Origin of the sequence: Persicirhabdus sediminis, from assembly GCF_016595495.1 — a bacterium.
In the GTDB taxonomy this organism is placed as follows: domain Bacteria; phylum Verrucomicrobiota; class Verrucomicrobiia; order Verrucomicrobiales; family Akkermansiaceae; genus Persicirhabdus; species Persicirhabdus sediminis.
Map to the genome: position 1 here is coordinate 114,543 of NZ_JAENIM010000008.1, position 57,671 is coordinate 172,213.

The window sequence follows — 57,671 nt, forward strand, 5'->3', positions numbered from 1 at the left end:
AACCAAGCGGCATTGCGCGCATCGGTGGCGGCTTTTGGTGCGTGCTCTATCAGGTTAACTAAGGCGTAGTAGGCGACGGTGATGACGTGCTCGCGTGGATCGCGATCTGGCTGGCCGTAGCTGTAGAGTTGCTCGAGGAAGATGTCGTGCAGTCCGGTTTCTTCTTCTAGCTCGCGGCGCGCGCAGTCGTCTATCGATTCTCCCACTTGGATGAATCCGCCGGGCAGTGCCCATTTGCCTTCAAATGGCTGGATGTCGCGCTGGATGAGCAGGACTTTGAGGTCGTCTTGGTCGAGGCCAAAGACAACGCAGTCAGTAGTTAGAGCGGGGCGTGCGTATTTGTATTGGTACATGCTTCGGTGGGTGGAAAGTTGATGAGTTAACCATTAGTGTCTATTTGACACTATGTAAAGGTGTAAAGTGTTGTTTTCACACTTAGGGGGCGATTGCTTACTACTAACAGACTAAGTAAAAGCAATCTATCAGCTAGAACATATTTCATATTGACTCAGGATTGAGCGTTTGATTCTTTGCCTGTGCGCATAGCACTTTCAAAAATGAAAAAGAATACACTTTGTCAATTAGTCACAGCTGTTGGGGTTGCCTGTTCGTTAGTATCATGTTCAACGATGACAGCTAAAAAGTATGAGGAATCTCAATTTGTTGGCAGCTGGAATTACGAGCAGCCAGGTTTCCATATTATACCTCCTATCTCGGCTCGGGTAGAAAACCGAAGTGATGGTACCTCTAAAACTGTAATTACCAAGGTGGGTCAAGCGCCAGCGAAGAGCTCATCTAGTAAAATGAAAAAGTTAAAGGCTGGAACTGTTTTAATGGAGAATGAATGGAGCATTTCTGGTAGCACTTTTGTTGAGAAAAGCGAAAGTGGCAAAACCTTCAGATACCAGATTTTGTCTGTCTCGCCTGACCAGTACGTTCTGCGCAACGGCATGGGGGATAAAAAGGTCTACGACAGAATTAAGTAGCACTGAGGTACAGTTAGCATATTTCTCAGCTAGCTGGAGGTATTACTTCCAGCTAGATTTTCTGCTAGCTAGTTTTCCAGCTAGCTAGTTTTCCAGCTAGCTAGATTTTCTTCTAGCTGGTTTTTTTTATACGCCGTAGGCGTTCAACAGCCAAGCCCAGTGTTAGGCAGCTCCAAAGGAGCAACGCAACGCTTGGGAGCGGCGTCAAGTGGGCAAGAAGCTCCAGCGGAGCGAGACAGCTCAGTAGACGTCTCGCTGGCTGCGAATTCTGCCATTATCATCAACTCCGAGCTTTCCATTTTACCTACGGCAAAGCCATGCATTGGGCATCGGACCACGGGGGCACTCGCAGGCTCGCTTACCCGCGGCTTCAATCTTATGAGCCCTGCGGGCTTTCCTTTGCAGTTAGTTTTTGCCCAGCTAGATTTTTCTTCCAGCTAGATTTCCTCCTAGTTAGTCGCCTAGTGAGCTGTGTCGCTCCGCTGGAGCTTGCTATCATTTTTATACACCTCACCCATGGTTGCGTTACGCCTACGGCGTGGCCTTACCATGGGCTGGGCTGTGTCACGCCTTCGGCGTATGGAACATCCTAACCGCGGTGATGTGTTGTTGATAATCAAGGAAAGTTAATTGCGCGAGCGGGCTGGTGATTTTCGTGAATCTAGCCAGCTCAGGAGGCGTCTAGCTGGGTGTTGAGCTATTGTCATAAACTCCGGGCTTTCCATTTTACCTACGGTAAAGCTATGCATTGGGCGTCGGACCACGGGGGCACTCGCAAGCTCGCTTACCCGCGGCTTCAATCTGATGAGCCCTGCGGGCTTTCCTTTGCAGTTAGTTTTGCACAGCTAGATTTTCTTCTAGCTAGATTTCCTCCTGGTTAGTCGCCTAGTGAGCTGTGTCGCTCCGCTGGAGCTTGCTATCATTTTCATACACCTCACCCATGGTTGCGTTGCACCTGCGGCGCGGCCTTACCATGGGCTGGGCTGTGTCACGCCTTCGGCGTATTGCTTTTCTAGCTGGCTGGAAATTGTGCGTCTTATAGTTTCTTTCAGCTAGACGCCTAGCGAGCTGTGTCGCTCCGCTGGAGCTTGCTATCATTTTTATACACCTCACCCATGGTTGCGTTGCACCTGCGGCGCGGCCTTACCATGGGCTGGGCTGTGTCACGCCTCCGGCGTATTGCTTTTCTAGCTGGCTGGAAATTGTGCGTCTTATGGTTTCTGACTGCTAGATTTCCTTCCAGCTAGAGATTTCCTGCTGGCTAGATTTAGGTACACAAAAAAAGCCCTGCGGTCGCGATCCGCAGGACTTTTTTGTAGATTAGTTAGGGAAGTATAAATTACTTCTTGTAGATTGACTTGCCGGTAGAGAGCAGGTCGTCACATGCTTCCTGAAGGCGAGCAGCGAGTGATGCTTCAGCCTTTTTGAGGTAGCCACGTGGATCGTAGACTTTCTTGTTACCAACTTCGCCGTCGATCTTGAGGATGCCTTCGATGTTTTCGCAAACGTGAGTAACGATTGGGCGAGTGAACGCGTACTGAGTATCAGTATCGATGTTCATCTTAACCACACCGTATCCGAGAGTTTCGCGGATGTCTTCGAGGTCTGAACCTGAACCACCGTGGAATACGAGGTCCATTTTGGCTTCTTCACCGTACTTGTCTGTAACTACTTTCTGACCGTCACGAAGGATGGTTGGCTTGAGTTTAACAGAACCTGGCTTGTAGGCACCGTGAACGTTACCGAAGGTAGCTGCGAAGAGGAAGCGACCGATTGGCTGAAGAGTTTCGTAAACAGCCATCATGTCTTCTGGAGAAGTGTAAAGCTTCTCAGCTGGAAGGCCTGATGTGTCGTGTCCGTCTTCTTCGCCACCTACGCAGCCTGCTTCGATCTCGAGGATGATGTCGAGCTCAGCACATTCTTTCAGGAGACCTTTTGAGATCTCGAGGTTTTCGTCGAGTTCTACAACAGAACCGTCGAACATGTGTGAGTTGAAGAGAGGTCCTTTGCCTTCTGCTTTACGAGCGCGTGATGCCTCGAGAAGTGGCTTAAGGAATGAGTCAACTTTTTGTGGGTGGCAGTGGTCAGTGTGAAGGCCAACAAGGATGTCGTACTTTTCAGCAAGACGGTGTGTGGCTTCCGCAAGAACGATAGCACCAAAAGCTTCGTCAGCGACGTTAAGACCGGAAGCAAATGAACCGCCTCCAGTTGAAACTTGAATGATTCCATCAGAACCTGCATCGGCGAAAGCCTTAAGCGCACCGTTGATGGTGGCAAGTGAGGTGATATTGATGGCAGGGTATGCATAGCCGCCCTTTTGAGCAGCGTCCAGCATCTCAGCGTATTGTTGTGGTGTTGCAACTGGCATAACGATGGCTAATTAAGCGCATCTGGCTGCATTTGCAAGGAATGCTTCCCTACGTAGCAATTGATGCGCGAATTTTTGCATGATTGGAGGCAGATGTAGAATTAGCTGATGAACTCAGTGGTAAAACTACTTTTTAGCAGGGCCAATAATGTCGCGCATGGCGTAGAGTGCCTGCTCTTTAGATGACCAATTGATGAGGTTAATGATGCGTGCGCCGGTCTTACGTTTTGGGCCAAAGTAGTCTTTGGTTTGGTCGAAGATGGACTCGATAAATGCCTCTGAGCCGACGGCGATTCCGCGGGTGAGATGTGGCATGTTGGTTTTGCGGATCACCTTGTCTAATGGCTTCGCTTTGCGGTTGGTATATTTGGTGAGTTTCTCTGGCTGGTCGTCTTCTTTTTGTTTGAAGGCGGAGATGAACTCGAGGTTGTTTTTGGCGAGCACCATCTTGCGGTAGAATGTTTCGTGCGCAGCATTCCAGGTGGCTTTTTGTAAATTGGCTTTTGGGATTTCGTCTAAGCCTGGCTGATAGGTCTGCATTTTGACGATGCGGCTGACGCCAGCTCTAGCACTTTTGCAGCCGTTGATAGCGGCGTAGAGTGAACCCCACTCGTAGCGGTGAGCTGATGCTGTTAGTCTCTGGCGCAGCGGAGCCATTTCGATGTAGGCAGCGACAAATCTTGTGGCGTATCCTGGCTGGACGATGGTATTGGTGTAGCGAGTGCTCCACGCGGTGCCACGGCGTTGGTGTCTGTCGTTATAAAATCCGCTGAAGCGTTGTTTGAGGCTTTTCATGAACATACTCACTGAGTTCATGCGCTGGCGGTTTTTCTCAAGAATGTTAGCAGCCTGCTTTTTGTCTGTCTTAAGAGCGTCTCGGTATTTGCTATATTCATCGAGTCCGCGGCTAGATTGCCCGTAGGCTTTCATTCTCTTGAGCAGTTCTTTGTCAGAAATGGCTGAACCGTCAGTTTGGTGCTCTAGCAGGAGATCGAAATTCGTTGGCAAAATGCTGTATGCGAGAACTTTAACACCGTAGAAGTTAGCACATTCGTGCATGATCTCGATGAACTTTGTTCTATCAGCTGGTTTGAGCTTCGGAATGCCGTCAATTAGGCTGGATGTGGAGTACTGGATAATTGGTCCGGTAGTGTATGGGTATGGAAAGTAACTGGCCATTGTTAATTCTTATAGTTAGCCGAGAATTCGCAATCAAGACGTAAGTTTAAATTTCACGTTTAAATTATTTTTTGAGATGCTAGTCACTGGTCGTTAGGCAATAAGCATGGGGGATGTAGAGCGGTTGATACGTGTCCAAAAAAATTCCCGCCACGCACTAAGTGCATGACGGGAATGTCAATTGACAATTTCGTTAGCAGGCTAACGAGTCTGTCCGTTAATTTTTATGTTTACCGCGGTAGCCAACTTTTGGTCCAATGTGAGCGCCCCAGCCGAAGCGAGGTTTTTCATTTTCGCTCTGCCATTGTTTGAGGGCTTTTTTCATACGCTCAGCAACTTCTGGGTACTGCTTTGACAGGTCGTTGCTTTCGCTGATGTCTTCACTGATGCGGAATAGGCCAGTGACGCGCTTGCCTTTAACTGACTTGTCGTTAGTGGTGACATATTTCCACTCGCGGTCGCGAATGGCTGAGTTAGTCACGTTATCCCAGTAGAGGTAACGTTTTTCCAGCTGAGGTACTTTGCCGGTGAGCAATGGCATGAGGTCTACGCCATCAAGCTTCCATTCATCTTTAGTCTCACCAATGGCAAGCTGTAGCATGGTCGCTGTGATATCGATGCCGTTAGCTGGCTCGTCGAGAGTTTTTCCAGCTGGCACTACACCATCCCAACGCACCAGGTAAGGAACGCGGATACCGCCTTCAAGTGTGCCACCTTTGACGCCACGAAGTGGTTTGTTGCTAGATTGTGGGAAGCCGCAGCCACCATTATCACTGGTGAAGAAAATGATGGTATTGTCCATCAGCTTTTCTTCTTCGAGCTTTTCTAGCAATAGGCCGATGTTCTTGTCCATGTTGTGCACCATGGCAATGTTAGTGCGGCGCATTTCATTTTCGATGTGGCTGAACTTAGCTAGATCTTCTTTGGTTGCCTGCATTGGACCGTGCGGTGCGTTGTAGGCGAGGAAGAGGAAGAATGGTTTGTCTTTGTTGCGTTCGACAAATTTCACAGACTCGATGCCAAATGCGTCGGTCATGTATTCGTCGAAGTTAGGGACGCGCTTGGCGTCTTCGCGGTAGACACCCTGCCATGGATCTTTTTGCTGTTGGTTAGTAGCGCCAACAAAGTAGTTAGCAGCGCCATTGTTGAATCCGTAGAATTCTTGGAAACCACGGTTGTATGGCCAGAACTCTTGTTCGTCGCCGTCGTGCCATTTGCCAACGAGGCCGGTCACGTAACCTGCATCGCTGAGGTAATTACCAATGGTGCTGAGTTCTAGCGGAAGGCCTTGTTTGATGCCGTGCTCACGCACACGTGGGCCGGTATTATCGTGGTAGCCAAATCGTTGTTGGTAGCGGCCAGTAACAAAACCTGCACGTGACGGGCCACACACCATGTTCATGGCGTAGCCAGAGGTGAATGAGGTACCGTGGTTGGCAATGCTGTCGATGTGTGGTGTTTCGAAGTCGCCTTCACCCTGCGGGTTGTAGCTAACATCACCGTAACCGAGATCGTCTGCCATGATGACAACGATGTTTGGTTTTTGTGGGGCAGCCGTGGCAGCTGCAGCACCAATACTCAGAGCGGCTGTGGCTGAGCACAGCAGTGTGTTGATTCTCATAAGATTTGCGTTGGGTATATATGTATGGAGGAAAAATTATTTACGTTTCACACGCTCGCTGTGGTATGGGAGTTTAGGGTCCCAGCCGTAGTTAGGTGGCACTGTAGTATCGTCCCACTTCTGGTGAGCCTTCAGCAGTCTATCAGCGATTTCTGGATTTTGGTGAATCAGGTTGTTACTTTCAGCTAGATCATCGTCTAGGTTGAAGAGTTCCATTTCACCACCTTCTTTAACGAGTTTCCACTTGCCGTCGTTAACTGCCCATTTATTGCCAGTTTTCCAGAACAGGGTACGTCTAGGGAAGGCGGCTGCGTCAGCTCCAAGGTGTGGGGCTAGGTTGATGCCTTCTAGCTTCCAGCTCTCGTCTACCTCACCACCAAGGGCGTTGTAGATTGTTGGGAAGAGGTCTAACGAGAAGACCATGTCGTCGATTTTTTCACCAGCTGGAGCGACTCCAGGCCACTTAATAACAAATGGCACGCGGATGCCACCTTCGTAGTAGGTGCCTTTTTCTCCGCGCAGTGGATCATTGATAGAGAAGTTGTTATTTGGTTTGCCTCCATTATCACTGAGGAAAACAATCATGGTTTTCTCGGTGAGATCATTTTTTTCCAAGGTGTCGAGAATGCGGCCGATGTTATCGTCCATAGTCTCAATCATCGCAGCGAGGATGCGGCGGTTAGGATCTTCGATGTGCTTGACGCGCTCGAGAGCTTCAGCCTTTGCCTGCATCGGTGCATGTGGTGCGTTGAAGGCGACGTAGAGGAAAAATGGCTCGTCTTTGTGACGCTCGATAAATGAGATCGACTCACGGCCTATAGCATCAGTGTAATATTCTTCTTCGCGCTCAACCAGCTCGTTGCCACGCATGTACTTTTCTTCACGGTTAGTGACGTCGTCGTACAGAGCGGCGCCTTCGAGGAATCCAAAGAACTCGTCAAACCCGCGGCTCAGCGGGAAAAGGCGTTGGTCAAACAGATGCTCGCCACCAAGGTGCCATTTACCAAAAATAGCTGTTTTGGCAATATCTTGCTCCTTGATGCGATCAGCGATGAGTTTGTGCTCGAGCGGCAGGCCGTATGGTACGTCTAGCGTACGGCGGCGTGGGCCAACATTGCGTTCAGCGCCCAGCTGCTGCTGGTAGCGGCCAGTGAGCATGCCAGCTCGAGTGGGGCCACAGACGTTTTCAGTAACGTAACCTTGAGAGAATTGCACACCTTCTGCTGCCAGCGAGTCAATGTGTGGTGTCTTAAATTGATCCTGACCGTGGAATCCCACATCGGCATACCCGAGATCATCAGCTATAATGAGGATGACGTTTTGGGCTCGAGGTGGCGTGGCTGGTGCATCAGCTGCGGATGCAGCTGGTACGATGAGGCCGGTAATTGCGCAGAAGATGGTGCGTAGCTTCATAGGTTGGTGTTAGTCTGTAGTGGTAGTGTGGTATTAAGGCTTAATTGCCTTTGGGCTGCTCCAGATTTTTTCAATCGCGTCGTTGATTTCTTCAGCCTTCATGAAGGCCTCCCAGAGCTTGCCAGTGCGATAATTTTCGATCATCGGCCCGATAGGTCCCACGTCAATTCCAATATACGCTTTGGCGATCCAGTTTCTGGACGGATTAAATGCATCATAAAATCCAAACGGTCCCCAGAGCTCTTTTCCGTCCTCCAAATACATGCGTTCCATCATCTCGATGACGAGCTCTGGCTGGTAGGCGATAGATGAGAGCGCGCCGGTAGGTGAGATGGTTCCGTTGTCGTGATGGTCTGGCTCGTGAGCGAGGTAGCCGTCAGGATCGAGGCTCGCAGTGAGTCCCCAGTATTTGTCGTAACCCTTGAATTTATCAGCATTTAGGCGGCAATAGTCGTGGTTAGCTAGAGTCAGGCGTTCAAATTCTTCAAACAAAAATCCATCACCAAGTGGCACCTGCTTTGGATCCAGCCCGAGGTAGCTGTAGTGCATCACAAACATAGGAATGCCGTAGCCGTGAGTGAGTACCAGCGGGATTGGGCCATCGAGACCTTCCACTTCACGTGGTTTGAAATATTTTTTATTTCCGCCAACCCAGCCGTCCCAGTAGGTATCAACGCTGGTAGGATATGTAGGAGAACCCACGCCCAAGATATAAGCGATTTCAGATTCGTTGAAGCCAGTGATGCGCAGGTTGCTGAACCCATGAGTCGGTGACCAGTGCCACATCATGACATTTTCCGTTCCCGGGTTGCGGATGAATTTATCCCACTGGATGTCGCGCCAAAGTTTGTCGGCAACCATGCGGATGTGTTCTTCGCTAGCACCATTTTTATCAAAATACTCACGCGCAAAGATCAAGCCCTGAGCAATGATCGCAGTCTCTACCATGTCAGCTCCGTCGTCTTCATCTGAAAACGGATGAGTTTTGCCTGTGTAGCCGTCGATCCAGTGAGAAAAAGCACCGAGGTGACGCTCAGACTTATCGTGCAAGAAATTCAGCACCTTGGTGACGTGGTTTACACCTTCTTCGCGAGTGATAAACCCACGCTCGATGCCCACGGCGATGTTGAAGAAATAAATACCTGTAGAAACCGCTGACATAAATTCAGGGTCCCAGCTCTCCTCAGGTTTGATACCCTCGCGTGGCAGGCCACTCACCGGGTTGGAGTAATCATAGTAGTAGCGGAAGCCAGCTTCTTGCACTTCAGTCAGGAAACCTTCACGCTCAAATTCAGTTGTGGTAGCTGATACGATAGGTGACCAATTGCCCTCCATCGCCACAAAATCTTCCTTATGCTCGCCAGTCTGGATCTTGCGCACGCGGTAGAAATACTTTTTCCCCGCTTCGCCAATGTAGTCGCTGTAGGCATTCACCATTGGCAGTGGGTTTTCTAAGGTGGTAAACTCACCGTCTTTGCTCTCAGCTCGCTGCACTTCGTAGCGTTCAAAGTCACCTTGCACTTGCCAAACGAGGTCCACCCGCAACATGCGCGGGAGAGCACGTAAATTCTCGATGTCATGCTGAGCGATGTTTTTCTCAGCTGCTAGAGAGTTAATCATACAACTTATCAGCAGGGCGCTGATTAGGGATAGGGATGTCAGTAGTCTTCTTTTCATCTTTTTATTCGCAATGTAGATCCAGAGAGGTTCGCGTCAAGCCACTCGATTTAGCCAAACTAGCTGTCCTCGTAGTACTGAGCGCAATGAGAGCTGTTAATTTTCTTGGAAAATCCTCGCCCTCAAACAGTAAGTGAGTTTGGTTTTACCCCGTCTTAGGCGGCATTACGTTGCCAGTTGAGGTCATATTACAGAACTGGGAAATTATTTCCCAATCGCGCAAATTCGTCATCTCAAGTGTTTGATTAATCGATTTGGTGTGAATGATAGATCCCCGCCAGTAGACGTAGTTGTTGGAGAGGTGATCATCATCGAGTTAGCCAATATTTGTTAGCTAGAAATCAAATCCATGCCGACGAGTTAGCTGGGAGAATGGTATCGACCCACGCCAACAACAAGCTAGCTAGAGCATCGGGGCGATGCACGGACGCTAGCTTGGCTCGACACGCAGCGGACCTATAGAATCATGTCTAGCTAGGGCAAAAAGATGAGCCAGCTAGTTTACTCGCTACCACGGTTCTAACGAAGCTTGCCTTAGTGGTCGATTCTGTTGATAGAGACAATACTGATGAGATAGCTGCTATCGGGTAGCCTAGCATAGGAGATGAAGTTAGTAGCTGGCCCGTCGTAGAAGAAGCTATAGGTCCTTTTTTGAATCCTCATCTTACGCTGCGGGTTCAGCTGGTATTTTCTCAGAAGTGGAATGAGGCCTGCGCCAGATGTGATAGACGCTTTTCCTATACCCAGAGGTTCATGGACCTTGAGCGCAACCTGTGTGCGGTTATTGAACCCAAGGCAGCTAGTGTCATAGCTGTACCTGTGGCCAATCCAGCTTGCGGTCGGCTTTTGGTTAGCTTGTTCAGTTATTTCCATCACTTCAGCAGATCGGTAAACTGAAGCTGGCTCCTCTGAGCGTAGATGGGTGCTTGGATAGGATATAACTTTACTGTCTCGGTTTTGCGCTAATACGCGCCGGATCATCTGAATCTCTTCGTCGCTGTAGGCGATCACGCCGTCGGCATTTGCTTCCTGGCCTAGCGATTTCAGACTGTCTATTGTTTGCTTATCATCTTCGTCGATGTAAACCTGAATAGTGGTGGCCCTGAGCAGTGGGGAGCTTGCAGCTGCATCTATCCACTGCGGTCGCGCTAGGCGCTCAATCTTGCGCGCTGCTTCGAGATCGCCTGAGAAAAGTACGGTGTGGTTCCATGCTTGATAGCTCGCCCCTTGAATCGCCCCATTTTTGCTAGGTTTGAGGATCACCTTAAGTTTGTCGACAAGGCTAGTGTCTAGCTCATGGCTTGGCTCTAACTTCAAAAGCCTTGTGTTGATACGGTCGAGAAAGTTAGCTGGAACCTCAATGAAATAATTACTCACTTTGCCATCCTCTGGCAGTGGCCGGAAGACCAAATCATCAGCTTCAAATTTTCCCGTGAGATAGCCCGCTGACTCAGCAAGCCGGCGCATTGCCATCGTCATCGATTCCTGCGTTGAGCTGAAGTTGACCACTTGCTGTTTAGGCTCCCCCTCGATGCGAATGTTAAACTCTATAGGCTTCTCACCCGTATCAAAACAGGCCTGTCGATAGGCGCTTTTGAGTTTATTCACGGCTTCTCGGAGTGATATTTCATTGGCTGAAAAATCAGGCATGATGAAATTTCTCAAGTCATCTGGTAGATGCGTACTTTCTGGGCTATGGCCGATAAATTCGATCTGATTACCATTGATAGAGCAGGTACTGCCACTGTGCTTGGCCAGCGCTAGAAAGGCATTATACATTGAGATGTTCTTCTCTTTGAGTTCGGCGATAGCTTGAGTTTGCTCGTGCTTCTTGATGATAAATTTGATCGGTGTTAGGTTGTTTGCTCGGCAGTGGTCTTCGTATTGTTTGATCAACTGAGCTAGCGCAATATCGAGGCTAACATTCTGAAAATCAATTCCAGCTAGTTTTGTATCGATGAGCATCATCTCTAGAATTTCATTGGCTGAAAAATCAGGCTGGATGAAATTTCTCAAGTCATCTGGTAGATGCGAACTTGCTGGGCTCTGGCCGATAAATTCGATCTTATTTCCATTGATAGAGCAGGTACTGCCACAGTGCTTGGCCAGCGCTAGAAAGGCATTATACATTGAGATGTTCTTCTCTTTGAGTTCGGCGATAGCTTGAGTTTGCCCGTGCTTCTTGACGATAAATTTAATCGGTGTTAGGTTGTTTGCTCGGCAGTGGTCTTCGTATTGCTGGATCAACTGAGCTAGCGCAATATCGAGGCTAACATTCTGAAAATCAATTCCAGCTAGTTTTGTATCGATGAGCATCATCTCTAGATCTTGTAATACGCCTAGTTTGGATGAATCCATCATCTGAGTATTCGCTGATGAGCTGCCTAAACGATACAAGTGAGTCTTGGGACTATCTGCGATTGGTCTGCCCGTAGCATCAATGATTAGAGCTGTCGTGGCGACAATGAGATAGCTGCCATCATGCATCTGCATAAGCTTAATGCCAGTGTGCTCGTTCTCATTCAGCTGGCTGGTATCCCTCGCCTGTTTGACGAGTTTGAGATTATCGCGTCCAATTTCAGCTGGGTCGTAATTGTAGTCAAACTCGGCAATGCCTGATTTTTTTGTCTGCGCTAATATTTTTATTCCCTCTAGCTGGTTGATCTGAATCTGGCCGCGGTGCAGAATATCTAAACCGTGAAGCTCGGGGGATTGCAGGAATTTTACTCCTAGCCAATCAACTGATAGTTTTCCAGGACGCGTATATTCTCGTGTTAGCTCGATACTCGCAGTTTCGCCAAACCGACATATAACAGATGGCAAAGTAGTGACCGATACTCCCTCATTGGTTGATAGATTGCGGGCTAACATCTGAGTTTGTTGGGATTCTAGGCTGAGTTCACCTGCAGAATCCATTTGTTGTTGCAGGAGTTCAATGAGCTCTTGCTGAGTTTTTGGAAGGCTAATGAGCGTCGTCATGTATCTCAGCTGCATAGCGGGTTTTCGCCTTTCGATATAGGCGATCGTTTTCATGAGCTCAGCGGTTTTTCTATCGCATTGATAGTTGATCGTACTTGAACCAGGGATGAATTTTGCTGATACGAACTTGCAGTTGTAGAGTTTTTCAACGACCTCTTTATAGCTGAGTTTGTCCGCTTCGGCCTGGGTCGCAAGATTCGAGCGTACCAAATTTTTTCTCATGTTCATGAGCCAGTCAGGAGAAACGATTGCCTTTTGAGTGACGATTTCAGCTGGGTTTTCAATTGGTTTAAATAGGCAAGGGAGAGCATCTGATGGCAGCTCATCCACGTCATTGGGTAGTTCCAAACTCATGCCTGATAGAGCGGCTAGCATTTCGATGATTTGATAGAAATTGCCATTATATGGCTGGTAATACTTGATCTGGCTGGCTTTTTCCTGAATCTTGAATTCAAATTTCAGTGCTTGCTGACCAGTCTGCTCACAGATTTCGCGGTAACGATTTTCCAGCAGTTCGAGTGATTCAGCTAGGCTGAGTTGGCTGAATTCTATCGAAGGGATAAAAAAGTGGCGGAGTTCATGAAATTCGTGACTTTTTAGTTCATTGCCGTGAATGCTCACTTGATTGTCAGAATAGCGGATCTCTGAGTTGCTAGCTTTTGCTATCTTTTCTAAAGCTAACTTCGCATTGCTGTTTTGGATCTGCAGGTAGGGGATCATTTTTGATGTCCCTGTGATGATGGGGGTGAAAGGGACTGGAGGTAATCCTCTATCGGTGTAGCTCATGTGAATCATGGTGCCTAACTTCATCACAGCTTCGTTGACCGTTTTGTTTTCCAAAGTGAAAGTCTCTATTGGGCATTCTGCTAGCTGTTTTTCCCGATGTGAAAATGCAGCTGCGGCTCTCTTTGGAAATTCAATTTGATTCTGCTCCACATCGGTCAGCATGTTCATATCCGCAAGGGATGCTTGCATGCTCTTTAGAGGTGGGACTTCGCCAAAAGCGTCTGTGTCCCATTCGGCATTCTTCTCAATATCAGGAACCGGTACACTAACATCTTCTGGTAGCCAGATGATTTTTCCTTTATCCTTATCTTCAGCTGGTTTGGTATCTTCAGCTGGTTTGGCATCTTCAGCTGGTTTGGCATCTTCAGCTGGTTTGGTATCTTCAGCTGGTTCGGTATCTTCAGCTGACTCTACAGGCTGAGTTTTTGTTTCCTCTTTAGCGGAGCTTGGCTGGCTGCTATTGAACAGAATGGTACAGCATATCAGTGTGATCGTTAGGGCCGATAGGCTACCTAATGAAAGACTTGATGGGGCACTGATTTTTCTTTTTCCTGCAAGGATGGAAATGCGATCGAGTAATGAGCCATCAGTAGCTGCTAGGGTCGTCGTGAGCTGGCTGAGCCGCCATGATTCCAGCTGGGCCAGAGCCCTAGCGTAACTTGCCTTGTCGTTAATTGTTTCTGCAGCTAACTGATCGCAGCAGATTTCTCTAGAGTCTCTGGCGCGTCTGTGCAGCCACCAGACTACAGGGTGATAGAAAAGCACCGAGGTGATGACTAACTGCATGAAGTTAGTCAGGTAGTCGAAGCGGCGGATGTGAGCGAGTTCGTGCAGCAGAATCGCTTCTGCTTGTTGGGCATCCAGCCCTGTGAAAAATCCAAGCGGTACCATGATAGTTGGCCTAAGCGTGCCGATGACGACTGGGCTCGCGATACGAGCGCATTCGTGCAGGCGCACTTTGGTTTTCACCTTGATGCGTTCGCGCAGTTGGTCGAGACGGTTTTGCCAGCTGGAAACAGGGTGGCTAGCTCGTTGCCAGATCTGGCTGAGAAGCCAGCTCCACAGCAGTCGTAGCGAAAAGATCAAACATAGTGGCAGCCAGATTAGAGTTAGCCACGGCATAATGTTTGTTAGATTTTGGTGCCAATGCGTAAGCTTGGCAGGAGCGTTTTCTTCGTTAGCTTGGCCTAGACCACTCGGCTGATGATTGCTGATTGGCGCGGCTTCAGCTGGCGGCAGTTGGCTGTTTTCCTGACGGCTAATTCTAAGTGTCCATTCCGCTGTGTTGGGTTCAGCTGATGGAAACGGGAAATGTGCTAGCTCGGGCTGATCTAGTTGGTCTATTGGCCGCGGTGACTGAATGATTTCGGTAGCGGTTTCATTTATTGTAGCTGGAAATAATGGGGTGTTAGCTGGAGCTGACTCGCGCTCGGGGATGAGCTGATAGGTAATAATGGGCGCTAGGCCACAGAGCACCAAGCCAGCGACGCAGATAGCGTGCTGCACGTTAGCCGTTCTCGAGAACTTGAACTTCATCGTCAGCCCACAGACGGAACCGATGACTAGCCCTTGCCAGAGAAAATGGAAAAGTGTCCAGCCAAGTTTTTCGCTGATTGGGTGGATCAGTAGGTCTGTGAGAGCGTGCATAAGTCTACATTTTAGTTGATTGCTCGTCCTCCATTTGTGCTACCAGCTCTTTGATCTTTTGCAGATCTTCTGCTGAGCATTTTTTCTCTGATAGAGCACCTAGCGCGAGCTTGAGAACGCTGCCTCCAAACAGCTTACCAGCTAGAGATTTCACTTCCTTCTGTTTCGCTGAATCTTTACTCAGTGCGGCGCTGTAAATATGTGCACGGCTACTCTCATCTCTGGTGACTAACTTTTTTGTCGTCATGATCTGAAGCAGCTTAAGGGTCGTGGTATAGCCGCTGCTAGTTTCTAGCTGGTCGTGGATCGCACGTACCGTTAGTGGGCCATTTTGCCAGAGCACATTGAGTATTTTGAATTCAGCCTCAGTCGGTGAAAGGTCCGTTTTTGACATGTTTGTTTTAATACGACGAGCTTCGTAATTAGTCAACGAAAGTTTTCGTACAATGATAGATTAGATGGTTTGTTGAGTTGATAGAATCTCGTTGATAGAACTAGCGGCACTTGAGTTTTATGGTTTTTTGGCCAGCGTGGATTTGCAATTAGCTGGACGTGAATTATTTGTCTGGGTTATGGGTAAGGGATGGCTGATTGTTTTTAATCAGCCAGCTAATTGCCTTAGAAAATCTAATTGATAATAACAGACACAATTATGAGTGAACACATGAAATCATCTGGCGGCAAGTGCCCAGTCATGCACGGCGCGAGTACCGAGGCCGGATCAACTAACATGGACTGGTGGCCAAAGGCGCTAGATCTAGATATTTTGCACCAACACGACTGTAAAACTAACCCAATGGGGGAGGACTTTGATTACCGAGAAGAGGTGAAAAAGTTGGATTTTGACGAGCTGAAAAATGACTTGGTCCAGCTGATGACCGATAGCCAGAGCTGGTGGCCAGCTGACTGGGGCCACTATGGTGGATTGATGATTCGCATGTCGTGGCATGCCGCTGGAACTTACCGTGTGGCTGACGGTCGTGGTGGAGCTAACACAGGCAATCAACGTTTTGCGCCGCTCAATTCTTGGCCAGATAATGTGAACTTAGACAAGGCTCGTCGACTGCTTTGGCCGATCAAGAAGAAGTACGGCAACAAGCTGAGCTGGGCGGATTTGTTAGCCTATGCAGGCACGATGGCCTATGAATCGATGGGGCTGAAGACATACGGATTTGGCTTTGGTCGCGAAGACATTTGGCACCCGGAGAAGGATATTTATTGGGGATCTGAGAAAGAATGGCTGGCGCCGAGTGGTGGTGAAGGCAGCCGGTATTCAGGCGAGCGCGATCTGGAAAACCCTCTAGCAGCCGTGATGATGGGCTTGATTTATGTGAACCCAGAAGGTGTCGACGGTCAGCCAGATCCGCTGAGAACAGCCAAAGACATCCGAGTGACTTTTGCTCGCATGGCGATGGATGATGAGGAAACAGTCGCGCTAACAGCTGGTGGACATACTGTGGGTAAATGCCACGGCAACGGCGATGCTGGGCAGCTAGGACCTGACCCCGAGGGCGCTGAGCTAGAAGATCAGGGCATGGGGTGGATGAATAAAACCAGCCGAGGCATTGGCGCGGATACGGTTTCTAGCGGGCTGGAAGGCGCGTGGACCACTCATCCAACAAAGTGGGATAATGGTTATTTTGAAATGCTGCTCAATCATGAATGGGAGCTGAAAAAGAGCCCAGCGGGCGCCTGGCAATGGGAGCCGATTGACCTCAAAGAAGAAGACAAACCGGTAGCTGTGGAAGATCCTAGCAAACGTCACAGCACGATGATGACGGACGCTGATATGGCCATGAAGGTGGATCCTGAATATCGCAAAATCTCTGAGCGATTCTATAATGATCCTGACTATTTCTCTGAGGTATTTGCCCGAGCATGGTTCAAACTGACGCACCGCGACATGGGACCTAAGGCCTGTTATATTGGCCCCGACGTGCCAGCTGAAGATCTGATCTGGCAGGATCCCGTGCCAGCTGGACACTCTGATTACGATGTGGCAGCAGTGAAAAAGGCGATTGCCGCTAGCGGGTTAGAAATCTCTGAAATGGTAGCGACCGCGTGGGATAGCGCGCGCACGTTCCGTGCGTCTGATAGACGTGGCGGCGCCAATGGTGCTCGCATTCGACTGGCGCAGCAGCGCGCGTGGCCAGCTAACGAACCTGAGCGTTTGAATAAAGTATTAGATGTGCTGGAATCTATTGCCGCTGAATTTTCTATCAGTGTGGCGGATACCATCGTGCTGGCTGGCAATGTAGCTGTCGAGCAGGCTGCTAAGGCGGCTGGCTATGATATTGAAGTGCCATTTTCACCAGGCCGTGGTGATGCCAGCGAGCAGCAGACGGATGCTGAATCATTCAACTATTTAGAGCCGCTACACGATGGCTATCGCAACTGGCAGATGAAAGATTTCTCTGTCAGGCCTGAAGAAATGCTGCTTGATAGAACTCAGCTGATGGGGCTCACCGCTGCAGAGATGACGGTGCTGATAGGTGGTATGCGTGTACTTGGCACCAACTTTGGTGGCTCGGCTCACGGGGTATTTACCGATCGAGTAGGAGTGCTCAGTAATGATTTCTTTGTGAATCTAACTGACATGGCGTACGTGTGGAAGCCAACTGGCTGCAATTCATACGACGTACGTGACCGCCAGACGGATGAACTCGTGTGGACGGCAACCCGGGTGGATTTGGTATTTGGATCTAACTCTATCTTGCGCGCCTATGCCGAGCTGTATGCGCAGGACGATTGCGAAGGTAAATTTGTCTGCGACTTTGTTTCTGCCTGGAGCAAGGTGATGGATGCGGACCGCTTTGATTTGCTCTAGCAAGAAATTCAAACTCTTCTAGCTAGCTGGCATTTCCGGCTGGCGGAGAAAATAAAAATGGCTCCGGAGAACCAAACTCCGGAGCCATTATTGCAAATTGATTAGGTGATTTCGTTAGCTGCTTACAGCTGGTTGAGCTTCTGCATAACCATCTGTGAGAGCACTTTACCGTCGGCGCGGCCAGCTGATTTTTCTTGAGCAGCCTTCATCACTTTGCCCATGTCTTGTTTGCCAGTGGCACCTACTTCAGCGATCGCGTCGGTGACGATGGCTTCGACTTCCTCAGCTGACAGAGCGGCAGGCAGGTAGCCTTCGAGCACTGCGAGTTCGAGTTTTTCAGTTTCGGCTAGGTCTGGTCGATCGTTGGCTTCGAACTGGCTGATAGAGTCGAGACGTTGTTTGATCTGCTTGCGGATGATGGCAGTCATTTCACCTTCATCGAGCACGCCGTCAGGGCCAGCTTTATCGATGGCAGCATTTTTGAAAGCAGCCTTCAGAGCACGCAGGGTAGTGAGCGCCACTTTGTCTTTGGCTTTCATGGCGGCTTTCATGTCTTCGGTGATTTTTGCTTCGGAAATACTCATAGGCGCATAATGTGCGAGATCCGCTGCCTCTTGTCTAGGGAAACTGTGTGCCAGCTGGCGGATTCTCTAGCTGAAATGGCTGCCAGTGGTGGAGCTGAGCTCAATCTTGTTTGATGATGAAGTAAAGCGAGCCAATGAATAGAATGGCGCCAGCAGTAGCACGTTGGGCGTCGACAGCAATTAAGACCACTCCCGCAATCATGACGAGGGCCATGAAGACGTTGTGGATCGTTCTCTGAACAAAATTCATTACGAGGGAGACTAACTGAAGAAGTTAGGTGTGTGAAGGCAAATCATGAGCGACTAGTCAGCAGGAGAAAATGGAATTCTACGCTGGCGCACTGGCATGGCGGGGTTTAAGGAAATGGCCATGAGCGAGTCAAAGCAATCATCTCTGGGTGGCCGCATTTTTTTATTTTTCCTCGGCGTCGCCTTGGCGGCGATGGGAGGATTTTTCACCTACATGCTGTGGCATAGTTTCCAGCTGGCTAAAGAAACTCGCCAGTGGCCAGAGGTGGAATGTGTGATTGTGCAGTCGCGTGTGGAAGAGCGACTGGTTCCTGGCTCGCCAATGGAGTATCGCGCACGGGTCTTTTTTGACTACGAGCTGGATGGACAAAGTTACCTTGGCGAGAAAATTTCCCGCCGCGGTGCGCGCTGGACAAAAAGTAAAGAACGCGTTGAGGCTGTGTTAGCTGACTACCCGTTGGGCTCAGTGCAGCCGTGCTGGGTGGATAACGCCAATCCTAACATTGCGGTTTTGCGCCACGATACCAAGGCGGGTGGTTATTCGATGTGGTTTCCCGGATTGTTTTTTGTCGGCGGTCTGGGCATCATGGTAGCCAGCGTGCTGCCACAAAGAAATGCCAGCTAGAGCATTTCGCGCTTGCCAGCTAGGGCGCGGCTGTAGACCTTGCGGTCATGGAATTCAAAAACGTGACCGCCCAGGCTAAGGGCAATGTGTATTTCGACGGCAACGTGGTTTCTCACGCGATCACTCTGGAAGACGGCAGCAAGAAGACATTTGGTTTCATCTTCGCTGGTGAATACTACTTCGGTACTGAAGCCGCTGAGCGCATGGAAATCACCGACGGTGAGTGTGTGGTGAAAATCAAAGGCGAAGATGCTGAGAAAACAGTGAAAGCTGGTGAGTACTTCGATGTTCCTGCGAATTCAGGATTCGACATCAAAGTGGCTGCTGGTACCGCTCAGTACATCTGCTCGTACATCGTCTAATTAGATTAGATTTTAAATTCCAGCTGGGATATTCCTAGCTGGCGAAATGGCCAACTCGCATCTTGTGAGTTGGCCATTTTTTCTATCAACGGTGAAGATCTATCAGTCCAGCTGTGAGCGTTGATTTTAGCCAGTTAAATGAAAATGGTTAGCAACTTGTGGCCAAGCTTGGAGTTCATAGCCGTGTATGAAAAACATTTTCACCAAAGCTGTGAGTTCGGTATTATTTTCCTCATTGTTATGCTGCGGCCTAGCCTTGGGCGAGAAAGGAAAGAACAAGCCGGATAAAAAGGATAAGTCCGACGAGTGGTCATCTAGCGAATATAGTGGTATCCGTACCCACAAAAATCTACGGGCGGCGATGTTGTCTAAAGGTTTTTCGTGGCTCAGTGGATCTCCCGCCGATAACGAAAAGTTATCTATCGGAAAGAATGCCCAGTTCTTTGGATTTGTGGCCCTGCGTGGTGAATCTGGCCGCGCCGCTAACCGAGGCATACTTGGACGAGCCTTTTTTGCCATCAGTGATGATAAGCAAAAAGAGATACTAACAAAGGCGGTGCTGGCGGAAGATGAACCACTGAAAAACTGGTGGAAAACACGTGAGACCATCTTGAGGATTTTTGAAAATCATCTGTATAACGGTGAGCCGATAGATGAAGAAAAGACCATCAAAGCGGGTAAAGAGTTTTGCAAGCTTGGAGGCATAGTTGCCATTCATGAGGCGCGTGCTTACGCCGCATTAGAAGACACACTAACTGAAGATCAGCTGAGGAAAATAAAGGCATGGCGTATTGATCCAGAGACCGCTCAGGAATTTGGTGATGGTGGTCGCGTCGAGTCTGACAAGCTCACTCGCGAGCAAGCAAAGCAGCTAGAAGACCTTTTTGCGAAAGCCTTTTCCTGGCTAACAGGCAAGCCGGAAGACAACCTGGTGATTCCTTTGGGTCAGCCAGCTCAGTTCTTTGGATTTGTTGCAGTTCGCCACCAGAGTGGTCACGCTGCTAGCCGTGGAAAAATTGCCAAATCATTCCGCGATATTCTCAGCGCCAGCCAGCTGAAAATGGTGGATGCAGCCATTGCCGAACAAATACCAGTGGTGAACAATTTCACCGACGAGCGGGCAAAGTTTCTTGATCAACTCGAGCTATTGCGCACGGATGCCGACAAGTTTGACGAAGCGTTAGCATTAGAAATCGCTGAAAAAATGGGTGCATTGGAAGCTGAAGCTGGCTGGATAGAAGCTAAGGTCTATCGAAAAATTAGAGAGTCGATGAGCGACGAGCAAACCAAGCTCATGATGAAGCTGCGCGGTGATTACGTACTCGATGACAAACAAGTTGAGGCGCTCACATTAAACCAGCGAGGCGAGCAACTAGCCATCCTTTGCTCAGCCTGTCACGGTGCTACTGGGGCGATGGCGGGTCCTGAGCTCGAAGGCATGTTTGATAGACCGATTGCCTCTGTTGACACTTATGAATATTCTAGCGCGATGAAAAAACATTCAGCTGATGGGCCGTGGACGGCTGAGAAGCTAGATGAGTTTCTAGCGAATCCCAAAGCCTTTGCTCCCGGAACTAAGATGGAGTTTCAGGGGCTGTTAAATGCCGAAGATCGCAAGGCAATCATCAACTACTATAAAGTGAAGTAGCTGGCCAATTCCCTGTGGGGGCTCTAGCTGGAAATATCTAGCTAGAGAATTTTTTGCGTTGCTGGGGAAATGCGTTATATTCGTTAGTTATGATAGCTCCCAGATTGATGTTAGTATGTGCCAGTGTTGTGGTTTCCCTAATTGCCTCTTCTTGTGAATATGGCAGGTCGATGGAGATCGAGGGCGGTGGCGTGACCTTTGTCATCCCAGAAAAAGGAGCCACTGCAAGTTCTCATTCCAGCGCCGGAGGGCTGGCTTATCAAGGCCCTCACACCCGCGCGATGACGGATGGAAAAACGCTAACGGTCAATGGGCAAAACTATGGCAGTGTGCGCGCTGGTGATGTGGTAGACTTACGAAAAAAAGGCGTGGTTGAAGTCAATGACCTGCCACGGTCGCCGCAGCTCTAGTTAGCTGGCTAGCTGGGGGAGTTTTATATTTGATAAAGGCTTGTCTTGAGTGCTGGTTAAACACTAGTTTTCCTGTGTGAAGATTTGCCGTGGGGAAGTAGCTAGTATTGAGAGGTCTAATGACGTTGTAACAACTGGGGATGGCAGCGTTCGAGGTAGACATGTTAGCTTGATTCAAGTTGATGGTGCTAGGGTGATTTTTAAGTCACGTGAGATGGCACCCATTTCAGTTGGCTACTATGTTAGCTTTGTTGGCGAACCTCAGACTGGGCAGTTTCTAGCGCATGCATGTCGCAATGATTCTACTGGCTGGAGCTCCAAGCGTCAGGGTGCTGGCTGCTTGCTAACGATCATGGTTTTGCAAGTTATCATCGCGGTGCCAGTATTGCTCATGTTTGCAATGATCTTATTGTCCCTCGTTACGCCTGAAACTGACTATGGTTTAGCAATGCTGATGGCCTTTCCATTCGGTTTTGGCTGCATTTTATTATACATCATGGTTAGAGTGGCGATGGGCATGAAGTTAGATAAAAAAGCACACCAGATTCTAGCTGATCTTAGCTAGATTCTCCGGCTTGGATATTTTGTTTCTTTTCAGCAGCCTTGCGCAGTCGTTCGCTAGCCCACGCTTTTTCTATAGCTGATTTGTGAGAATTAGCATCTTGCAGATTGAACCCTTCAAGCTCGCTGATTTTTTCCCTAATGAGTGAGATGTATTGGCCTTGGTCGCGATGGATTTCGGCAGCTTGTTGGGTCACTATTTTGTCGTGTTTGGTAAAATAACAAGCGGCGCGGTGTGCTTGATTGGCTCGCTGGCCAAGGCATTTCAGAGCGGCTTCCGCCATTGCTGTGGCGCTGCCTGAGTGCTGGTGGATCACAAAATCAACCCCCAGTTGGATGAGCTCGTATTCGTGCGTGCGTGACAGTGCGCGGGCCATGATTTTCAGCTGCGGGAAATGCTTGCGGCACAGTTCGATGATGTGGAGGATTTTCTCTTCGTCATCAATGGCGATCATGATGGTTTTGGCTTCAGCGGCTCCAGCTGACTCTAGCAAGTCGAGCCGGCTGGCATCGCCGTAGAATGTTTCGATGCCGAGCTTGCGGAGGAATTCGACGTGTTCGGAGTCGCTATCAATGACAGTTAGAGGATATCCCTGTGCACGCAACATGCGGGCGACAAAGTTTCCAAATCGTCCAACGCCCGCGAGAATGAAGGGGGATTGTTCGTCTATCTCGTCGGCTTGTTTGTCGTCGACTTCGCGAGTGCCTAACTTCGGACGAAGTACTTTTTCTTCCACCATCATGATCAGTGGTGTTAGGGCCATGGAGATCGCCACACTCGCAATCAGCAGCTGGGTGGTTTCCGCTGGTAGAATGCCCTCGCTGAGCGCAAAACCAAATAAAACAAAGGCAAACTCACTGCCCTGAGCTAGACTGAGGGAAAACAGAACTCGCTGGTCTGAGCCAAGTTTGGCGACGCCGCCGATGGTGAAAATGATGGCTGCTTTGATGAAGATGAGACCGAGGACAATGGCGGCCACGGTGAGCGGCATGGATTTGATCAATGAGAAATCAATGGCGGCTCCAACGGCGATGAAGAACACACCTAGCAGTAATCCTTTGAATGGTTCGATGTCGGATTCCAACTCGTGTCTGTACTCACTATCAGCGAGGACGACGCCAGCGATGAAGGTACCAAGAGCTGCTGAAACTCCCAGCTGCATCATGATGCTAGCGATGCCGATGACGATGAGCAGGGCTAGGGCGACAAAGACTTCGCGCACGCCTGTAGCGGCGACGGTGCGTAGTACGGGACGCAATAACAGCCTGCTAGCTAGAATAATGAGAACCACTGCAGCAAGTACTAACAAGGTGAGCACCCAGCTGGGTTGATGGGCTATCCATTGTTGGAAGGCAGATCCTTCGCCGCCGTGGTCGTTGCCAGCTGAGCTAGGGCTGATGGTGGCGAGCATAGGGTAAACAGCTAGAATCGGGATGACGGCGATGTCTTGAAATAACAAGACCGAAAAAGCGCTGCGCCCACCTGAGGTTTTGCTCAGTCCTTTTTCTTGCAGCGACTGCATGACAATGGCGGTGGAGGAAAGTGATAGAGCCATGCCGATAGCTAGCGCCATTTGCCAAACGAGTCCGCAGGCCATGGCAATGCCGGTGATAACGGCGGTGGTGACGATGACTTGTACACCGCCGAGGCCGAGGATTTTGCCACGCATGCGCCAGAGCATCGATGGCTGGAGCTCGAGACCGATGAGAAATAACATCATGACGACACCAAACTCAGCAAAGTGCATCACACTCTCACCTTCTTGGCCAATGGCGCGTAGGCCAAATGGTCCAATCACCATGCCCGCTACGAGGTAGCCGAGCACGGCGCTGAGGCCAAATTTTTTAGCTAGAGGTACACTGATAACAGCGGCTGCTAGGTAAATCAGTGCGCTGGAGAAAAATTGTTCTTGAGTCATTAGCTAGGGGTGTCAGTTAGGGTTTTGATGTAGTGCTCCATGCAACTTTTACAATTGTTCTTGTCGAGTTGCAGTGCGTCGTGGATGATCAATGGGGCTTGGTAGATCATGCCGCAGAGTTTGAATGTGCGCTCTAGCGGGAGCAAAATTTCCTCCATGGTATGTTGGACCTGCCCCTCTGGTGTATATGAGCTGGCTGGAGAGCCAGTGGTGGTGATGATTTGGGCATATTTTCCTACCAGCGCATCAGCGTGGTGGCCGTACGCCCAACCGTATTCTAACACGATGTCGAACCATTCTTTAATGAGTGCAGGCGTCGAGTACCAGTAGAGGGGAAATTGGAAAATGATTCTATCCACTTGCTCGACTTTCTTTTGCTCAAGCTGCGGGTGAATGATGTGATCTGGGTAGGCTTCATAGAGGTCGTGAAAGATGAGATTTTCATCTTTCGGTAGGTAATTAAGCAGCAGCTTGTTGGCTTGCGACTTGTGCAGAGCTGGATGGGCGAATATAAGGAGCGTTTTTAGCATCAGAGGAAAATGGATTATGCTCAATATAAACGAGATAGATCTGGTTGGATAGAAAATAAGTTCATGGACAAGCTGCTAGACTGGACGTCGAGAGCTCCAGCGGTGATCGTGCTAGCCTGTTATTTTTTCTGAGTTGCTGATCCAGCTGACGGCCTAGAATGAATGGTCTCGGGACGCAGCGTAAAATTTCTGAAATTTCCAGCAATTAGCGAACTATTCTAGCTGCAATGACTTACTCGCTGGGAGCGGCTATTCACCGTCAGTTAGCAAATAAAGAGATAAAACTATTTATTCGTGGTGGTGTTAAAGCCGATGGCTACTAGTTGGCTAAAATACATACACACACACAAATGAAAAAAGCACTCTGTTTACTACTCATGCTGTTAGCATGTTCAGTTAGTGGGCAAGTTGTCATCAACGACATCAGCCCGTCGCAAGCGGAAGCCGGAACTACCGGCCTGCTCGTAACCTTCACATTACCGGCCTCGACGCCACCTTCGCCACCCGTTGGAAATCTGCCATCTAGCGTCACCATTGGCAGCCTAAGCGGGACATCGATCACGCACAACTCACTAGGTGTGATCACGGCTGTTTTTGATATTCCAGCTGACGAGGTAGATGGCGCCAAAGACGTCGTGCTTACCTTTTCTGGACCGACATTTACCCAAGCTGGTGGATTTACCGTAGGGGAAGAGGTTTCACAAGAAGTCAGCTGGCCTAACGGTCCTCCATCATCGGGGTATAATCTCTTTGGGCCACTCAACTCGACGGAGACCTATTTGATGGATAATAACAAAAACATCCTGAAGACCTGGAGCAGTGAGTACAAGTCTGGTCATTCGTGTTATCTTACGGAAAAGGGGACCTTCATGCGCACTGCTAACACTGGAAGTACTGCGATCTTCGCTGGTGGCGCTGGCGGGCGAGTGGAAGAGTACGACTGGGATGGAAATCTTATTTGGGCCTATGATTATGATACTGCTGATCATCGCCAGCACCACGACATTGAGGTCTTGCCTAACGGAAATATTCTGATGATTGCCTGGGAAGTGAAGACACTGGAAGAAGCTCTAGCAGCTGGTAGAGATCCCGCATTGATTAGTGAAGGCGAACTGTGGCCAGACAAAATCATCGAGGTTGAGCCGACAGGAAGCTACGGCGGCAACATTGTGTGGCAGTGGTGCGTTTGGGACCATTTGGTCCAAGACTACGATGCTAGCAAAGCTAACTATGGAATCGTTGCGGATCATGCGCATAAGATTAACCTCAACTATACGCAGAGCGGCAACAATGCGGGCATCGCTGACTGGAACCACGTGAACTCAGTTGATTACAATGCCGAGCTTGGACATATTGTTTTGAGTGTACGCAATTTCAGCGAGATCTGGGTAATCGATCACAAAACGACAAGCGCGGAAGCAGCTGGACCAGCAGGCGATCTGCTTTATCGGTGGGGCAATCCAGCGGCTTATAACTCAGGAGACACTAGCGATCAGCAGCTCTTTGTGCAGCATGATGCTCAGTGGATTGCTAAGGGGCTGTTAGGTGAAGGAAACATTATCATCTTCAACAATGGCCAAGGTCGTATTGATGGTGATTATTCGTCGATTGAAGAAATCACGCCAGCATTGAATGAAGACGGTAGCTATACGATGGGCCAGCCTTTAGCGCCGAGCTGGAATTACACTAGCAGCGTGCCGAGTGATTTTTACGCCTCACGTATTTCAGGAGTGCAGCGATTAGCTAACGGGAATACTTTGATCTGTGAGGGCACGGAGAGTTATGCTTTTGAAGTCACCCCTGATGGTGAGCTAGTGTGGGATCATTCCTCTAGCGGAAGTTTGTTCCGCTTCTCGCGCTACGCACCTGATTTTGCAGGTTTTTCCAATACTGAGCTAGCTGTTTCTCAGCAGCCTTATGCGGTGGTTGGTACTGGCCAAGATCAATTTTATGGCAATACCAATACGATTAGCCAGCCAGCTATAGGTGATGATTTTTACGGTCAGGATGCCAATTATGTTAGTAATCGTCCAGTCTATGAACTTAGCCCCGACAGGCTCACTGTGTACGACTATCAGACAAAGCTCAGCTGGGTGAAATCAGTAGACCAAAATGGTGATGGCCTGATCGATACAAATGACAAAGTGGCCTGGGCTGATATTCCTAACATTGTTGCTGAGCTGAATGCGGAGAACTACGGTGGCTTCGACGACTGGCGTCTTCCTAGCATTAAAGAGATCTACTCTATCATCGATTTCCGCGGCATGGATCCGAGTGGTTATACAGGCACGGACACATCAGGTCTGACACCATATTTGGATAGAAACTACTTCGACTTTGGTTATGGTGACCAGGATGCAGGTGAGCGCATTATTGATGCGCAGTTCTGGAGTAGTAGCGAATACGTTAGTACGGTAATGAATGGCACGGCATCAGCGTTTGGTTTCAATTTTGGTGATGGCAGGATCAAAGGTTACGCGCGCGATAACAAAGGCAGTGGCGCTGCGAACACCATGTATCTACGATTAGTGCGTGGCAATTCCAGCTACGGGATCAATGACTTTGCGGATAATGAAAACCAGACTGTTAGTGATTTCGCTACCGGCCTGATGTGGGCGAAAGATGACAGTGGCTTTGGCATGAATTGGCAGGATGCTCTGGCTTGGGTGCAGGAAAAAAATGCTGAGAACTTTCTAGGATTCAACGATTGGCGACTGCCTAACGCCAAAGAGCAACATACGATCCTCGACTATACTCGCTCGCCGGCGACTCATGGGACGGCAGCTATTGACCCCGTATTCAACTGCACATCTATCATTGTGGAAAATGGCGAGAACGATTTCCCATTCTATTGGACGAGTACTAACCACATCACTTATAACGGCAAAAGTAGTAGTGCTGTCTATCATAGTTTTGGCACAGCATTTGGCTACTTTGGCGAACAATGGATAGACGTACACGGTGCTGGAGCTCAGCGCAGTGACCCTAAATACGATGACGGCACGGATTACTCTGAAGGTCACGGTCCACAAGGTGATAGCATTCGCATTGATAACTTCGCTCGTCTGGTGCGCACTTCTCTAGCTAGTGATGATAGCGTGGGCGACGGTATCCTTGACGCGTGGCGCCGCAAGTATTTTGGCGGCACTGGAACGACGACTAACGACCAGTCTGCAGCTGCTGCTGACCCTGATGGTAACGGTCAAACGAACTGGCAAGAATACCTAGCGATGACGGATCCAACAGATCCAAATTCAACATTCAGAGCTGAGCTCAGTGGTGACGGCTCGTATTATTCATTCACCTTCCCGTCATCCAGCGAGCGCGTTTATACCTTATGGCGTTCAGCTGATTTGAGCGAGGGTTCATGGCAGCAAGTGGACGGTCAGGTAAATCTAGCTGGCAGTGATGGTTATCATGTGCTCACAGATCCAAGCCCAACAGACAAGCAAGGGTTCTACCGTGTTGAGGTTGCCCTGCCATAATGATTTGGTAGAAAATAAAAAACCACCAGCGGCAATGCTGGTGGTTAGAAATTTGGTTTATCTAGCTGGCTGGAAATTTTTAGCCAGCTAGGTCACGCTACAGAGCGAGGAAGTTTTTCAGCAGCTGGAGTCCGTTGTGCTGGCTCTTTTCTGGGTGGAACTGAGTGGCAACCAGTTTACCGCGAATGGCCATAGTTGGGAAGTTGAGCGCGTAGTCGCAGTGAGCGGCGATGTCTTCTTGTTCCTGCAGGTCGGTGTAATACGAGTGCACAAAGTAGAAAAATGGATTTTCAGGCAGCTCGTTCCAGATCGGGTGAGATGGATCTGTTGGGACGACTTGGTTCCACCCCATGTGTGGAATTTTCAGCCCAACATTAGGGAAGCGCTTGCAGCTACCTTTGAGCACGCCGAGGCCGATAGCGTCGGGTGATTCTTCGCCACTTTCTAGCAATAGCTGATAGCCAACGCAGATTCCGAGGTATGGTTTGTCTGCGGCGATCCAATTTTTGACGGGTTCAAATAACCCGCGCTCTTTTAGGTTAGCTGCGCAGTCGCCAAATTCACCTTGGCCAGGAAGCACGAGGTGAGTGAGCCCTTCGAGCTCTTCTGGAGTACTAACGAGTTTGGCGTTGGCGCCGATAGCGAGGAAAGCATTTTCCACACTATGCAGGTTGCCACGTCCGTAATCAACGATTCCTACTTGCATATTCAATGTTAGTTAGGTGGCAGTGCTTAGAGCATTTCCTTAGTGGACGGCACGCCTTGAACGCGTGGGTCAACTTCGGCAGCGATCTTGAGTGCACGGGCGAGGCCTTTGAAGATTGACTCGGCAACGTGGTGGCCGTCGCGACCGTAGAGGACTTCAACGTGCAAGTTGCAGCGTAGGTTGAAGGCAAATGCGCGGCAGAATTCTTCAGTTAGTGTGAGCGGGAAGTTAGGTGCATCAGCACAGCGCTCAGGGTGACGGAATTCGATGAATGGTCGGTTGCTGAGGTCGATGACTACACGGCTGAGAGTCTCATCCATTGGCAGGTAACAATGACCGTAGCGATTGATGCCAAACTTGTTGCCTAAGGCTTCACGAATGCACTCGCCGAGTACGATGCCGGTGTCTTCAACGGTGTGGTGGGCATCCACTTCGATGTCTCCAACAGTTTTGACCTTGAGGTCAATGAGCGAGTGACGCGCAAACAGGGTGAGCATGTGATCGTAGAAGGGTACTCCTGTAGAAATCTCAGACTTGCCTGAGCCATCTAGATCTAGAGACAGCTCGATGGAGGTCTCGGTGGTAGTGCGTGATTGACTTGCGGTTCTTTTGCTCATGATAAAAAAATCGGGCTGGCCAGAGCATAGTCTGGCAGCCCGAGTTGTCACGTTCAATTGTCCGCCTGCCTAGTGGCTGTGGCTGGACGGTTAGGTTGGATTAGATAGCTACTTTTTAGAGGCGTCCCACGCTTGTTTGTAGTGAGCCTGCACAGCGGTCTTGTACTTCTCGCTGAAGTTAGGATCAATTTTGATCTCTTCGAAGACCTCTTTTGCTTTGGCAAAATCTTGAGCATCAATCGCCTGCCAGATGGTGTTGTACAGCTCAGCTGAGTTGTGACGAGCATGGTTATTCATGCTTCTGATGATCTGGTTGATGTTGTTGATGGTGTCTTGGCTTGGCGTTTTGTGGTACTCGCTGGCGGTGAGAATTTTCACCCCTTGAGATTTTTCACGTTTGTAGGTGCTTTCGACTGCTTTATTGGAATCTTGCACGACCTTGATGGCGTTGGCTTTGCTGTTGCCAGTCATCGATCCCACGGTGCGTTTGCGCTCGTCTTTTTTCGCATCCACTTCATTGATCATGGTGGTGAGGCGAGATTTGTGGCGAGTCAGGGCATTTTTTAAGCTAGCACTTGCTTGGCTGTAGGCATCACAGCCGGCAAAATCGCTTTTCATGTTTTCCCATGCCTGAATGGCGCCGTTGTAGTCTTGCTTTTTGAGTGCGGCATCTACTCTGCCTTTGGCCACGCCAGCATCTAGCTCGTAGGCTTTTTTCTGGTACTCAGTTTGCGTTATCAGCTTGCCGTTGATTTTTGTTGAGCCAGCTTCGATTTGTTTTTTCTCGTCTTCGAGTGTGCGAATCATTCCGCGCACGGTGCGGCGGTGGCTGGACAGATCGTGTTCGTCGAGGAACTTGTTGAGTTCGGCGATGCGCTCGTCGTATTCCTCCACTGGAAGCATGTCTGGAGCAGGCGCTAAATCTTTGATTTTCTCAAATGCTGGGCCGTCAGTAGCGAGGCGTTCTTGGCGCACTACTTGGTCGCGCGGGAAGGTCTGCTCGTACTTGATGGTTTCGCCGTGATGAACCATGATTTTGTATTCATTTGCATCACGGGAAATTAATTCGCCCTCAACCTTAGTTCCGTCTTTCATGTGAAAGATATCTGCCGATGCGAGCGCGCATGTGCCAAGCAGGGCAATACATGTGAATTTGAATCTCATAAATGGTGTGTATGTTGATCATGTATTCCAGCAGGGAAAAATGAGAAGTAAAGTAAATAGCTGGATTTATATGCCTTGGGGGCGCTTGTGAAACAGCTTACTAGTAGGTGATTTAGCGCGTGTTGGTTTTTTTTAGCGGGCTAAAATTTGCATTAGAAATGGGCTGTTTGCACCAGTTTACATGTGCTAATACGGGCGGATATTTTATGGTAAATTTCTTTGCATTGGCATCGATCTGCCACTAGTGATTTGGCTAGTGGCAAAGCAAGTAGATAGCATCATTATTGGGCAAGGGTTGGCTGGAAGTTGCTTGGCTCTAGAGCTGCGGCGGCGTGGACAATCGTTTCTTGTGGTGGATAGGCAAGATGAACATTCGTCGTCGCGAGTGGCGGCTGGATTGATCACACCTATCACCGGGAAGGGGATGAATCCATCGCCTCGACAGGATGAATTTTTGCAAGTTGCGGTACCTTTTTATCGTCAGCTAGAGAATCAGGTGGGGCAGACGTTTTATCATTCCAGCGAGGTGTTAAGATTATTCTCTGGTGAAAAAGAGTTTCGCAAGTTTGAGCGTAAGCTACAGACACAGAACGGCTACGACCGCTGGGTGGCTGGCGAGGCAAACAGTGCAGCTGGGGTGAAAGCCGAGCACGGTGGTTTTGCCATGCGCGATGGTGGCTGGCTGGATACGAGAAAATTTCTAGCTGTGGTGAGTGAGTTACTTGCAGGTGAAAATCGCTGGCTGGAGGCGGATTTTTCTGCTGATGAGCTGGATTTTTCAGCTGATGGTGTGAGCTGGCGAGATTGGCGAGCGCAGCGGGTGATTTTATGCCTCGGTGCCTATGGTTTGGGATCTGGCCCATTTGATTATATTCCTCATCGTAGTGCTAAGGGGGAGATTTTAAGTTTACGCATTCCATTGCTCCAAGGCAGCCAGCGCTACCATCGTGGCGGCTGGCTGGCGGCGCGTGAAAATGGCCTGTGGAAGGCGGGAGCGAGCTACGACTGGGACCAGCTGGATAGCGAGCCAACTGGCGCAGGCCGCGAGAAAGTGGAGGGCATTGTACAGTCGTTTACTGATGCCGCTTACGAGGTGGTGGCGCACGAGGCAGCGGTGCGGCCTATTGTGCGCTGCAGCCAGCCAGTTTGTGGGCTACATCCAGCTCACCGTCAGCTGGGATTTTTTAATGGTTTGGGGTCGAAGGGAAGTTTGGTGGCGCCATTGGTAGCTAGCCAGTTTGCCGAGTATTTAGCTACGGGTAAGCCAGTGGATGATGATTTTGATTTGGCGAAAATTTTTCCACCCGCTACTAGTGAGTCATGAAGTGGCAGGTAAGAAAACCATTAGCAATGGCTCACGAGCTGGTGAAAGCGTGTGTGCAGTCGGGTGATGTGGTGGTGGATGCGACGCTGGGCAATGGTCATGACGCTTTGTTTTTGGCAAATTGTGTAGGTGCGCGCGGTCGGGTGATTGGTTTTGATGTGCAGCAGGCGGCAGTGGAGGCGAGTAGCGCGCGGCTAGCTGACTGTGAGGCGGCGGTGGATCTACACCATTGTGGGCACGAAAAGCTGGCTGATTTTGCGCCAGCTGGCTTGGGCGCGGTGATGTTTAATTTGGGTTATCTTCCCAATGCAGACCACAGCGTGATCACGCTGCCAGCTACGACTTTGGCGGCGCTGGAATCGGCGGTGGAGCTGATGCGCCCGCGCGGCATTCTCTCAGTGATGTGTTATCCCGGCCACGATGGCGGGCGAGAAGAAGCTAATGAAGTGGAGGCGTACTTTGCCGCTCTGCCACGCTACGGCTGGCAGGTGGTGAAACACCAACACCTCAATGGGCCAGCGACATCGCCATTTCTACTGGCGGCACAGAAGCGTGCCGAGAAGTGATTTCCAGCTGGCTGGAGAAAACAAAACCTCAGACCATAGATGGCCTGAGGTTTCTATGTACTCAAGGAGATGTCGCAATAAACTATTTTTTGCGTCTGGTGAGTAAACCAAATGCCCCGATCATGATGAGTGACGCGGATGATGGTTCTGGAATAGGCGTGGTGAATGTGTAATCGATTGAGAAGAGGTCGAGTTGTCCACCTCTTGTGCCTGTACCAGGTTCTCCATCTAGTGTACCTAGGGTGAGTGTCCATGAATTGTCGCCAGCTGCGGCGTCGCCACCTACATTGTTAAGGCCTAGCTCATTGAAGCTGCCGCTGGTCGGAGTCAGGTTTGCATAATTGAAGGTATTACCGCTAGATCCTTCGATATTAGCAGTTGTAGCTCCACCTTGTTCTGAGAAGGTAAGGTATTCACCACTGCCGAATCCTTTTAGCGTAATGCTGTTCAGCGCGATTGAGTTGAGAGTGGTGCCGTCTACGGAGTTTACGGATAATGTGAAAGTGATTTGTTCGCCTGATTCGATCTCGTTATTATTATTACCTCCATTGACATTAACAGTACTGCTGTTGCCAGCTTGTTCACGTAGCTTGAGGTTTGAAGAGTTTCCTACAGTAGGTGAGCCGGTGGCGGTGATTGTTAGTCTAAATTCAAGACCATCTTGCACGTAGCCCGCAGTCTGGCTGGTTGCGCCACCAGTTACCCCCAAGGCTCTCCAGTCTAATCCACTACTTAAGTCGTTATTTCCCATGACTAAAGTGGCTGCCGGGCTAGCCGCTATGGTGGCAAATAATATTGTGGGTATAATCAGTTTAGTGTGTTTCGTTGTGATTTTCATCTTCTTTTCGTTACTTGTTTAAGAGGATACGTGCGTGAAATAGTTTCACTGACGAAAATGAAGCTCGCTGCGTAATCTTTTGCAAAGTTTTAAACTTAAAATATTTTTTGATTTGTGAAATTTTGACGGTGATCGTGATACTATTTGATAAATATGTGACATGCAATTGTAGTTATTCAGTAAAATAGAACCCAATCGATTAATTGGACTCACTGATTTGCTGCACGACTGACTAGCTAGGATTTAAGGAATGACCCGCGCACGGCGGGCTAGTAGCTAGATGCCTCAGCAGCCACCGCGCATCTGGCGGAAAAGCATGAGGGCTAAGAACATGCCGATGATGGCGAGCGGGACCAGCCAGCGGGATTTGCTGACGGGCACGGAAAAATCAGGCGCGTCGGTGACTTCAGCGAGCTGGCGCATTTTTTCCACCACACCATCGATGCCCACTTCGCGGCTGGTGGTGATGAGCTTGCCGGTATCGGCCTCGATCAGTGCGATGTGGGGGATGGAGTTTGGCGCGTATTTTTCCAGCTTAGGGATGTCGGACCAGGCGACGGCAGGAAATGGCATGTTGTAGTCGCGCAGGTATTTGAGCCGCTGTTCGGGTGTGCGATCGCTGCTGACCATGACGATTTCTACCGGTGATGATTTGAGATATTGGTATTCATCTACCAGCGCTGGCGTGGTGGCGCGGCACGGCGGACACCACATCGCGGTGTAATATAGCGCAATGAATTTTTTCTCCGCTGGCAGTGTGTAGCTAGCCAGCTCGGCGGGATTTTTGTCATCGAGAATTTCCAGCTGCGCGTGGTTGAGGCCAGCTGGCTGGCTGCTTGGTGCGCCGGTGAGCTGGCTGGCGGCGAGCAAGAAAACCATGGCAACTAGCTGGCTGAGCTGACGGCTGGTGGTGGAAAAATGGGCTGATTTCATGATCATAGAGTCTAGGGGTGGGAGAGCCTTTATTTGGGTAAGATAGGCGAAATGGGCACTTATTCCGTGCATTTTTTTGCATAAACCGAACGAAACCGCTAATCCAGCTGAGAATTGACCGATTCTGCTTTATCGGACCCGCAAGCTGTGGTTTGTTGCGCGCATAAATTGAGCTGACCACTGGCTATAAGTGAGTGAGGCTTTTTTGTTAACTAAGACCAACGACCATTATGCTGACGATTCGCAACATGACCAAAAACATGGGAGGGCGCACCCTGTTTGAAGATTCCAATTTGACGATCAACTGGGGCGAGCGCACCGCATTGGTCGGCCCTAACGGCGCGGGTAAGTCTACTCTGTTTAAGATTATTCTGGGCGAAGAAGATTGCGACAACGGCGTGGTCGATCTCGATGAATACGCGATTGTTGGTTACCTCGCGCAGGAAGCTGGCGATCCAGGTGACGAGACCGTGATGGAAATCGCCATGGGCACCACACCTGAGATGGTAGGCATTCTGCGTACCATGCGTGAGCACGAAGCTGCAGGCACCACTGATTCTGATGAATACGGCGCCGCTCAAGACCAATTTACCGCGCTCAATGGTTACCAGCTAGAGCCAAAAGCGAAGAAGATCCTCGCTGGACTTTCCTTTAAACAAGAAGATTTTGACCGCCCAGCTCGCGAGTTCTCTGGTGGTTGGATCATGCGTTCCTACCTCGCTCGTCTCTTGGTGATGGAGCCGGATTTGTTGATGCTCGATGAGCCTACTAACCACTTGGACCTGCACACATTGATTTGGTTCCAGCGCTACCTGCAGAACTACCCAGGTGCGATTTTGATGATTTCCCACGATCGCGATTTCATGGACGAGATCATTGAGACCGTGTTCGACATCGACCAGCAATCATTCATTTCCTATACCGGCAACTACAGCTCATTCCTCAATCAGCGCGAGACTCGCTACGAACAACAAGTTAGCGCGTACCGCAACCAGCAGAAGGAAATTGCCAAAGTGCAAGAGTTCGTCGACCGCTTCCGCTCAGTCGGCTCAAAAGCATCTCAGGTGCAGAGCAAGATGAAGCAGATCGAGAAAATGCGCACGCTGGAGAAACCAGCCACTCCGCGCAAGGTATTCAAATTTAACTTCCCTCAGCCGCCACGCTCAACACAGAAAGTAGTCGAGCTGGAAAATGTCGACCTCGCCTACGGTGATCTGGTGATCTACAAAAATACCAGCCTAACCATCGAGCGCGGTGAGAAGATCGTTCTGGTAGGCCCTAACGGTGCCGGTAAATCCACATTGATGAAGCTGCTCGCAGGTACCCTAGAGCCACAAGCTGGTACACGCCGCGCTGGCTACAGCACCAAGCTGGGTTACTACTCACAGCACCGTTCCGAAGCCTTTGACGAGCACAACTCAGTTCTCGACGAGGTGATGAAAGCAGCGCCAGATATTCGTGAAGACGAAGCGCGCTCCATCCTCGGATCATTCCTATTCCGTCGCCAAGACGTACACAAGAAATGTAAGGTTCTATCAGGTGGTGAGAAATCTCGTCTCAACTTGGTGAAATTCCTCGTTGATCCTCCTAACTTGCTGCTGATGGATGAGCCTACCACTCACTTGGACATCCTTTCTATCGAAGCCCTCGTGCAGGCGCTGAAGCAATACGAAGGCACCTTGGTATTCATTTCCCACGACGTGCACTTCATTCGCGCACTGGGTGAAACTACCCTGCATATCAGCGGTGGCCAGCTCACCCGCTACTCTGGCGGATACGACTATTACCTCGAGAAATCTGGTCTCGGTGATGGTGACGCTCGTGGCGGCATCACTGCCTAACGCGGTCATAGATTTACCGATTAGATTCAACACCAAAGCAGCCAGCTGATCCAGCTGGCTGCTTTTTTGTATTCATTGAGAGGGCAAAAATTTACCCAGCTGGATTTCTCAGCCTCCATTTAATAGATCCGGCTAGCCCAACAAATTGACATTTAGAATAGCAGTTCTATCAGCCTGTTGCTGGAGAGTCTTTTTTTTGTTGGAACTGAAACCAGCTAGAAAAAAGCTGGAATGAGCTCAGCTAGCTAATTTAGTAACACATTGAAGCCTAGTTGGCCAGAAGTCCAGCCAGCTGGAATGTTAAATCCTGAATTGCTATCAAATTCCAGTGATTCTAGCTAACAAATAGATACGGTTTGAACTTGATTTTCCTGCTAGAAAGTTTTTAAACCAGTCTTGTGATATATGACCCACACTGTAAATTTCATTAATATGCGAACCTTGTTAATTGCTAGCTCATTATTTTTTTGGGGAATTCATTGCTCCCATGCAGACATCAGCAGAGATTTCTTTTGCTTATCAGTGGCTTCTCAGAATGCTCATGCTGAATTTGAAGTATTAGCTACTGATGTTGCTGTCGATCCAGAATTAGCATCCAAATACCGCAAAGAAATTCAGCAATATCTATTATCTTTGGTTGAAAAAGGAGCGTTGGTTCAGATTGAAACAAAGTTTCAGTCTCCGGATGATCTGGGTGAAGAAAAACAAAATTCTTTCATGGAGGATTTGATAGATATAGCTACTTCGATGGCTCCAAAATATGGCTATTACACATCGTTGGAAATGGTAGGCTGCGGAGTAGGCCTCAAATTACGCAATATCCAACGGGATGAGCCTATTGCATGGACTTTCAGCGTTCCGAAAGAATATGAAAAAAGAATTCAAACAATGATCGCGCTGTATAAGTGACTCCAAATACATTCACACTACACGAAGAAAAAGAGAGTGAGCCTGCTAGCTGAAATGTTAAATCCACATTTGCTATCAAATTTCAGTGATTCTAGCTAACAAAATGATTCGATTGAAAATTGCGTTTCCTGCTAGTCCGATGATAAACCTGTCTTGTTATATTCTTCTGCTGTCTCACATACTTACGCTGGTGTAACGGGGGCACCCTCTACGGAAAGTGGAATGAAATCGTCGGCCGTTAGTATCAAAGAAAGTAATATTAGTAGTAAGTGGGAATGTGTAGAAAGTTCGGAGTAGTAATATTGATCAGTTTGTTACTTTGGTTTGTGACATCACTGGCTTTGCAAGATAGCCGTAGCACAAAGCAAGAAATTATAGATGTTGGTACGCTGTATGTCTCTGTTATGCCTGAAGTCGAAACGAAGTTTGTTGAGGATATACGCAAGTTGTACCAACTTGAGGATATTGCTCAGGGCGGTACAATGGAAGGTTTCTCATATTATGACAGGACATATAGCTTCTATTTAGATCAGGCTGATGTCGATGATTTGCAACGATATGTATTAGCGAATTATGATGGTAAAAACCTGCTTGGGCACAAGCTTTCAGCTACAGTTGACTATGAGCCATCTGGGGATGAGGCACATCAAGTGTGGGTAGACGTCAAGTTTTATCATGAGGAGCAGCGGACGCAGAGTAAATGGATGTTGTGGTTGTACCAATTTGTGGAATAACTATTTTAATTTAGGAAGACTAGTAGACAGACAAAATGAGCTAGAATTTTTTTGCAATCTTCTCAACCTGAGTTACCTGTAGAGATTATGGCTACAGCTAGATATCTCTCTCCTTATCGAAAACACCGATCGGCGGTGTACCATTGCATTTCGCGTGTGGTGGATCGGCGATTTATTTTGGGTGATACTGAGCGTGAGCTATTTGTTGGGCTCATGCGCAACTGTGAGACCTTCTATGGCGTCAAAATCCTCAGCTATTGTGTGATGTCGAACCACTTTCATCTGCTGGTCGAAGTCCCCAAGGAAGGCGAGGTGGAGATCGATGACGATGAGTTTTTGCGACGTGTGAAGGCGCTATATTCGCCTAGCTACTACGCCGAGGTGAAGCAGATATTTTATAACTTGCTAGAGACTGCTAGCCAAGATGCTGAGGGGAATTCCAGCCGGGTGGCGGCGGATAATTTCAAGCGACAATATACCAGCCGGATGCACGATTTGGGCAACTTCATGAAGAGCCTGAAGCAGCGGTTCAGCCGTTGGTACAATAGGCATAACAACCGCGACGGCTACCTGTGGAGCGGTCGCTACACCAGCGTGCTCGTGCAGGCTGGATACGTTGCTAGAATCATGTCGACCTATATTGATCTCAACCCAGTTAGGGCGGGCATGGTAGAGAAACCAGATGCGTATCGATGGTGTAGCTACGGCGCTGCACTAGCTGGAGATAAACGCGCACGCCGTGGGCTTTGTCGTGTGCTCTGGCTGAAAGATGAAATGCCTAACTCGGCGGCTGAAAACCAACCGTGGGATGAAGAAAATGCTCGCCATTACTGGACGGATGGCTGCGCCGAGCGCTATCGCGTGCTGCTCTATACCGATGCCGAGCAGACATTCAAAGACATCATGACCCGCGATGGCCAGTGGGTGAAAGCGCAAGTTAGAAAGGGAGTCAGCAAGGAAGAAATCGAGAAAGTATCTGAAGCTAACGGCCAGGTGAACATGGCCTATCTGCTGCGACATAAAGTCCGCCACTTCAGCGATGGTATGGTGATAGGCAGTCAAACATATCTCAATGAGGTATTCCAACAGACGAAGGAATGGTTTGGAGAAAAACGCAAATCTGGCGCTCGTAAGATGAAATCAAAGCATTGGCGCCAATCGCCCAAAGAGGTCTGCGCCATGCGCGATCTTCAGCAGTAACCACCACCGCCAAACGAGCTGGAGTGAGCCAGGTAGCTGGAATTTTCAGGCCATTCGATAAATCCGACTGACCCAACAAATTGACATCAAGAAAAGCAGTTCTATCAGCCTGTTGCTGGAGAGCTGTGATTTTGTTGAAATCAAGATCAGCTAGAAACTGGCTGGAATGGCCATGAAATCAGCTAATTGGGCCAATTTAGTTACGAACCGAAGATCAATGGCCAAAAATCCAGCCAGCTGGAATGTTAAATCCTGGTTTGGTATCAAAAGTCAGCGTTTTAGACTTACAAAATAATGTGATTAGTGGTTTAGATTCCTGCTAGTCTGACTCTAAACCTGTCTTCTAATATGTGTCTTCTAATATGTGGAATAAGTATGGACGGGGGGCAGGAAAATCTAATACATATAAGTAATGATGAAGTACGGAATTATAGCTATAATTATATGCCAAATGCTAATTCTGTTGATGTTTATATATATGAAAAACTCAATGGAAGTAGATTACAAAAATACTCAAATGTTATTTGTAGAGCTACAAACTGAGATTAGGGAGCTAAAAAGTGTTTTAGCAGAGCTTCCAGCCCCTGATTAATTTTATACAAAGTTTGGGGTTTGGAAGACTAATAGACAGACAAACTCAGCTATAATTAGCTGGCTAGTTTTGTCTCGCCCCTTTGGGGCTTCAGGCCTATTGGGCGCGCTCACCCTGACCTGCGTTAGGCTTTCAGCCTTGCCTTGGTCAGGGCTGTAGTGTCTCGCTCCTTCGGACCTTTTTCCGGGTATAATGATATCGCGATAGTTACTGGAAAGATAGTGACATCCTGAGAGATGACGAAGCGATAGTGACATCCTGAGAGGTGGCGAAGCAATAGTGCCCCCAGAGAGGTGGCGAAGCGATAGTGACATCCTGAGGGATGACGAAGCGATAGTGACATCCTGAGAGGTGACGAAGCAATAGTGACATCCTGGGGGGGGACGAAGCGATAGTGACATCCTGAGGGGTGGCGAAGCGATAGTGCCCGCTAGAGAGGTGACGCAAAAAATAGTGGCGTTCTGAGAAGTGGCGAAAACCTGCTGAAGTTAGGGCCGTTCATCACGGGCATGTTTTATGAATCTTAGTTGTAGCTAGTGGGGGATCTGGCTGCTTGTTTTGCTGGTTGAGCGGGCAAAAATAAACCCAGCTGGAATGAGATCCAGCTGGGTTAGATAGAGGTGACTTTTCTAGCTGGCGGGTGGTTAGCCAGCTGGGGTGAATTATTCTATCAGCATGCGATAGAATACTGACTGACTTTCGGTAGGCACGATGTGCAGCGCATACTGGTAGCTAGGCAAGCTAAAGGTCTTGATGAGCTATTTTGTGGCCTAGTCTTTGTCCATTTGATCTAGAGCGGGCATGGCGACTTCGGTGAGCCAGCGTTTGGCTGCTGATTTAGCGTCGTCGTTCATGCCATGAGCGGCGGTGGCAATGCCTTCTTTGGTGACCTGAACGCGAGAAGATTCCATAGCATCGGCAACGCCAATGGTGAATGCCTTGGATTCACTTTTTCCACCCCAACCGACCCAGCAGCAGTATTGTTTGCCTTTGGCTGCTCGAAAGTCGCGCGAGATTGAGCCGCCACCCTCCCAAAGCATGAAGGCTTTGAAATAGTCCATGTAACAGTCCCAGTCCATGGCGATAGCTGAGCCGATGATGTGTGCTCCATTGCTGCTGCCGGCAATGATTCGATGGGTCTTTGAAAGGTTGGGGATGAGAGTGGTGAGGCGCTCAAGCATGGCCGCATGGTAGGCTTCGATCAACTTCATGTTGCCGCTATCACTTCCTAATGCGCCATCTTTTGCGATTTCAGAAGTATAAGGGAATGAGACGAGCACATATCGACTGGGGTCGGCAATGCTTTTAGCTGCCCCAAGGCTGTCATTTCCGCTGCCGCCGTTGAGGAATACCAACACAGGCACAGGGTCGGGGTACTTGAAGTTGTCAGGGATTGAGATGCTGAAGCCTGCTGTTTTTCCGGTGTAGGTTTTTGCGAGTTCAGGCATTTCGACGCGGAAGGACGCGCCGGGTTTAACTCGTGGATCGAGGTCGCTGGGCTGAGGTATCCCTTGGCTTTTAAAAACCCAATTCTTAATGTATTCTTGATCCTCTTCGATGAATGTATCCATAGCGAATGTATATCGCTTTTTGCCGAGCACTTGTAAGGTGACTTGTGTTTCGTCAACAGAGACGATGGTGGCTTTGATTGTTTTTTGGTCAGTAGCTCGAGTGAAATCTCTGACGGCAGCCTGGCCCTTGACCTCGGCGCCGAGGATCATGAAAAGTGCGAGTAAGGAGAGCGAGATCGACCATATATTAGATTTCATTCTGCTAGTAACGTTTATTTTGCTAGGTGAGTCAAGATGGATTGCCGAGAGAAAGTAGTCGTTTGAATGTGGCTGTATATGGGAGACGCTGCACCAAGTATGTGGCTCTAACTGATTTATTGAAAAGCTCCTAGTGATCGTAGAGTGAGCACGTTCACTGGGTAATGAGATTAGCCGCGGCTGCGATAAGGCAGCGAACTGAGCTGGCTGGGGAATTGCTCTGTTGGCTTGTCAGCCTTCTTGGTGGTAGCGGGCTGCGCCTTTGGTTTTTAGTGAATTGAAACCGTGAAAGATCTTCTGATAGGGGTTCTAACGATGATAGTGAATTCTAATGAGTCAATGGGGGGAGTTAGGCGATGCGTGGCCACCACTATATGGCTCGTTGTTTTTATCGACCTTTTCCCCTGGGCTGTGCCCAGGGCTTCGAATGGTCGCCGCTACGCGGCTGGCTGGAGAAGTTAGGCGTGGCGGTATTTAACCATCTGGACTACCATAATATCCACTGAGCTGGAAATGCGGCGATAGATAATCGCAAAACTGTGAGCTATGCCGAATCTGTGAATTCATGAAACAGACAATTTGTTAGCAAAGTTTATTTGGATAGGATCACAAGTCGCACTCCGATGTCATCACCTGACGGAGGCATGCTAGCATGACTATTTACAGAGAAAACAGCAAAGCATTCATTTAGCGCGATAGGCTTATCCTCGTTATAAGTGATGTACATCTGAAGTGTTTTTCTATTGCCCGACCCCGCCGGTGCTCTCCAGTTTCTCATCGAGGCTCTCGGAGTTTTTAGCAGCCGCCTTTGAGGCAGGAGGCCAATCAGCGAAGGTTTTCAAATGCTTCTGCACAATCCTTTGAGCTGGGCCAAATGCCCACATCTTTTTCCCCATCCACTCGATATACATGCCCGATTCTTCAGCCGCTCTCTCCAGTGGATCCTGTCGCAGGTTGAAAAGTAAGGGCGCAGTGAGCTCCTCCTTGGCGCCCGACCACCCCTCATTCTGAACAATGAAATGAGCCTTCCAGTCACCATATCTCACCGCCTGCAGCGTAGTGCGTTCGTAGTAGATGATCTCCTTCCGGTTCGACTCACCAGCACCGGTCAGCATAGGAATTTGATTGTAGCCGTCCAAGTGGGCCTTGTGTCCGTTGTAGCCGGTCAACATCTGCTGCTTCAGATCCTCTGGGCCACCAGCGGCAGCTACGAGGGTGGGAAGAAGATCCATTGAATCGATGATGCCGTTGTTGATCGATCCCTGCTCAACTTTGCCAGGCCAACGCAGCAACATTGGCACACGAACTCCACCCTCCCATGTCGTGCCCTTTTCGCTCTTGAAAGGGGTCATTCCACCGTCAGGCCAAGTCATAATTTCAGGTCCGTTGTCAGCAGAGAAAATGACAATCGTATTTTCGGCTACGCCCAGCGTATCTAGTTCGTCGAGAACCTCACCCACATGATCATCGAGGTCCCTCATCACGACCTCTTGAAGCCCTTGTCCGTCCTGACCGAGCATGGCTTCATACTTCGGTGAGAGGTGCGTCCAAACGTGAGCACGAGAAGGACAATGCCACACAAAGAACGGCTCCTTCTTGGCCACGGAATCCCGGATAAATTTCAGGGTGTGCTTGTTGACCTCGTCATCGAGAGTTTTCATACGCTCGGGAGGAAGCGGCCCATCGTCGATGATCTTTTGAGTTCCCTCACCGGTCGACCAGCAGTGGACGACATTCCTTGGGGCGAACTGCGCGGCCTCCTCGCCCTTCGGAAACTCGGGATCAGAGGTATATTCCATGGCGTTCAGGTGGTAGAGCCACCCCCAAAACTCATCAAATCCATGCATTGTGGGCAGGAACTCATCGCGGTCGCCCAAATGGTTTTTGCCGAATTGCCCGGTCCGGTATCCAAGTTCTTTGAGCAACTCCGGCAGGGTGGGAGTATCTGGGCTCAGGCCGATAGGATCCCCAGGCAAGCCAACCGTGTGCATTCCAGTGCGGACTGGAAACTGCCCTGTGATCATTGCTGATCTGCCGGCGGTGCAGGTTGGTTGTGCGTAGTAGTCGGTGAAAAGCATGCCTTCCTTCGCGATGCTGTCGATGTTAGGGGTTTTGCTGCTCATCAAGCCGCGGTGATAGGCGCCGATATTCAGGAGCCCAACATCGTCGGTGAGAATAATGAGAATATTGGGTTTCGAAGTCTCCGCTAGCAAAGGGGCCTGATTTAGGGAGATTGCGATAACTGCGAATAGGAGTGTTTTGATTGGTTTCATATGCATGGGGTGGAATCTGTTACGAGTCTCAGTGAATAGGGGTAAGCTTTCTGCACTAACGTAAAGCATATCGACCGAAGACATCGACCGAGAAGCTTTGGTGTTGGGCTTAATTTTTTAGTGTAACTAACTAATGTTGATTGAAATATATAATCAGTCAATGATCTAATCAGGCAATGAAATAGCTAAGCCGCTAGATATCTTTAGCTGGCTAGCAGATAGCTCTAGCAGGGCGCTTGTTTTGCTGATTGAGTGGGCAAAAATAAACCCAGCTGGAATGAGATCCAGCTGGGTTTGATAGAGGTGGTTTTTCTAGCTGGCTGATGGTTAGCCAGCTGGAATAGATTATTCGATAATCATGCGATAGAACACGGGATTGCTTTCGATAGGCACGATGAGTGCCCAGTTTTGCACGCTGTTATTTTCTGATAGCAGTTCGGTATCGAGGTCGTCGCTATCGACATCTTTCCAGCTACTCATGTCATTTGATTTCTGCCATTTGTGGCTGAGCCCTTGCGCTTCGGTATTGAGTGAGAAGGCGATTTGCAGTTCACCGTTGCCAACAGGGGTAGGTAGATAGATGGAGCTGCCGGCGCTATTAGGATCGGTACCGAGGTAGTATTCCTGCATGTTAGTGAAGCCGTCACCGTCGGCATCTTCGGTAGCTGCTTGTAGCTGCTGGGCTACATTTTCCGTGCTTACCCATTGGTTGTAGTGGGTATTTGGGAAGTTGTCGCCAATCACCGCCATGCGCAGTTCCATGAGGGTGAAGTTAGCATCAGGTCCGTAGATGAGGACGGTATCAAACGCGCGGGTATAGTCGAAGCTGAAGCGCGAGTGGTAAGGCGAGCTGTCAGCGATATCGGCGTTGTGTAGTGAGTCGATCACGATGCCATCAGCACCACCAGCCAGCAGGTAGATTTCCATGCCGTTATCACGGTGAGTGAGTGCGTTTTTGCTGCGGCCGTAGAGGTCCATGACTAACTTAAGACCACTAGCCACGGCGACACCTTCTGGGACCTCATAGTAGAGGAAGGACCCTGAAGTTTTATTGTTGGCATGGAATCCGTTGGATGCGGTGCCTTGAGCGGGGCGCACCAGCGTTGGCTCGTAGACGTCGTAGGCAAATAGATCATCGAGGGTTTTGGCAATGGAGCCACCGTATCCAGAGCCTGTGGATAGATCACTTCTGCTGACAAGTGGCACGAGATCGGCAGAGCTGTCTAGGTGGACAGGATTCTGGTAGATTATTAAGCTAAATACTCTGCTCAGCTGGTAGCCATATGGATCTGTGACGAGGACTTCGGCGTCGAAGCTGGTGATATCAGCTGGCAGCGCGGAGCCGTCGTTGATGCTGATGGTGCCTGTGTTGGCATCAATTTTCAGCGTGCCGTTGAGGTCATCAACTAGTTCGTAGAGGTGTTGGTCGAATTCATTAATATCCTCAATGGTAACGGTGGCAACGACAGCTCCGTCATCCGCGTGTGGGTTGATCACGGAAACCTGGGTGAGCTCAAGAGCACTTGGCGGCATAGCGGCCAGACCAGCGACATCTTCAGCGAGCAGGGTGGTTTTGAACACCGAGACTTTGCTGATTTCACCTTGCCAATGGTCGCTAGCTGAATGTGTGCTGGCTAGCGTGAGTGTGGTTGCCTGAGCTAGCTGGCTGGAAAATTCACCTGAGGCGACTAAGTTGCCGTTGAGGTAAATGGCAGCCTCGTGTCCATTGACGGTAAATGCGTAGTGATGCCAGTCAGTAGCGGCGTGAGACAGCATGTAGCTGATTTCGCTGTTCTTGTAGCTGAGTACCATTTCGCCCTTAGCTGATAGGCTGGCTGTTAATGGCTGGGATTCAGTCTGCATTTCAAAGAGAACCTGCTTGGCGGTGGAGGCGTCATTGACTCTAGCCCAGCTGGAGAAGCTGAATTGGCCATCGATGTCGCTAACAGCTTGCTCAGGGATCTCTAAGGACGCGGCATCCGTATAGAGGCTTGGGCTGTTGACTTGATTACTGAACGAGCGGTAGTAGTCGCCACTTGGGTGGGCGTTGTTGCCCAGGCCTGAGATGTCGTTGATGTCTTCGCCAAATTCCTCGTAGCTGAGGTAGCTACCAACTTCACCTAGGTAATGCATGTTGACTTGGTGAGCGCTGAGCGTCTTGCGGTAGAGGAAGATTTCATCCATTGATGTCATGGAGTAGTCATTGCCGTCAGAATTAGCCGCAAAAGTAATGGTTGCGAATGTGGTAGGAATGTTAGTTGGCTGGGTCAGTGTATTGGTGAGTTGGCCATTGACGTACATTTCTAGCTGCTCGCCGTTGTATTGAACCACAAAGTGAGTCCACTCATATTCCTCGAATTTGCTAGGGCTGACGGTAGTAGAAACTTTACTGTCGCCATTGAGGTAGGCGCGCACGCCGTTGTTGCTGCGGTGTTCAATCCACATGCCTTTGCCTTTGCCGTTGTTCATCTGGAAGATGCGCGTATGGTCGCCGGTTTCGTTACGTTTGAGCCAGAAGGCGATGGCAAATTCATCTGAATGGCTACCGATCTCGGCAACTAATTCGCTAGGTAGTGAGGCGTATCCGCCAGTGAAGCTGATGGCTTTACCATAGGCGCCGTCATCGATGATCTCGTAATCGCCGATCAGGCTGGCTTCGTAGCCGTTGTTGCGAAGGTCGTCCATTTTGCCAGCTTCGAAGTTGAACCAGCTGAGTGTACGCGGCAGCACTTGGATTTGAATGTCAGCATCTGTGTTGTTGAGTGCATCGCCAACGTTGTAGCGGATTTTATCAAAGCCAGTGAATCCGAAGTCGGGCACGTAGTGAACGGTATTGCCTGTGACGACGTATGCGTATCCTTCTTCGATTTCTTCGAGCTCGGCGAGTTCAAGAACTTCGTTTTCCTCATCGGTATCATTGGCGACGGGGTCAAACTCTAGGATGTCATTTTCTACCATGACGTAGCTATCTTCACCAACGATTGGCGCCTGGTTCGCTCTGAACATGGCGGTGACCGTGTAGGTAGATTCGGTTAGCTCAGCAGCTGAGCGGTCGATGACCTCTTGGTAATCACCACCGTCAGGCATGACTTCTACCGTGTAGGTGTATATGCGATCCAGGTAGGCGTCGATGTGCAGTTGGTCGATCTGGTAGTTTTGTCCTAGGTCGATGACAATTTCCTGAACGGCCCCACTAGCTGACCAGCGGTTATCGTCGTCCTCGCTGATGCCATCGATAGCTTCAGTCGCAGGGTTTTCCTCTTGCTGCGCGGTGACGGATTCAATGGATTTGTTGAGCGCCACATTCACGCCATTGCTGAAGACTTCGATCTCGCGCAAGGAGACCCAGCTTTCACCGTGCAGGTTATTGGTGGTAAGTTTTACGTAGCGGCCAGTGGTTGGTTCAATGTCGATGACATCTGGGTAATCACCAGTGATCACGGTAATGGTGATCTCGTGCTCGGTATCAAATAGCTCAGTCTCGGAAAGCAGGCCGTCTTTGAGCAGGGTGATTTCACCTGTCTGCGCATCAATTTCTAAATATCCATCGAGGTCAGAGTTTTTCGTGCTGATAGAGTAGCGGTGTTTATCTTCAGTATTGAGGTCGTTAGCCTCCACAGTGGAGATGACGTCGCCAATCTGCGACACTTGTGAGATGAAGAGGATGTCACCTTCAATGTCATACTGGTTAGTAAAGGTGAGTGAGCTAGGTTCAGCGCGTGACGCTGCGTAGGCAGTTTCATCATCCAGCGCGGAAGTGTAAACTTTGATCTCATCAAGCAGAGCATAGTGTGGTGATGAGCCGTTGGCTTTTTGACCAATAAATAAGCGGTCTAGCTCGAGGTCGTCGGTTTGAATGCCTGTCTTGCTAGCGACAAGTAGACCATTTTGGTAGAGACGCAGTTGGGCATTTTCAGCATCGCGCACGACCACCCAGTGGTCGTAGAGAGCAGACGTCATTGGGGTAGTTAAGACGGCTGTAGTCGCATCCGATCCAGCTGTAAGAACAAGCTTAGAAGCATTGTTATTGGATAAGCTCATTACCGTCTGGCCGCTGGCATTGATGCCGTGGATGATGGTGGCTGCACTCGCAGGGTCTGTTGATTTCATCCAGAACGAGGCTGAGAAGGTCGCTGATTGCTTGAGTTCATCAGCTAGCGGGAGTTCGATGGCGCCAGCTGTGAGGTCGATGCCAGCACCAATGGCGCCACTAGTAGTTGCGCTAGCGCCGAGGCTGAGCTGGTTATGTTGAGCATAGATGCTGAAGTCTTTCAGCTGGCCATTGGGCATGCTTTCCCCTTTGTAGGCGAGCACATTGTTGAGGGCGTCATCTTTGATGCGTTCGGCGCTGAGGACCTGGTTGTAGATGCGGAGTTCGTCAATATCAGCTGAGCATCGGCCCAAGGTTAGAGTAGCTAGCTCAGTGAGGGCTCTGGATTTGCCACTACCGCTGGAAACCAATTCACCATTGAGGTAAATTTTCAACGAGCCGGTAGTATTGTCTTTGGTGACTGACCAGTGCTGCCAGATATCATCGGCTACCCTGTTTGAGGCCGTCAGGTTGTCGTTATTACTTTCGTCGCGACCTAGAACTACGCGGAAGTCGTCATTTTTATATGGCATGTAGACGATGAAGTCATTGAAGCCATCGGTATTGACACCAAGCAGGAGCTCGCGGCTGCCGCCAGAATCAGCATCCATTCTTGCCCAGAAGGAAATGGTCAGCTGCGATTCAATGCTGTCGAGAATGGTGGTTGGTAGCTGGAATTCATCACCTGAATCACTGAGTCTAAAACTCAAGTTGCCACCCCAGATACCGTCGCTTTGCCAGCTGCTGGATTCTGGTGTGTCTGTCCAGCCGTGTAGGCCATTGCCTGAGGAGTCAAGCAGCTGGCTGTCTCCTGCTGATCCATCCATTTTATAGTGAGCCACCAGCCCTTGGCTGAGCAGGCGAATGGAAGCGGTGTAGCTGTTGTTTTGGCTATCAGTAGCGGTGTATTCAAAATCAGTAGATCCCACAAATGGTCCTTTTGGGGTGAAATAGACAGATCCGTCGTCGAGGATCTCAGTACTGTAGTAGTCGTTGTTGCTGACGCTTACCACCATCAGTGAGTCATTTTCTGGAGAAATATCATTGGCGAGCAGGTCATAGGAGAATGCCAGACCTTGTTCGCTGACAATCACATCGTCCATCGCGCCAGGAGTATCACAGTAGATATATTGTGTGGCGTCACTTGTGCCCTCCAGGGAAACGGCGATCTTGATGCGGGCGCGACCAGAGGCGCCAGTTGGCGTCACGGTCATGATATTGCCTGAGACGGAGACGTTGGCGACGTCGGCATTGTCGATCACTTCAGCTTCACAGATGAGCTCTTCATTAAACCCGTGGAAATAGTCGCTTAGGTCGATTTCTACTGGCGTTTGGTCACCCTGTGAGAGGGCGTAGACATTGGGCAAATAGCGGGTGATGCGTGGCGTTTCATACAAAACTGCGCCATCGCTAGTGCCTTCCAGGTAGGAAATACCAAGCCAATCGTCGCGGGTCAGCGCGCCAGATGGGATGGGAGCGCCATTGTAGCGGATGCCTGTGCCATATTGGGCTTCAATATCGCTATTGGTCATGCCGGCGATGAGTGAGCTCGTGCTCTCAGCTGGCATTGGCATGTAGTCGTCTGCCTGTTGGACAGACATGTGCATGGCTATTGGGGTATTGGCAAAATTATCAGGGTCAAATGTGAAGTAGCTGCGAACACCAAAATTGGTGCCTACGATATTGTTAATTGCTCCACCAAACCCATCGATGGGTTTATTCCACATGTATATATTAGCTGGTTCAACAGGAGTTTTGCCATCATCGATGACTCGTTGTTGGTAGTTAGCTAGCGCTTGCTGTGAGAGGCTGCCAAATTCAATATTTCCCTGAATCAGCTGCCTATTTGGTTTGTTCCAGTTTTTGCTTAGCGTGATATTAACAACATTGTTGAGGTAGGCGTTGTACAGGTATGACGTGCCCTGGCGAGGAGATGATTCGTAACCATTCACAAATCCTTCAATATGGGCATTCATGATGTCCCATCCACCAGTGTTGTGGAATGCTTTGTAGCCGGTGCCTGATGGATTATTGAGGTCGTTGACCAGAGTGAGACCGTTGACCGTAACGGCGCCAGAATACCATCGGCCCATGCCTGAACTGACGCTCCAGCCAGTGAAATCTTCGATGAGACCTTTAAACCCACCGCCGCTGCGACCGAGTCGGTGCCCATCGCGCTGCACCGCGTAGGCGGTATTGCCGCGGAAGTTCTGTAAGTTCTGGTGAGGAGAAATGGTGCCTTCCCATGGTGAGAGTGCGTGTTTCTCAGGGTCGCTAGTATATGCAGCTGGCAGTTCCTTGATGACTTTTGGCAAAGCACTGTGCGAGTGGTCAGGTTCTACCCATGTGGTGAATCCAGAGCCGGTGGTACCAGAGGCCACGTTGTCGATGACGTCCATATTGGTGGATGTCAGCCAGAACCCCATGCCGCCGCCGCCGCTGTTGCGGCCAGGTCTGAGGTAATCCGCAGTGAGGGTGCGGATGGAAACGTTGTTGATGAAGGCGCCAAGTTCGTCGCCAGATTCGGCAACGTAGGCTGCGCCAGCGACATCGTAGCTCACGCAGTCTTCCACAATCGCGTGGCTGGAATGCACCACGTATCCCCAGCCAGGGCTGGTATCTACGGCACAACCACGGATGATGCCGGGAGTGCGGTTCACGCCATTGAGGTGGGCCATGTGAAAGTGCATCGCGTAGCGGGCCACTGGGTTGATCGCTGGCTCGCTTACTGAGGTAGACGAGGTGACGGCTTCGCGTGTAGTGGCTTTTAAGTTGGTGCGGCCGAGGTTTTGGAACTCGACGAATTCGCAGACCACGTCGTTGTGGTGCATGAACATGATATGTCCACGACCAGGAAACTCAGTGATCGTGCTGCGTCTATTATGCCACGGGTCGTCGTGTACCACGGTGTCCGCCAAGTGTGATTCTTCAGACTTAAAGACGATGTTGCGGTTGAGGTTAATGATGTGAATTTCCAACTTCTCCTGAACCGTCGCTGTGGATGCGGTGGGTGGAATGTGATCCAGCTCAAGCGGCTGATCTATGGTGATTGTTTTGGCGTTGCTGTTGACGGCTACTAGGTAGCGAATTTCATCACCCTCAACATCATCGTAGCTGTCTGTAGCGATGACGAGTTTGTCGCCGGCTTTCCAGTTGCTAGGAACTTCTTTGACGTTAATGACAGTAGAGCCAGCTGCAACGCCGCTAGTCACAGCGTAGGGTGATTTGGCTGAGCCATAGGCGCGTACGGGGCCGTTAGCTAGCAGGCCAAGACCAATTTTCAGCGGATCGTAGTCGGCGGAATCGGAGTCGAGCACAAACCCATCTTCTCTATCATCAAAGATGATGGTGGCGGTGACATTGTCTTGAATTGGCTGGCTGGAGCTACCGATTTCGAGGTAGCCCGATTCAGAAGTGACCAATGTTTCAACACGCAGCTGGGTGTTGCGGTTATGTTTGAAAGTAAGTTCGCCGTCGACGCGGATGGTGCGCAGCGATTGATCGTAGATGCCGTTTACCTGTACGGAGATGCCTTCGGGAATCAGCACGCGGGAATCGTCAGTAGGTATTGTACCTGTATCCCAGATGCTAGTATCAGACCAGTTGCCATCAGCGATGGCGACGTGGGTGACATGTTCGTAGGCTACCAGTGCCACACCGTGGCGATGTTTCGCTACTGGGCTGAGGTGCATGTCCATATCCATCTCTTCCTGGCCAATGGCCGAGATGGGGAGAAGCAGTGGGGTGAGAGAGGCTAGTATGTATAGAGCTCGCATGATTGTAGGGTCGTCGTTCAAAATCAGTCTGACTGATTATGTGGGGGAGCTTCGGGGATACAAATGACTGGGTCGCCAAGAGGTATGGTGTGGTCTGTATTGAGGTCGTGGTTAACACTCAGGTCGCAGCTTTGCTTGGTGATTAAGCTAGGCCATGTTTCCTGTCCTGAGTTGTTTATACATTTTCAATACGAGATCACTGATAGAACTATCGATTCTAACCTGTATTATCAAGGTTGAAAAATGCCGTTTGTTTAGATTTTTCAATGAGTTCCGGGAGATAAACGGTTTAGTTTGATTTGGCTGATCAACAGAAAGATTGTTTGATGGATTCAGCCTATGCTCACGGAAATCAGTAGTTTAAGAAGCTTGGGGGCTGCTGAGTTTACATGTCACTTGCTGTTGCTGAACCGTTTAGCTGGTGGATGACACAAGGTGTTAATTAAATTAGTATAACATGTTAAATTTAGCAGATTTTCAGCTGATATTTTCAGTAGGTGAGAGGACCCTAGATTGTTCGTAATTGATTTTTGCAGATAAATCAATGATGCGGACACAAAAGACCCAGCTAGAAATGCTTCTAGCTGGGCCGGTTGAAGGTCTATCTATTTGAGCTAGTGGAGTGGATTATTCAATGATCATGCGATAGAAAACTGGCTGGTCATCGATAGGCACGATGAGGGCCCATTCTTGCACATTACCAATTTCAGCCATCAGCTGGGTATTGATCTCTTCGTTGGCGAGCTCGGTCCATGACACCATGTCATGAGAGATCTGCCAACGGTGGCTGAGCCCCTGAGCGTCAGTATTCAGCGAGAACTTAATTTGCAGTTCTCCATCCTGAGTTGGAGTCGGCAGGTAAATGCCGCTACTTGTGTGATTAGGATCGGTACCGAGGTAGTACTCTTGCATGTTGTTGTAGCCATCACCATCAGCATCGACGGTGGCTGCTTGCAGCTCTTGGGCGACACTCTCCGCGTTGACCCACTGGTTGTAGTGGGTATTTGGGAAATTATCAGCAATCACTACCATGCGCATTTCTAGCAGGGTGAAGTTAGCATCCGGACCGTAGATCAAGACGGTGTCAAAGGCCCGCGTATTGTCGAAGCTGAAGCGCGAGTGATATGGCGAATTATCATCGATGTCCACATTGAGCATGGAATCAATGACGATGCCATCAGCGCCACCAGCGAGCAGGTAGATGTCGATGTTATTATCGCGATAGGTCACTGAGCTGCTGTTACGGCCGTAGAGGTCGATGACAAATTTCAGCCCATTGGCTACGGCGACACCCTGTGGGACCTCGTAGTATAGGTAGGCTCCAGCGGATTGGTTTTTGGTGCGGAAGCCGAAGTTGACATCTTCTTGCTCCGGCAGCTCAAGCGCTGGCTCGTAGGCGTTGTAATCAAACACGTCGTTGAGAGTATCGGCTACCGAGCCCTTAAATCCATTGCTTGAGATATCATCGCGGGCTGTTAGCGGAACCAGATCAGCGGAGGCCTCAAGGTAGCTAGGATCTTGATAGATGATCAAGCTGTAGGCTTTGCTGAGCTGGTAGCCAGCTGGATCGGTGAGTAGGATCTCAATGTCGAAGCTAGAGATATTAGCTGGCAGCAGAGAGGCATCGGCAATGCTGATGGCGCCCGTATTGGCATCAATCTGAAGTGTGCCGCTAAGCTCGTCAACGAGTTCGTAGAGGTGCTGGTCAGTGGTATTGAAATCTTCGATCTCAATGGTGGCGATGATTTCACCAGCTTCTGAGTACGGCGTGATGACGGCAACTTGGGTAAGCTCAAGTGATGTCGGTGGCAGAGCCGCTAGCCCGACTATATCTTCAGCTGACAAGGTTGTCTTGAAGATATTCAGCTGGCTGATTTCACCCTGCCAATACTCGCTGGACGAATGAGTGCTAGCCGCGCTCAGTGAACTAGCCTGGCCTAGCTGGCTGGAAAACTCACCTTCAGCAACGAGCAAGCCGTTGAGGTAAATGGATGCATGAGATCCATTCACGGTGAATCCATAGTGATGCCATTCACTGACTTGATTAGCCACATCGTAGCTCACTTGGCTGCCATTGAAGCTGAGGACTATTTCTCCACTAGCGGATAGGCTGGCGATCAGCGGCTTGGACTCTGTTTCTAGCTCAAACAAGACTTGGGGGCCGTCTTGGATTTCATCCACTTTGGCCCAGCTGGCAAAGGTGAATTGGCCATTGATAGCTGAGACCGCCTCAGCTGGAACATGCAGCGACGCCGATTGGGTAGTCAAACTGGCGCTGTGCAAAAAGTCGCTGTAGTTGCGGTAATAATCACCAGCAGCATGGATGTGGTTGGCCATGCCGGAAATGTCGTTGATATCTTCGCCGTATTCTTCGTAGCTGAGGTAGCTGGCGACTTCACCTAGGAAGTGGCGGTTGACTTGATTCGCCGACAGCGATTTGCGGTACAGGTGGATTTCGTCAAACGACGCCAGTGAGGTGGAATTGCCGTCGCTATTGGCAGCGAAGGTGATGGATTCGAATGTATGCGGCAGGCCAGCTGGCTGAGCGATGGTATTTTTCAACTCACCATTGACGTATATTTCCAGCTGCTCGCCGTTGTATTGCACCACAAAATGAGTCCATTCAAACTCATCAAAGTGACTCGCACCAACGTTGGCATAAGTTTTTTCATCACCTTTGATCCAGACTCGCAGAGCGTTGCTATCACGTTGTTCAATCCAGATGCCTTTGCCGCTGCCATCATTCAGCTGGAATAAGCGAACATGGCCAGCTTCCTCAACAAACTTTGTCCAGAATGAGATGGCAAATTCATCTGAATGTTCATTGAGCTCAGCAACGAGCTCACTAGGGAGTGACGCGTATCCTCCATTGAATTTGATGGCTTTGCCAAAGGCGCCGTCGTCAATGATTTCGTAGTCGCCGGTGAAGTTTGCTTGATAGTTGCCGTGGCGCACTTCGTCCATCGTGCCGGATTCGAAGTTGAACCAGCTGAACATGCGCGGAAGCACTTCAATATCGATGTCAGCGTCGACGTTGTTGAGTGTGTCACCCACGTTGTAGCGAATTGAGTCGAACCCGCTAAACCCATAGTCAGGCACGTAGTGAACCGTATTGTCAAAAATAACGTATGCGTGACCATCTTCCATTTCTTCGAGCTCGGCGAGCGTGAGGTGCTCATTTTCCGCATCAGTATCATTAGCGACCGGATCAAATTCGAGGATGTCATTTTCAATCATGACGTAGCTATCCCCACCAACCACAGGCGCTTGGTTTGCCTTAATCATGGTTGTCACCGTGTAGTTAGTTTCCTGCAATGTAACAGACGCGCGGTTGACAACTTGTTGATATTCGCCGCCCTCAGGCATGATCTCCACAGTATACGTGTACAGTCGGTTCAGGTAGGCGTCGATGTGTAGTTGATCGATCTCGTAGTTCGCGCCGAGGTCGATAACCACTTCGTTAGTTTTACCTTCAGCTGACCAACGGTTAGCGTCGTCATCAATGATGCCGTCGATGATGTTAGTCGCTGGGTTCTCATCTTGCTGGCCACTCACTGAAGCAATGGTCTTGTTGAGGGCAACATTGACACCCTCGCTGAAGACTTCGATTTCTCTGATAGAAACCCAGGTGTTGTCGTGTTTGTTATTGGTTTTGAATCTAACGTAACGACCAGTCGTCGGGGTAATATCGATAACATCTGACAAATCGCCAGTGAGCACGGTGATAGTGATTTCGTGTTCGGTATCAAAGAGCTCAGTTTCGGATAGGAGTTCGTCTTTGTGTAAGTAGATTTCGCCAGTCTGGTTATCAATTTTCAAATACCCGTAAACATCAGTACCATCGTCATCTAGCAAGTAGATGTGTTTGTCCTCGGCATTCAGGTCATTAGCGGTAACGGTAGAAACAAGATCGCCAATTTGCGAAACTTGGGAAATGTAGAGAATCTCATCAGCCTCGCCATATTGGTTGGTAAAGGTCAACGAGCTCGGCTCTTCGCGTGAGGTTTCGTAAGCAAGTTCATCACCAAATGCTGAGGTGTAAACCATGAGTTCATCAACCAAGGCATAATGCGATGCGGAGCCGTCAATATTTTGGCCAATGACGAGACGGTCGAGGTCCAGCTGGCTATTCTGGCTGATTGAATTTTGCGCAACTAATACGCCATTTTGATAGATTCTGAGCTCAGCTAGATCGGCGTCTTTTACCAAGATCCAGTGGTTATAGAGTGAGGAGTCCATTGCGGTTGTTAGGTCCGCAGTGGTATTGTCTGCACCTACTGACCAGCTCACTCTAGATGCGCTCGAGTTAGATAATTTCATCACCGTCTGACCGGTCTCATTGATACCATGCAGGATCGTTGAAGCCGTTGTTGGATCACTGGATTTCATCCAGAATGAGATGGAGAAGTTAGAAGCATTTTTCACTTCATCAATCATTGGAAGCTCGAGGCCAGCCACGGTGAGGTCAATGCCTTTACCCAGCGCACCATCGTTGATTGAGCTAGCGCCTAACTCTAATGCGTTATGTTGGGAAAATGCGCTAGAGTCAGCAAGGTAGCCATTTTGCAATGTCTCACCACGGTAGCTGAGAACGCCTCCGAGTGCGTCATCTTTGATGCGCTCAGCGGTGAGGATGTGGTTGTAGATACGCAGATCGTCAATGTCAGCTGAGCACCCGTTTCCGAGAGTGAGAGAAACGAGATCGCTAACGGATCTATTTTTACCAGAGTTGCTGCCAACCTGCTCGCCATTGAGATACAGGTACATTTTACCAGTTTCTGTATCTTTGGTGATAGACCAATGCTGCCATTGGTCGTAGATCATATCATCTTTCACCGTGAAGGTATCGAGGCCGCTGTCATCACGCCCTGAGGATATTCTTACATCGTAGGCGGTGTAGGGAGTAAAGATATTGAAGACGTCCTGGCCAGCTGAGTTGAGGCCTTGCAGCATCTTGTTTTGATTGCTGGTATCACCGTCGACTCTGGTCCAGAAGGTGATCGTGTATTGTGATTCAATGCTATCAAAGATGGCGGCAGGCAGCTGGAAATGGTCAGCTGATTCGCTTTCTCTAAAGCTTAATGATTGGCCCCAAATGCCGTCGTCTGCCCAGTGGCTGTTAGCTGGTGAATCTGTCCAGCCGTGCAGACCATTGCCAGATGAATCAAGCAGCTGGCTGTCACCGGCGGAACCGTCCATTTTGTAGTAAGCAACGAGTCCTTGGCTGAGCAAGTTGATAGTTGCTGTGTAGCTAGTATTCTGGCTGTCCTGAGCGGTGTAGACCAAGGTGGTGGTGCCGACAAATGGCGCGGTTGGGGTGAACAGGATTGAGCCGTCACGGAGGATTTCAGTAGCGTAATAATCGTTGGCGGTGACGTCGGTCACTTGCAGGGAATCACCCTCTGGAGAAATATCATTAACCAAAACATCGTAGCTGAATTCTTGGCCTTGCTCGCCAACAATGAAATCATCCATCGCCCCGGGCGTATCGCAGAAAATATATTGAGTCGAGGTGCCTGAGTCTAGCACGGAGGCTGACACTTTAATGCGAGCGCGGCCAGAGACTCCAGATGGAGTCACTGTGAGCTGGGTACCAGAAATGGAAGCACTAGCGATATCGGCATTGTCGATGACTTCAGCTGAGCAAATCAGTTGCTGGTTAAATCCATGGAAGTATTCGCTCAAATCGATCGTCACGGGAGTTTGATCACCTTGGGCGCTGGCGTAGACATTGGGCAGGTAGCGAATGTGACGCGGTGAGTCGTAGAGCTTGGAGCCATCGCTGGTATTTTCCAGATAGTGAATGTTCAACCATTCTGGGCGGGTGATGGCATTGTTTGGGATGCCGGTGCCATTAAGGCGGATGCCGGTGCCGTATTGAGCTTCCACTTCGCTATTAGTCATGCCAGCGATCACCGTCTTGGTGCCCTCGGGCATCAGCACGTAATCGTCAGCCTGTTGGGCCATGTGAATAGCCATCGGCGTATTGGCAAAATTATCTGCGTCAAAAGTAAAGTAGCTGCGATAGCTCAAGTTGTTATAAACATTGTCAATCAAGCCACCAAAGTCCGTAGCCTTTTTGGTATCCATGTTCATGTCCGCCGGTTCTTTTGGCGTCTCTCCCATGTCGATGACACGCTGCTGGTAGTTAGCAATTGCCTCAGCTGAGAGTTGCTCGAAAATGATCTCACCTTGCACAAACTGCTTATTGGGTTTGTTCCAGTTTTTATTCCACTCGATGTTAACGACGTTTTTGAGGTAGGCGTTGTATAAATACGAGGTACCTTGGCGTGGTGATGATTCGTAGCCGTGCACAAAGCCTTCGATGTGGGCATTAAAGATGTCCCAGCCACCAGTGTTGTGGAATGCTTTGTAGCCGGTGCCTGATGGATTATTGACATCGTTAACCAGCGTCAGGCCATTGACGGTCACGCCACCAGAGTACCAGCGGTCCATGCCAGACTCGACGCTCCAGCCAGTGAA

At 49.6% G+C, this 57,671-nt stretch carries 35 protein-coding genes (2 of these 35 cut by a window edge); 14 read left to right on the forward strand and 21 right to left on the reverse strand.

Translation table 11 applies throughout. The features are described from left to right. Positions 1-353, reverse strand: the 5' portion of a protein-coding gene (locus JIN82_RS00855) for an NUDIX hydrolase (protein WP_200309738.1). It extends 334 nt beyond the left edge of the window; only the first 353 of its 687 coding nucleotides appear in the window; the start codon lies at positions 351-353; its stop codon lies beyond the left edge, outside the window. 204 nt (positions 354-557) lie between these two features. Between JIN82_RS00855 and JIN82_RS00860 the strand changes: the two genes are divergently transcribed. Further along, entirely contained in the window at positions 558-986 is a 429-nt protein-coding gene (locus JIN82_RS00860) for a hypothetical protein (RefSeq protein WP_200309739.1), read from the forward strand. A 1,339-nt stretch (positions 987-2,325) separates the two neighbouring features. On the opposite strand, the gene fbaA is transcribed toward JIN82_RS00860, so the two are convergent. The 7 genes from fbaA to JIN82_RS00895 form a co-directional block, all read right to left on the reverse strand. Continuing rightward, the gene (fbaA, locus tag JIN82_RS00865; RefSeq protein ID WP_200309740.1) at positions 2,326-3,354 is read right to left on the reverse strand and encodes a class II fructose-bisphosphate aldolase; all 1,029 of its coding nucleotides are present in this window, start codon (positions 3,352-3,354) and stop codon (positions 2,326-2,328) included. Between the two features lie 126 nt (positions 3,355-3,480). Beyond that, complete coding sequence (locus JIN82_RS00870; protein WP_200309741.1) at positions 3,481-4,533, reverse strand: hypothetical protein; 1,053 nt, start codon at positions 4,531-4,533, stop codon at positions 3,481-3,483. 217 nt (positions 4,534-4,750) lie between these two features. Next, entirely contained in the window at positions 4,751-6,154 is a 1,404-nt protein-coding gene (locus tag JIN82_RS00875) for a sulfatase-like hydrolase/transferase (protein ID WP_200309742.1), read from the reverse strand. 36 nt (positions 6,155-6,190) lie between these two features. Beyond that, positions 6,191-7,567, reverse strand: coding sequence for a sulfatase-like hydrolase/transferase (locus tag JIN82_RS00880; RefSeq protein WP_200309743.1), 1,377 nt, complete (start codon positions 7,565-7,567; stop codon positions 6,191-6,193). A 33-nt stretch (positions 7,568-7,600) separates the two neighbouring features. Further along, the gene (locus JIN82_RS00885; protein ID WP_200309744.1) at positions 7,601-9,187 is read right to left on the reverse strand and encodes a glucoamylase family protein; all 1,587 of its coding nucleotides are present in this window, start codon (positions 9,185-9,187) and stop codon (positions 7,601-7,603) included. Positions 9,188-9,778: 591 nt separating this feature from the next. Then, the gene (locus tag JIN82_RS00890) at positions 9,779-14,656 is read right to left on the reverse strand and encodes a M56 family metallopeptidase (protein ID WP_200309745.1); all 4,878 of its coding nucleotides are present in this window, start codon (positions 14,654-14,656) and stop codon (positions 9,779-9,781) included. A gap of 4 nt (positions 14,657-14,660) precedes the next feature. Further along, positions 14,661-15,050 (reverse strand): BlaI/MecI/CopY family transcriptional regulator, encoded by a 390-nt coding sequence (locus JIN82_RS00895; protein WP_200309746.1) that lies wholly within the window; start codon positions 15,048-15,050, stop codon positions 14,661-14,663. Between the two features lie 258 nt (positions 15,051-15,308). Between JIN82_RS00895 and katG the strand changes: the two genes are divergently transcribed. Continuing rightward, on the forward strand, positions 15,309-17,483 hold the full coding sequence (katG, locus tag JIN82_RS00900) for a catalase/peroxidase HPI (RefSeq protein WP_200309747.1): 2,175 nt from the start codon (positions 15,309-15,311) through the stop codon (positions 17,481-17,483). Between the two features lie 122 nt (positions 17,484-17,605). Here katG and JIN82_RS00905 read toward each other — a convergent pair whose 3' ends face one another. Next, positions 17,606-18,067: a GatB/YqeY domain-containing protein gene (locus JIN82_RS00905; RefSeq protein ID WP_200309748.1), complete on the reverse strand. Its 462-nt coding sequence runs from the start codon at positions 18,065-18,067 to the stop codon at positions 17,606-17,608. Positions 18,068-18,167: 100 nt separating this feature from the next. After that, positions 18,168-18,317, reverse strand: a complete 150-nt coding sequence (locus JIN82_RS00910; RefSeq protein WP_200309749.1) for a hypothetical protein — start codon at positions 18,315-18,317, stop codon at positions 18,168-18,170. A gap of 120 nt (positions 18,318-18,437) precedes the next feature. Between JIN82_RS00910 and JIN82_RS00915 the strand changes: the two genes are divergently transcribed. From JIN82_RS00915 to JIN82_RS00935, 5 genes are all read left to right on the forward strand, one after another. Beyond that, positions 18,438-18,941, forward strand: coding sequence for a DUF3592 domain-containing protein (locus JIN82_RS00915; protein ID WP_200309750.1), 504 nt, complete (start codon positions 18,438-18,440; stop codon positions 18,939-18,941). Positions 18,942-18,988: 47 nt separating this feature from the next. Next, positions 18,989-19,303 (forward strand): pyrimidine/purine nucleoside phosphorylase, encoded by a 315-nt coding sequence (gene ppnP, locus JIN82_RS00920; protein ID WP_200309751.1) that lies wholly within the window; start codon positions 18,989-18,991, stop codon positions 19,301-19,303. A gap of 187 nt (positions 19,304-19,490) precedes the next feature. Continuing rightward, positions 19,491-20,951 carry a c-type cytochrome gene (locus JIN82_RS00925; RefSeq protein ID WP_200309752.1) on the forward strand — a complete coding sequence of 487 codons (1,461 nt, stop codon included), beginning with the start codon at positions 19,491-19,493 and terminating at the stop codon, positions 20,949-20,951. 89 nt (positions 20,952-21,040) lie between these two features. Further along, positions 21,041-21,361 (forward strand): hypothetical protein, encoded by a 321-nt coding sequence (locus JIN82_RS00930; RefSeq protein ID WP_200309753.1) that lies wholly within the window; start codon positions 21,041-21,043, stop codon positions 21,359-21,361. Positions 21,362-21,437: 76 nt separating this feature from the next. Further along, a complete protein-coding gene (locus JIN82_RS00935) occupies positions 21,438-21,926 on the forward strand; it encodes a hypothetical protein (RefSeq protein ID WP_200309754.1) in 489 nt (162 codons plus the stop codon). Here the strand turns inward: JIN82_RS00935 and JIN82_RS00940 are convergent. Further along, on the reverse strand, positions 21,919-23,841 hold the full coding sequence (locus JIN82_RS00940) for a monovalent cation:proton antiporter-2 (CPA2) family protein (RefSeq protein ID WP_200309755.1): 1,923 nt from the start codon (positions 23,839-23,841) through the stop codon (positions 21,919-21,921). The genes JIN82_RS00935 and JIN82_RS00940 overlap by 8 nt on opposite strands. Further along, positions 23,841-24,371 (reverse strand): NAD(P)H-dependent oxidoreductase, encoded by a 531-nt coding sequence (locus tag JIN82_RS00945; RefSeq protein WP_200309756.1) that lies wholly within the window; start codon positions 24,369-24,371, stop codon positions 23,841-23,843. The genes JIN82_RS00940 and JIN82_RS00945 overlap by 1 nt, the downstream gene beginning before the upstream one ends. A 350-nt stretch (positions 24,372-24,721) precedes the next feature. Between JIN82_RS00945 and JIN82_RS00950 the strand changes: the two genes are divergently transcribed. Further along, positions 24,722-27,856: an Lcl domain-containing protein gene (locus tag JIN82_RS00950; protein ID WP_200309757.1), complete on the forward strand. Its 3,135-nt coding sequence runs from the start codon at positions 24,722-24,724 to the stop codon at positions 27,854-27,856. A 97-nt stretch (positions 27,857-27,953) separates the two neighbouring features. Here the strand turns inward: JIN82_RS00950 and hisH are convergent, their stop codons facing one another. The 3 genes from hisH to JIN82_RS00965 all read right to left on the reverse strand — a co-directional run bounded on the left by hisH (position 27,954) and on the right by JIN82_RS00965 (position 30,343). Next, complete coding sequence (gene hisH, locus JIN82_RS00955; RefSeq protein ID WP_200309758.1) at positions 27,954-28,562, reverse strand: imidazole glycerol phosphate synthase subunit HisH; 609 nt, start codon at positions 28,560-28,562, stop codon at positions 27,954-27,956. Positions 28,563-28,588: 26 nt separating this feature from the next. Further along, on the reverse strand, positions 28,589-29,179 hold the full coding sequence (hisB, locus tag JIN82_RS00960) for an imidazoleglycerol-phosphate dehydratase HisB (protein WP_200309759.1): 591 nt from the start codon (positions 29,177-29,179) through the stop codon (positions 28,589-28,591). Between the two features lie 108 nt (positions 29,180-29,287). Further along, positions 29,288-30,343 carry a PTPDL family protein gene (locus tag JIN82_RS00965; RefSeq protein WP_200309760.1) on the reverse strand — a complete coding sequence of 352 codons (1,056 nt, stop codon included), beginning with the start codon at positions 30,341-30,343 and terminating at the stop codon, positions 29,288-29,290. A gap of 256 nt (positions 30,344-30,599) precedes the next feature. Between JIN82_RS00965 and JIN82_RS00970 the strand changes: the two genes are divergently transcribed. Together JIN82_RS00970 and mnmM are read left to right on the forward strand one after the other, a co-directional pair. Continuing rightward, the gene (locus JIN82_RS00970) at positions 30,600-31,667 is read left to right on the forward strand and encodes an NAD(P)/FAD-dependent oxidoreductase (protein WP_200309761.1); all 1,068 of its coding nucleotides are present in this window, start codon (positions 30,600-30,602) and stop codon (positions 31,665-31,667) included. Further along, positions 31,664-32,233, forward strand: coding sequence for a tRNA 5-(aminomethyl)-2-thiouridylate-methyltransferase MnmM (mnmM, locus tag JIN82_RS00975; RefSeq protein ID WP_200309762.1), 570 nt, complete (start codon positions 31,664-31,666; stop codon positions 32,231-32,233). The genes JIN82_RS00970 and mnmM overlap by 4 nt, the downstream gene beginning before the upstream one ends. Before the next feature lie 82 nt (positions 32,234-32,315). On the opposite strand, the gene JIN82_RS00980 is transcribed toward mnmM, so the two are convergent. Then, complete coding sequence (locus JIN82_RS00980; RefSeq protein ID WP_200309763.1) at positions 32,316-32,984, reverse strand: PEP-CTERM sorting domain-containing protein; 669 nt, start codon at positions 32,982-32,984, stop codon at positions 32,316-32,318. Between the two features lie 372 nt (positions 32,985-33,356). After that, positions 33,357-34,010 (reverse strand): thioredoxin-like domain-containing protein, encoded by a 654-nt coding sequence (locus JIN82_RS00985; RefSeq protein ID WP_234041680.1) that lies wholly within the window; start codon positions 34,008-34,010, stop codon positions 33,357-33,359. A 224-nt stretch (positions 34,011-34,234) separates the two neighbouring features. On the opposite strand from JIN82_RS00985, the gene abc-f reads away from it, so the two are divergent. The 4 genes from abc-f to JIN82_RS01005 all read left to right on the forward strand — a co-directional run bounded on the left by abc-f (position 34,235) and on the right by JIN82_RS01005 (position 38,688). Further along, positions 34,235-35,845: a ribosomal protection-like ABC-F family protein gene (gene abc-f / locus JIN82_RS00990; RefSeq protein WP_200309765.1), complete on the forward strand. Its 1,611-nt coding sequence runs from the start codon at positions 34,235-34,237 to the stop codon at positions 35,843-35,845. A gap of 405 nt (positions 35,846-36,250) precedes the next feature. Beyond that, positions 36,251-36,754 (forward strand): hypothetical protein, encoded by a 504-nt coding sequence (locus JIN82_RS00995; protein ID WP_234041681.1) that lies wholly within the window; start codon positions 36,251-36,253, stop codon positions 36,752-36,754. Positions 36,755-37,095: 341 nt separating this feature from the next. Next, positions 37,096-37,488, forward strand: a complete 393-nt coding sequence (locus JIN82_RS01000) for a hypothetical protein (RefSeq protein WP_234041682.1) — start codon at positions 37,096-37,098, stop codon at positions 37,486-37,488. A 135-nt stretch (positions 37,489-37,623) separates the two neighbouring features. Beyond that, positions 37,624-38,688 carry a transposase gene (locus JIN82_RS01005; RefSeq protein ID WP_325099453.1) on the forward strand — a complete coding sequence of 355 codons (1,065 nt, stop codon included), beginning with the start codon at positions 37,624-37,626 and terminating at the stop codon, positions 38,686-38,688. A gap of 1,362 nt (positions 38,689-40,050) precedes the next feature. Here the strand turns inward: JIN82_RS01005 and JIN82_RS01010 are convergent. The 4 genes from JIN82_RS01010 to JIN82_RS01025 all read right to left on the reverse strand — a co-directional run. Further along, positions 40,051-41,049, reverse strand: a complete 999-nt coding sequence (locus JIN82_RS01010; protein ID WP_200309769.1) for a hypothetical protein — start codon at positions 41,047-41,049, stop codon at positions 40,051-40,053. Positions 41,050-41,789: 740 nt separating this feature from the next. Further along, entirely contained in the window at positions 41,790-43,322 is a 1,533-nt protein-coding gene (locus JIN82_RS01015) for a sulfatase-like hydrolase/transferase (RefSeq protein WP_200309770.1), read from the reverse strand. Between the two features lie 345 nt (positions 43,323-43,667). Next, positions 43,668-51,188, reverse strand: a complete 7,521-nt coding sequence (locus JIN82_RS01020) for a LamG-like jellyroll fold domain-containing protein (protein WP_200309771.1) — start codon at positions 51,186-51,188, stop codon at positions 43,668-43,670. Between the two features lie 627 nt (positions 51,189-51,815). Continuing rightward, positions 51,816-57,671, reverse strand: the 3' portion of a protein-coding gene (locus JIN82_RS01025; protein WP_200309772.1) for a LamG-like jellyroll fold domain-containing protein. It continues 1,656 nt past the right edge of the window; 5,856 of the gene's 7,512 nt are visible here — the last part of the coding sequence; its start codon lies beyond the right edge, outside the window; it ends in the stop codon at positions 51,816-51,818.

Bases quoted from the DNA above. Each gene is read 5' to 3' on its own strand.
- JIN82_RS00860 (WP_200309739.1), top strand. From the start codon at position 558: ATGAAAAAGAATACACTTTGTCAATTAGTCACAGCTGTTGGGGTTGCC.
- fbaA (WP_200309740.1), bottom strand. From the start codon at position 3,354: ATGCCAGTTGCAACACCACAACAATACGCTGAGATGCTGGACGCTGCT.
- JIN82_RS00870 (WP_200309741.1), bottom strand. From the start codon at position 4,533: ATGGCCAGTTACTTTCCATACCCATACACTACCGGACCAATTATCCAG.
- JIN82_RS00875 (WP_200309742.1), bottom strand. From the start codon at position 6,154: ATGAGAATCAACACACTGCTGTGCTCAGCCACAGCCGCTCTGAGTATT.
- JIN82_RS00880 (WP_200309743.1), bottom strand. From the start codon at position 7,567: ATGAAGCTACGCACCATCTTCTGCGCAATTACCGGCCTCATCGTACCA.
- JIN82_RS00885 (WP_200309744.1), bottom strand. From the start codon at position 9,187: ATGATTAACTCTCTAGCAGCTGAGAAAAACATCGCTCAGCATGACATC.
- JIN82_RS00890 (WP_200309745.1), bottom strand. From the start codon at position 14,656: ATGCACGCTCTCACAGACCTACTGATCCACCCAATCAGCGAAAAACTT.
- JIN82_RS00895 (WP_200309746.1), bottom strand. From the start codon at position 15,050: ATGTCAAAAACGGACCTTTCACCGACTGAGGCTGAATTCAAAATACTC.
- katG (WP_200309747.1), top strand. From the start codon at position 15,309: ATGAGTGAACACATGAAATCATCTGGCGGCAAGTGCCCAGTCATGCAC.
- JIN82_RS00905 (WP_200309748.1), bottom strand. From the start codon at position 18,067: ATGAGTATTTCCGAAGCAAAAATCACCGAAGACATGAAAGCCGCCATG.
- JIN82_RS00910 (WP_200309749.1), bottom strand. From the start codon at position 18,317: ATGAATTTTGTTCAGAGAACGATCCACAACGTCTTCATGGCCCTCGTC.
- JIN82_RS00915 (WP_200309750.1), top strand. From the start codon at position 18,438: ATGAGCGAGTCAAAGCAATCATCTCTGGGTGGCCGCATTTTTTTATTT.
- ppnP (WP_200309751.1), top strand. From the start codon at position 18,989: ATGGAATTCAAAAACGTGACCGCCCAGGCTAAGGGCAATGTGTATTTC.
- JIN82_RS00925 (WP_200309752.1), top strand. From the start codon at position 19,491: ATGAAAAACATTTTCACCAAAGCTGTGAGTTCGGTATTATTTTCCTCA.
- JIN82_RS00930 (WP_200309753.1), top strand. From the start codon at position 21,041: ATGATAGCTCCCAGATTGATGTTAGTATGTGCCAGTGTTGTGGTTTCC.
- JIN82_RS00940 (WP_200309755.1), bottom strand. From the start codon at position 23,841: ATGACTCAAGAACAATTTTTCTCCAGCGCACTGATTTACCTAGCAGCC.
- JIN82_RS00945 (WP_200309756.1), bottom strand. From the start codon at position 24,371: ATGCTAAAAACGCTCCTTATATTCGCCCATCCAGCTCTGCACAAGTCG.
- JIN82_RS00950 (WP_200309757.1), top strand. From the start codon at position 24,722: ATGAAAAAAGCACTCTGTTTACTACTCATGCTGTTAGCATGTTCAGTT.
- hisH (WP_200309758.1), bottom strand. From the start codon at position 28,562: ATGCAAGTAGGAATCGTTGATTACGGACGTGGCAACCTGCATAGTGTG.
- hisB (WP_200309759.1), bottom strand. From the start codon at position 29,179: ATGAGCAAAAGAACCGCAAGTCAATCACGCACTACCACCGAGACCTCC.
- JIN82_RS00965 (WP_200309760.1), bottom strand. From the start codon at position 30,343: ATGAGATTCAAATTCACATGTATTGCCCTGCTTGGCACATGCGCGCTC.
- mnmM (WP_200309762.1), top strand. From the start codon at position 31,664: ATGAAGTGGCAGGTAAGAAAACCATTAGCAATGGCTCACGAGCTGGTG.
- JIN82_RS00980 (WP_200309763.1), bottom strand. From the start codon at position 32,984: ATGGGAAATAACGACTTAAGTAGTGGATTAGACTGGAGAGCCTTGGGG.
- JIN82_RS00985 (WP_234041680.1), bottom strand. From the start codon at position 34,010: ATGATCATGAAATCAGCCCATTTTTCCACCACCAGCCGTCAGCTCAGC.
- abc-f (WP_200309765.1), top strand. From the start codon at position 34,235: ATGCTGACGATTCGCAACATGACCAAAAACATGGGAGGGCGCACCCTG.
- JIN82_RS00995 (WP_234041681.1), top strand. From the start codon at position 36,251: ATGACCCACACTGTAAATTTCATTAATATGCGAACCTTGTTAATTGCT.
- JIN82_RS01010 (WP_200309769.1), bottom strand. From the start codon at position 41,049: ATGAAATCTAATATATGGTCGATCTCGCTCTCCTTACTCGCACTTTTC.
- JIN82_RS01015 (WP_200309770.1), bottom strand. From the start codon at position 43,322: ATGAAACCAATCAAAACACTCCTATTCGCAGTTATCGCAATCTCCCTA.
- JIN82_RS01020 (WP_200309771.1), bottom strand. From the start codon at position 51,188: ATGCGAGCTCTATACATACTAGCCTCTCTCACCCCACTGCTTCTCCCC.